The sequence below is a fragment of the Burkholderia sp. SCN-KJ genome (assembly GCF_024656005.1).
GTDB lineage: Bacteria > Pseudomonadota > Gammaproteobacteria > Burkholderiales > Burkholderiaceae > Burkholderia.
The window spans coordinates 57,672-115,342 of the sequence record NZ_JANKOG010000006.1 but is presented as its reverse complement, the minus strand read 5'-3'; the positions used below and the strand labels follow the sequence as shown (position 1 = coordinate 115,342).

The following is a 57,671-nucleotide window of genomic DNA, read 5'->3' as shown; positions in this document are numbered from 1 at the left end:
GTATCGTTTGCATCGCGGCTTCTTTCACCCTTCGGCCCGGCAGGCGTCCGGCCGCGCATGCACCGCTCGATCCAGCGCCCGATGCAGTATCGAAGCGACTACCGACGACGAAAAACGCCGTGCATTGATCCGCCCGTCACGCACCAATTCCGTCCGCAATGAAGCATCGCAGGCGACCCGCTCGATTTGACGCGCCCACTCGACGGCATTCGTTGCATCCGCGACAGCCACGAACGAGTCGCCCATCGTGTAGCGATACACCGGCAGATCCGATGCGATGACCGGCACGCCGACGACCTGAGCCTCGATCACTGTGCGGCCGAAACCTTCGTGCAGCGTCGGCGATACATAAAGATCCGCAGCTTGATAGAAATAGCCGAGATCTTCGTCGTCAACATCCTCGACGAAATGCGCGTCGATTCCAGCCTGCCGGGCGATGTCCTCGCATTCGTGACGATTATCCTGATTCTGCGCACGCCCCACTCGAAGCACGATCACGTCCTTGCGTCCGAGTAACGCCAGCGCCCGAAAGAGCGTCACGTTATTCTTCCGGGTTTCGTCCGAACCGACGTTCAGCAGCACCGTTGCTTCACCGGTTCGGATACCGAAGCGCGTCAGAAGCAACGTTCGCGCCTGCTCGCGAATGCGGGCATCGACCGGTGCATAGCAATCATCGAACGCGTTGGGTACGACCTTAATGCGTTCCGATCGAACATGAATGTCCGTGACTGCCTCCTGCGCCGTGACATCCGACGGCGTAATCACCACGTCCGCCCGGGAAATCAATGACTGGGTCAGCCGGACATACGCGCTCTTCAGCTTCTCGACGAAGCCGCGCACTTGTCCCGGGTGCTGCACGTGGTGTAACACGACACCGACACGCCCACCGACCAACCGGATCAGCGGGATCATGAAGGCCAGGTCCTCCTGGTACAGCACGACGAAACTGCCTGACCGCGCGGCAGCAGCTGCTCTCAGCGGATAGACGACGAACTGTGTCCAGTAGCGCCGGAGCGAACGCGGCTCGGCTGGGATATCGATTGCTTCGACGTCGAAACCGGCACCGCCCGGAATCAGGTCGATGCACATGAGGCTATAGCGCATGACGCCATTCCAGCTCGCCGGCCGCGGCCCGAGAAACCATACAATCCGCGCCGCTCGTGCCTCGCCGTGCAGTACGCCTTTTCTTACCATCGAATCACTCATGCGATGCGCTCCGCGCCCGATAATCTCAAATCGCTCATTCAAACCGCGGCCGCCCCGGATCGCATCCCACCGCTAGCATTGCGCACCGCGCGGAGTTCGACGTCGAAAGACCGCGCCCGGCATCACGCGTCACGCTGGCGGAGATGCATGCTCGCGCGGCGAACGACGCAACTCAGCGACGAAGGCTCGAAGCCGTTGAACACCAGCCCGTCCACGCGTGCGCCGACCTTGCCCAGACCGTCGACGGCCTCCGCCATGCCGGCAATGCTGACCAAGCCTTGTCGCGCCACCAGCAGCGTCATATCGGCAAACCTCGACCATGTGGCGACGGCCGCTACGGGAAGTGCGGTCGGCGCATCCACGATGACCATGTCGTAATTGCCTCGCAACGAGGCGATCGCGCGGTCGAGATCCGCAGCCGAGAACCGGTTCACCGACGCACCGTTCTTGCCGGCGAACAGCGCATGAAGGTTGTCGGTCACGCAGGTAATCGCGCTCTCGGGTTGAAGCGAATTTTTCAACACGTCGACCAATCCCTTCGTCGCGGTCACGGGCAGGTAGCGACAAAGTGCCGGCGTCTGCATGTTGGCATCCACGATCAGGGTCTTGAGGCCTTTCTGCGAGAACAGGTAGGCAAGATTGGCCGCAATCATCGATTTGCCCTGGCCGGGCACCGCCGAAGAAACCAGAACGAGCTTCGATTCGCGCCGGTCCGCGCGCAACTTGTACTGCAACGCCAGAGTCAGGCTTTCGAGCGCATCGGCCAGCGGCACGTCGGCCTGATCCTTCGTCACGAGGGCGAACTTCTTTTTCGTGTCGCTCTGAAGCGCGAGCGGCGAATTCGGCAGTACACCCAGTATCGGGATGCCGATCGCCGACTCCAGTCGATCCGGGTTACGAATGCGTCCGGACAGGAACGCAAGGCCTTGCGTCACCGAAAAACCAAGCATCAACCCGATCACGGCGCCCATCAGGACGACAAGCACGCGTTTTGGCCGAACCGACTTGTCGCTGACCACCGCCTTGTCGACAATCGATGCATTGCCGACCGTACCGGCTTCCGCGATCTGAAGCTGCTGCGTATTGTTCAGCAATCCGACATATAGCTGATTATTTACCTCGACATCGCGTGCCAGCCGCAAATACGTCTGCTGCTGAGACGGCAGACGCGCGGCCTTGTCTTTCAGCACCGTTGCCTGCTGATCCAGTTCCTTGATCTTGTTGGCTACGGCGACGACCTGCGGTTGGCCTGGCACATATTTCGACAACAGGTCGTGATATTCGAGCTTCGCCTCGAGCCGCGACTTGTCGACGAACGCAAGTTGATCCACGAGCAGTTTGATGTCGCCCTGCGCATCGATCGAACCCTGCTGGTTGCGGAATGCGTTCAGCGCCTGCTCGGCCTGTTGCAGCCTCGCCTTGACGATCGGCAGTTGGGTGTTAAGGAACGAAAGACTGCGCTCGGCATCGCCGGCACGGCGTCTCGCGTTGAAGTTCAGGTAGCTCTCCGCGATCGCATTGAGCATGCGGGCGGCAAATACCGGATCGGCATCCTCGAAATTCAGGAGCATGATGCCGGACTGGCGTTTGGTTTCGGTCACACTCAATTTCTTCAGGACCGCGTCGAGGCAGGCATCCTTGGCAATGCTCCGCACGCGAAATTGCGCACCGGGCCTCGCGACAATCCGCGACACATCGACCCGATAGCCATTCGCCGAGCTCAGTTCACCGACCACGCCGCTCAATACCTGCCGGCCGCTGCCGTCCTTCAACCGAAACCGGTTGCCGTCGAGATAATCGAACTCGAGCGCCTTTCCGATCTGCGCGTAGGGAACGTCGAACGCATTGAATTCGAGGCGCTCGCCACCCCAGGCCCACGATGACAAGCCGAATGGCGCAGCGACGAGACCATTCGCGTCTTTCGACATGAGCGAACCGATCAGGCCGCCGATCAGCGGGAAGCGGTGCTCCACCGAAACATTGACTTGCGCAGCCGTTGCATCGATGGCTTCGGTGACGACCGAACGCGAGCGAACGATGTCGATTTCGCCCGTCACCGCCGAATTCTGAATATCCAGCGCCTTGGAAATCGCCGAAAGCGAGCCTAGCGCGCTGGCCTTGTTTTCCTCGACCTGGATCAACGTGTCCGCGGAGTAGACCGGCGCTGCCGCGAGCGCATAGGCGAGTGCCGTCAGCAAGCACACGGCGAAAACGGCCAGAAAGATGCGCCAGTTTTCGAATACGTTCTCCAGCATGTCGACCGGCGACAACCCGAGTGCTCCAGAGGTAGCCTCTTGCTCTCTATTGCGGTGCACGCTCGATGAAGGTCTTTCCATCTTCATGCCAAACTCCAGAATTGACGAGCCGACGGAATTCGTCACTTTACGTGCGTTGTTGTTCACGTTCATGTCATTGAAAATCCAGCTGGAATCCCTTCAGGCCCGATCAGGATTCCGTCTCGTCTGAAAAATAAGACTCGTCATGCACACTCCTGCCTGAATCGGTACGACGTGCAGCAAACCGCACCGCGATGCTTCGCCCGCGTGCCTCCGCGAAGAGTGCATCGCACGCTACGCCTGCCCGGAACGGCCGCCGATCCATTCCAACGCGGCCCCGACGTCGGACAGGCGAAAAATCGTTTCGGCTTCAGCAGCATGCGCCGCCTGATCGCCCCGATCGCCGGCGAACAGGAAGCGTCGTCCTACCCCCGCGCGCATGGCGGCCTCGAGGTCCGACGACTTGTCGCCGATCATGATCGATTCGGACAGGTTCAGATCGAGTTCGCGCTGCGCTTCATACAGCATGCCTGGCTCCGGCTTCCGGCAAGCGCATGCTTGCTTGTAGGCGCCCACGCCGGCTACCGGATGATGCGGGCAGAAATAGACTCGATCGATTCTTGCGCCTCGCGCTTCGAATGCGTCGCGCATCCAGTCCATGAATGCGACGAACTGCGCTTCGGAAAAGTAACCTCGTCCGATGCCGGCCTGATTCGTGACGATCACAACCTGATACCCGCTTGCATTGGCAAGCCGGACCAGATCGAAGATCCCCTCGACGAAAACGCAGTCCTGCCTCCGGTGAACGTACCCGGAGTCAATGTTGACCACACCGTCACGATCGAGAAACAGTGCTTTACGCTTCACTGATTCCGGCCTCCAGCATCAGAGGAATGACCGTTTGCGCCCGCGCATAGTCGTCCGGAACGCCGATATCGATGAATTCCGTGACCTCGGGAAAGACGCGGACGTCGAGTTCGGCAACCCGTTCGCCCAGGAACGCCTGCTCGAAGGAAAACTTCTCGGGCAAGTCGAAACCGAGCAGCTTCCGCGCATTGACGACATATGCGCCTGCATTGATGTACCCGTGTCCGTGACGCTTCTCCACGAATGCCGACAGCCGCCGGGACTTTGCGTCGAAATCGAGTGTGCCGTAGCGCGATGCGTCATGCATCGAGGTTGCCGCCAGAACGAGATCCGGACGCGTCTCGCGATAGAACGCCGTCAACTGCTGCAGATCCAGATTCGACAACGTATCCCCGTTCAGCACGATCATGTCCGACGTACCGTGGGCTCTGATCGCGTGAACGATCGCACCGCCGGTACCGAGCGGCTCGTCTTCCTCGATGACGGAAATCGCCATGCCGAAGCTGCGAGTCCGAAGCAGATCCTTGATCCGGCCACTGCCGTAACCCAGCGACAGCACCACTTCCGTCACACCCTGCTGCAAGAGGCATTTCAACATCCAGCACAGAAACGGCTCGCCATTGATCGGCGCGAGCGCCTTCGGCAGCTCATTGCCCAATACCGAACGCAACCGCGTGCCGAGGCCGCCCGCCAGGATGAGGCACGGCAACGTCGTACTCATGCGAAGATTTGCTCTTCGACGATGCCGCAAATGATATGACCGCACACCAGATGTCCTTCCTGAATCTTCGGCGTCGAAGCAGACGGGATCTCGATGCAGATGTCGGCACGCTGCCGCATCTCCGCGGCGCCCGGCCCGTTGCTGGTAAATCCGACCGAGAACATGCCTGCCGCCTTCGCGGCGTCCAGCGCCCGAAGAATGTTGGGTGAACGCCCGGAGGTCGAATAGGCCCAGAAGATGTCGCCCGGACGCCCCGTCGCCTGAATCTGGCGCTCGAATAGTTTCTCGTACCCGTAGTCGTTGCCGATGGCAGTCATCACCGAGCTGTCCACGGTCAATGCGAAAGCCGCGAGACCCGGACGATCGAAATTGAAGCGACTGACGAATTCGCCGGCAATATGCTGGGCATCCGCAGCGCTGCCGCCGTTGCCCGCGAGCAAGATCTTGTTGCCCGCCCGCAACGCCGTCGCCACGCGCTCCGCGACGCGCCCGATCCGCGCGATTTGCTCCTGATCGGCCAGCAGTCCGCTCAGGACGGACAGCGTCTGCTCGATTTCGCTTTTCACACCGATCGTCATGCGTTCTTTCTCCACGATTGCGCACCAATGTCAGTAAACGTGCAGTTCAGGACTTCACCGTTGACCCCTTTGTATGCACTCAGCGCCCGCATCACGGACGATCGCTCGACAGGATCGACAAAGAACATCATGAAACCACCGCCGCCGGCACCGGAAACCTTGCCCGCCTTGGCGCCCGCCCGCACCGCGGCCTTGTACAGATCGTCGATCATCGGGTTCGAGATATTCTTCGCCATGCGCTTCTTCGATTCCCACGCATCCCGCATCGATGCGGCAAAGAGGTCGAAATCCGCCCGCAGTACCGCTTCCTTCATGCGTACGGCTTCTTCCTTGACCTCATGCAACGCGGCGACCGAATCGACGACGCCCTCCACGACATTGGCGCTCTGTTCCTTGATGATGTTGGCCGACTCCCGCGATACACCGGTGTAATACAGCACCAACGACGCCTCCATCTCGGCCTTGATTTCCTGCTTGATCCGCAGTGGGTTGACGATCACCCGGTCGCCGTAAAATTCCATGAAGTTCAATCCGCCGAATGTCGCCGCATACTGATCCTGCTTGCCGCCGGCAAGACCGAGATCGGCTCGCTCAATGTCATGCGCAAGATGTGCGATGTCGTATTCGCCGAGCGGCAACGACAACAGTTCGCAGAAGGCTGTCACCAGTGCAACGACAATCGTCGACGACGATCCGAGTCCGGACCCCGGCGGCGCTTCGGAACACGTCGTGATCGTGACAGCCAATGGATGCCCGCCATTGAAGTCCCTGACGATCCGGTTATAGACGCCAACATGCAGCCCGAGACCGTGCTGGACCTCGAGCATCGGCGACACCGGACCGATCCAGCGCGTATCCGTATCAGCCGCTACCAGTTCGATCTTCGCGTCATCTCGCGGCGCGATCGACGCATAAGCGAATTTTTCGATCGTCACATTGAGCGCGAGGCCGCCGAAGCGGTCCGAATAAGGCGGCACGTCCGTTCCGCCACCACCCAAACCCAATCGCAAAGGAGCCCTCGAACGGGCAATAAACCGTGTCATGAAATCTCTCGCAGAGAATGAGTCGGCGCCAGCACGCTAGTACGGCGGCTGGTCTGCGTCCGGTTCATGCCGGGCCGATTGCCCGGATCGTCACGTCGATCACCCGTACCAGACCGCAAACTCGCATCGCCACGCAACGCAGCCCTGCCGCCGGAAATGCGCGACCATGTCCGATGGGAGAACTATGCGACAGACGCACAACATGCTGCGTGCGATGGCTTACATTAAAACGTCCCGACGAAATGGAAGCGGTCAACCTGCGTTACGCTTCACTCGCTTCCGATGAAAGGAACCGGGGTACAGCTCGCCGCGCGGCGGGCGGTACGACATCACTCATCAATGTCGGATTCGCGCAACACGGGCATGGTCACTTGCTTCGCTCGCTTCGGTCGCCCGATTGCAGTAGCGCCGCCGACCGAAGCACCGACGGGGGTGTCGACACGGAAACGTGCCGCTGTCACCGCCCGGCACGCCCTCCCCGGCCCCCTGGCGATGATCGCGCAAACGCGGGACAACGGTTTGCAGTTCGAACTACTCCCGCATCAACAATGCTGGAAAACGACATGAACAATGATCACCGGTTCGGCCTGCCGATGCCGAACATGAACCATCGTGCTGCGCCCATCAGGCGCCGAGCATGTGCGGCGCTCTCGCTTGCGATCGTAGTGATGCTTTCCGCATGCGCGGTGGTGCCGGGCCAACACATGAACTCGACCGCATTGCCGGTCACGACCGGCGACAACGGCGAAGTCACCAGCGATATGCCGATTCCGGTCAGGCGGATCGACCTGACGCAGATCAGGCAGATCCGGGCCGCACAGAAAAGCGCGGCCGGCATGACGATCCCGCAGAACCTGTTCGCGAAGCCGGACATCTACAAGCTCGGCGCCGGCGACGTGCTACAGATCACGGTGTGGGATCATCCGGAGTTCGCAACGGCTGCGGGCCAGCCCGTGCCGAACACGAAGACTGCGGACGCGGCGCCCGGTTTTGTCGTCGACAGCAACGGCAACGTGCAATTCCCGTACGTACCACGCCCCATCCACGCGGCTGGGAAAACCGTTGCGCAAATTCAGCACGAGGTCAAAACCGAACTCAGCAAGGTATTCGTCAAACCACAGGTAACGGTCCGCGTGGCATCGTTCCGCGCGACACAGGTGTATATCGACGGCGACGTGCGCACGCCGGGAGCGCAGACCATCAACGACATTCCGATGACGTTGATCGAAGCCATCAGCCGCGCCGGCGGATTTGCGCCGACGGCGGATCAAAGTCGCGTCATGATCACTCGCGACGGCACGATCTATCCGGTGAATGTCGCCCAAATGATGAAGGCGGGAAAAAATCCGGCGGACATCATGCTGAAGCCTGGCGACATGGTGCATGTCGGTGCACGTGACGACAACCCCGTATACGTAATGGGCGAAGTGATCAAGCCGCAAGCCGTTACGCCACTTCGCGACGGTTCGCTCACGCTGAGCGAAGCACTCACGCAGGCGGGTCAACTCAACCAGCAGACCTCGAATGCCAAGCAGGTTTTCGTGCTGCGCAATGCAGCCGACAGCGGTGCGACCGACGGCAATGCGCCCGTCATCTATCACCTTGACATGCAATCTCCGGTTTCCATGCTGCTCGCGAACCAATTTCCGCTTGCGTCGAAGGACATCGTCTATGTCGACAACACCGGGCTCGTCCGGGCCAGTCGTGTGTTGAATCTGCTGCTGCCAGCGATCAGCGCGGGCTTGACCGGCGCGCTCCTCACCAAGTAATCCGGCATGTCGGCGCGCGCGTCGACCATGGCGGGCCAGCGCGCGCGTCGAAATGACCGGACACCCTCTCAGGCATTCGACAATTCATTCGTAATACACAACATCTACCATCCCGACGATCGGCGATCGCTTACATCGTTACCTGACTGAACGCGGGGAGCGGGTCGGCATGATCCGCCCCCGCCTGCACGTCAAAATCAGAACATACGTCACCGCCCCCGGTCTCGGAATCATCGTGACGGTTGGGGCGGCACCATAGGTTCGTGCAGAAAAAATCTGCGCTCGCCAGGCGGCTGGCCGCCGTACCGGCAACGATGCTCGTGGTCGTTGTCAAGATCGCCCACAATGTGCATCTGAATGCGGTCAACTCCTCACCTTGTCAGGTACAGGTGCGCGATCTCGTCGATTTGCGGCGAATCGATGTCCGAGCCGCGCGCAGGGCGACTCGCAAAATCGATACCCCGCCCACGACAACGGAATGAGTGGAACGATCGCCACAATCATGTAGAGGCCGAGCGGCCATCCCACTAACCGAAAGCGCTCGCACAACCATAACGTCGCGTAAAGCGGAACGCCATGCAGCAGATAGATCGAGTAGCTGATTTCGCCGAGCCATGAGAACAAGCGCACCTGCAGCTTCAACACGGTCGCCAGCAATGTGAACAGTGCGATGCCAATGACGTATGCCAGCGACGACGGAAGATGCTCCATGTTGTGATGCCGCCAGTCGTTTATCGCCCCCGCCACCGCAATGCTCACAATCAGCACCGTCAATGTGGCCACCGCCGATCGGTAAGTCAGCGACAGGTGAGCGCGCGGGCCACTTGCCCATCGAATCCGCAGCGTTTGAAAAGGCCTGTCATACGCCAGGCGAAAGCAGGCGCCCCAGAACATGATCGCAAGGTGAAACGGCATAGCCTTGTACTGCCCCAGGGTGGCGACCGGCATGAGCCCCAGCCCCAGAGTCACGACAAACACGCCGCAGAGTGCCGTGCAGACAAAATACAGGTCGCGCATTCGATGGAGCGCACCGCACCAGAACAACAGCAGGCATAACCCGTAGAAGTACAGTTCCGTTTCCAGGGTCCACGCATGAGGCATAATCAACGCCTGCCCAAACGCGGTGGGAATCATCGTTACGTTTGCAATGAGCTCGACGATATTCATCTGCCTGTTGAACAAATGGCAGTAAATCAAATAACCCAGAGGGAGCGTCAGCCAATAAGCCGGATACAAGCGAAAAAATCGACGAATCAGGAAGCGTCGCGTACCCTCGCCGATTTCGCCCCGCAAGCTGGTCGGAATGAGCATGCCGCTGATCGCGAAGAAAATCACCACACCGATTCTTCCGAAATTGGCGGAACGCTGCAGCGTGTCGAGCAAGGTTTGTGACCCTGCCAGCGGAGCGAACCGTTCTGCATAGTGCGTCCAGATGACGAATAGCACGGCAACGGCACGCATGGCGTCGATGTGGTGAAAGCGGCTGGAATCCGCCGAATTCAACATGCTCGAATCCTTTCCGAAGAAGTGGAGATGAGTATGCCGATCATCGACGACGAATAGCGGACACTGCTTGAGCCGGTTCGTCACCAATGCCGCCAGCCCTTCGCTCACCCCGATCTTGAGGAACGCGAACGTCGACGACGTCGCGCCGATCGCTATACCCACGCGTCGCACACAAATACGACGTACACATCGAGTGGCATCGCCCAGTCCATCACGCCTCATGCCACAGATAACAATCTTTCAATAAGGACATGATTTCGTTGATGCACCGAGACGAGCAATCTGCCTCGACGACACATCTCTTGAACCTCGTTTAATATCAAAACAGGACCGTGCATTTCCGTGCGGCAGATTACTTAGCCTAGAGATGGTTTCAAAACGAGACACGGCGGTTGCGGTCAATTCCAGTCGACCTCGCTCGATCTGATTCCATGTCCCGTATCATCGGCGACGCCACCGGTACCTCGTTCGCACCGGTCTTGATCGGCGCAGACGTCAACGACGTCACGCAATGGCTGGCGCCGATCGACACGATTCAACCGATTCGCGAATTGCACGCCCCGTTACTATCTTCGCGCCCCCAGTTGCAGTCATGACGTCGACGAATGCCGTGATCGTCGTGGATACGACCACCGTTGTGACGCCATAAATGCGCCGGATGCGCGGCGTCGGCAACGGTCGTCGGCTCCCTCGTCTCCGGTGACTTCGCTGCATGACTTGCCATCCGGCGAGTTGAACGCCGGATGAGCGCTACTGCCCCAACCTCGGAATCATCGTGACCGTCGGCGCGGCGCTATAGGTAACCGTCATCGCATCGCCCGGCTTGAGATCGACCATACCGTTCGTCAGCCCGGTGGCATATGCCTGCTGTCCGTTTCGCGACACGCTGATCGACGACACGTTACCGCCGGCGACCGACATGCTGACCGCACTCGGGTTGCTGTTCGCGAACGTCCACGGTGAAGCACTCACCGTCTGCACAACCGGCGTCAGTTGCACGCCGAAGCCGACAAAACCGTTTTGCGCGATATTGTCTTCGCTCCACGACGTGTAGGCCCATGAGCTCGACGAGATCAACGCATCGACCGCGCGGGGATAATTGAGCGGCTGAGCCATATAATTCCCCCGCAGTTTGAGCGATGCCCCGGCCGTGAGCGTCCCGACCGTGATGAGCCGCGCGAAGCCGTTGCAGCATCCGATATTTTCCCCGGTATTGCCGCTGATCTCCGTGAACGACGTGCAGGATCCGTCCACGTAGATTCCGTCCTTCGAGACGCCGGACAGTTGATTCTTCGAGACGATGCATCCTCGGGTGTTGTACAGCGCGATTGCGGAAACGGCGCTCAGTCCGCCGGTTCCGGTGAACGTGATCGACGCGCCACTGGCAATTCCGCTACCCGTGAAATTATTGGACAGCGTGACGGTCGGGCCATTTCCATTCCCGGAAACCGACGTGACGTAAGTACCGACCGGGATGTTCGTTCCGGATACGCCTTGCCCCACCGCGCAGCCGCGTGCCGACGGATACGGCGTAAACGTCAGCGTGTTGGTTCCCGCCGCCGCTGCGGCCGAGGTCGTGATCGTTTGAGACGTCATGCACACCATCGGGGTAAAGACGATGGACGCGCCGCTTGCGATGGTGCCAGTCGTCGCCTTGCTGAGCGTTACCGTATTCGCCGTCACGCCGACCACGAAGGTTCCAGCCGCGATGTTGGTACCGCTGACGCCCTGTCCGACCGACACCCCTGTCGTTTCGTTACCTGGTGACCCGAAACCATAGTTGTCGTTGTAGGTCACGCCGGTCGTCGTGGCGAACGTCAACGATGTGGCGCCACTCGCGGCGGACGCGGTCGTCGCGATCGTCGAGCCGAACAAGCCGACGCCGGAAAAAATCACGGTCGCACCACTCGGGACGTTCGCATTCCGGTCCAGCGTCACCGTCGATACGCTCGCCGACACGACCGTGCCGATCACCACGCTGGTCGATCCGTTGAAATACCAGGCCGTCATGCCGACCGCGACGCCAGGAATATTTGCAAAGTTCAGCGTCCGGGACGCCGAGGTCGCACTGATCGTCGTCAACGGGAATCCGTTCTTGTTGTTCGGATCCCATGCATTGCTGATCGTGTTCTGAGAAATATTGACGTGGATGTTGCTTCCCCCCGGCTGCCACAGTCCGATCGGCGTTCCCGCCGCATTCTTGATCGTGTTATTGACGATCGTGATATTCGAATTATTGAATCCAGCCGTCGCGGTCACCGCCAATGCCCCATAGCCGATCGGTCCATTTGGAGCATTGACGATTGCACCGATGTTGGATTGAACCCCACACGTATCAAGCACATTATTGGCAACCGTCACATTGTCGTTGCCGTACGACTGGTAAACGCTCGTCAGCTCCGACGCGACATAGATGCCTGCGCCCATTGGGTTGTAGATCTGATTGTCGGCCACCGTGATGTCCTGAGCACCCACAATCGCTATCCCGCGTGCATATTTGGTTCCGACAATCCGGTTATCTGCAATCGTCACGCGACGAGGACGCACGCCCTCGTTGAAATAGCCCACCACCGCAAACGCGTCGTCGCCGCCGTTGATCACTTCGTTGTTCGTGATGGTGATGTCCGAGCTTGCCTTGGTGACGTGAATGCCGTCATGCCAGATATTGAGCAGGGTATTGCCGAACACCTTGCCATTGGCGCAGCTGCGCATCAGTGCACCTGCACTGGCAGAGTTGTTGAATTTGCACCCCGAAATTTCGAACTGACTGCAGCTCAGCAGGTTGATCGAACCAGCGTTCTCGTCCGGGTAATATGCAGTCGCATTCTTCGAGAAGAACTGCAGATTCTGAATTTTGAAATTGCTGGCGTTACGCCAGTAAATCACCGAATTCTGGCCTTGCGAAGTCGTGCACTGCAGGATCGAATCCCAGCCGGCGCCGATGATCGACGCCGTCGCGGTCAACGTGTTGCTATACAGATAAGTGCCAGGCGGGAAATACAGCGGTATCCCGGCATTGAGCGCAGTCTGGAGCGCGACCGTATCGTCGGTTACACCATCCCCCTTCACGCCAAACCGCCGTACGCTCATCGGCAGGTCGACCAATTCCTGCAGAAGCGGTCGTGCGGTCAGGCCCGTTGCCGTGCCAACGATGTACGTAGCCGGAAATTCTGTTGTCATTCAAGCGCTCCATACCATCGCAATTCAATCGCGATGCAAAAGTAAAAAACGGCTGGACGGTCGGAAGCTACGTCTTCCGAATCCTCGAGGTGCAGCTGCAGGAACGCATGCGGCTGCCAGGCAAGACGCCGCCGCAAATCAACCCTGCCAGACCAGATATCCTTTTTCTTGTTTTCATGAAGAGAAATCAGGCACGATCGCACGCACCCATTCATTGCAGAATAAGAACGATTTTCCCGATGAATTGTGCGTTCGGTAACCGAAGCACGGAGCGATGCGGCACGCGAATCGGCGAGAACGATCCGGCCGAATGACTTGCCCATTCGATGCACACGCAACGAATCCCCCACACGCCTCCCGTCGCCGCCCCCGATCCACCTCCCCTCGAAACGACCGCCCCCGGGTACTTCTTACCCTGCTGCACACGCACAATCAGGAACGCTTACCGCCTTTTCCCCGCATCGCACACCCGCATCGAAAAAAGATCATACGTATCAGTAGAAACACCGATGCTGTAGTCAAACTACATTCGTACGATTAGCCACTGCAGAGAATCGCTACATCCGATTCGGCAGTGTCGGACGGTCCGCGTCGCCGTCCGCGTTGTCCGATCGGGCCCAACCGGCCGTAACGATTCCCCGCCTGGTCTGGCATGCCGACGCGCAACCACCCTGCATCGCCAGCCGAATACGTCCGGTGCGAATCCACCGGACGTGCGCAGCTCCAGACATCATCCGAACAACAACCGGCAATACGATCATGGAGAGCAACATGCGGGACAAACACTGGCCGGCCGTCGTGCTGGCAGCGACCCTCTGCACCACCGCCTACGCAGGCAACGCCGATTTCAATTCGCAGGGCGACGCCGCCGACGCATTCGCGTCGTCCGCCGCGCAGCGGCGCGCCGACCTCCTCGTGCGCAAGATGACGCTCGACGAGAAACTGCAGTTCATCCATTCGCAATACGAAATGTCGAAGGTGCCGAACGGCGGTGCCGGCTACATCCAGGGCGTGCCGCGGCTCGGCATTCCCGATCTCAACATGGTCGACTCCGCGACCGGCTCAGGCAGCACGTCGCTCGCGAGCACGACCTTCCCCGCCACGATCGCCGTCGCCGCGAGCTGGGATCGCCGCCTGTCGTACGACTACGGCAAGCAGGTCGCGATCCAGTTGCGCGCGCAAGGGTTCGGCATGGGTCTCGGCGGCGGCACCAACCTCGCGCGCGAGCCGCGCGGCGGCCGGCTGTTCGAGTATCTCGGCGAGGATCCGCTGCTCGCAGGCGACCTGCTCGCGGAGCGCACGCTCGCCACGCAGCGGCAGAAGGTCATCGCGACCATCAAGCACTATGCCGGCAACGAACAGGAGCATGGCCGGATGGGCGGCAACACGCAGATCGACGAACGCACGCTGCGCGAGCTCTACCTGCTGCCGTTCGAGATCGCCGCGAAGCGCGGGCAGCCAGGCAGCGTGATGTGCAGCTACAACCGCCTGAACGGCGCGTACGCGTGCGAGAACACGCATCTGCTGAACGACGTGCTGAAGAACGAATGGGGCTTCCAGGGCCAGGTGCAATCCGACTGGGGTGCCACGCACAGCACGGCCGCCGCGATCAACGCCGGGCTCGACGAGGAAGAAGACGTCGGCCCGTCGGTCTACCTGACGCCGGCGGCCGTCAAGCAGGCGATCGCGGACGGCTCGGTATCGACCGCGCGCCTCGACGACATGGTGCGCCGCAAGCTCGCGGTGATGATCCGCGTCGGCGTGATGGACGATCCGGCCAAGGGCGGCGGCACGATCGATTTCGCGGCCGCGAACCGGTTCGCGCAGAGCGTCGCCGAGCAGTCGATCGTACTGCTGAAGAACGACGGCAACCAGTTGCCGTTGGCGGCCGCGGCCTTGTCGCGCATCGCGGTGATCGGCGGCCACGCCGACGCGGCCGTGCTGTCGGGCGGCGGCTCGGGCAACACGCGCGATCCGGTCACCGGTTCGTTCGCGGGCTGCGGCGGCCTGACGTTCGGGGCGTCGACCGGCTGCAGCTGGTGGCACAATCCGTGGCTCAAGGTCGACGTGCCGATCGTCGCGGCGATCCGCGCGCTCGCGCCGGCGGCACAGGTCACGTTCGCGGGCAACAGCGACCAGCAGTCGCCGTTCCGCGCGTACACGCAGCAGGAAATCGACCAGGCCGCGGTGCTCGCGGGCCGCTCGGACGTCGCGATCGTCGTGGTCGCGCAGCCGGCCGGCGAGGATTTCGGCGATCTGCAAAGCCTGAGCCTCGCGAATCCGTCGAATCAGGATGCGCTCGTCGAAGCGGTCGCGCGGGCGAACCCGCACACGATCGTCGTCGTCCAGAGCGGCAATCCGGTGCTGATGCCGTGGAAGGACAACGTGTCGGCGATCGTCGAGGCGTGGTATCCGGGCGAAGGCGGCGGCAAGGCCATCGCGAACGTGCTGTTCGGCGCTGTCAACCCGTCCGGCAAGCTGCCCGTCACGTTCCCGGCACGCGACCAGGACACGCCGACGTGGGGGCAAGGCGGCGCATTCGACAACGATCCCGTCTACGCGGAGAAGCTGAACATGGGCTACCGCTGGTACGACGCGCGCAACATCAAGCCGATGTTCGAATTCGGCCACGGGCTGTCGTACACGCACTTCGCGTATTCCGGGTTGTCGGTGTCGCGGCAACGGGACGGCTCGCTGAGCGTCGCGTTTACCGTGCGCAACGACGGGCGTGTCGCCGGCGCGGAAACGCCGCAGGTCTATCTCGGCGTGCCATACAAGGACGAACCGCCGAAGCGGCTGGTCGGCTGGGAAAAGATCCGGCTGAACCCGGGCGAGGCACGGCATGTCCGCGTGACCGTGTCGCCGCGGATGCAGAGCGTGTGGGATACGTCGCGCAATGGCTGGAAGGTCGTGCCCGGCGGGACGGTGTATGTCGGCGCGTCGTCGCGCGATATCCGGCTGCAGGGCAGCTAGGCAGCCAGCCTGACGATGCCGGTGTCGGGTGGAACGCCGCCCGGCACCCGCGCACAACGCGTCGATTCGTACGATTAAAGAGGCGCCACCGGCCGGCAAACAATGCGCAATCGCGGTGTTTCGTTCGCATTGTCGACCAGGTGTCGGCAATGCGTGCACGATGCGCACATGAATGAAAACCGGGAATGCCATCCATGCCCGGATTGACTTGCTCATGCGACCCGTTCGGGTAGGATGTGAACGTGCGATTTACCGGACTTGGTGCCGGCCGCCCACCGCACGAATGTGATAGCGTAGTGAAGCCGCAGCACGGTCTCGTCGCCGATGGTCGGAGTAGAACATGTCGGCAGGTCCGCGGGCGCGCTTCGTCGTCAGTCGTCATTGCAAAGGAGTTCTCCCATGTGGACCAAACCTGCCTACACTGATCTGCGACTCGGTTTCGAAATCACGATGTACGTGTCGAATCGCTGATTCGGGCACGCCATCCGGAAAGGAAAGCCTCGGCCTGCCGAGGCTTTTTCTTTGCTTCGCCCCCCGGCCCCTCGTCGCATCGTCATGCTCATACACATCCTCGGATCCGCCGCGGGCGGCGGCTTTCCGCAATGGAACTGCAACTGTGCGAACTGCGCGGGTTTTCGCGCGGGCACGATCGACGCGCAGGCCCGCACCCAGTCGTCGATCGCGCTGTCCGATGACGGCACGAACTGGGTGTTGTGCAACGCGTCCCCCGACATTCGCGCGCAGCTGCAAGCCTTCCCGCCGTTGCAGCCGGGCCGCGCGCTGCGCGACACCGGCATCGGCGCGGTCGTGCTGATGGACAGCCAGATCGACCATACCGCCGGCCTGCTCAGCCTGCGCGAAGGCTGTCCGCTGCAGCTGTGGTGCACCGACATGGTCCAACAGGATCTGACCACCGGCTTTCCGCTGTTCAACATGCTCGCGCACTGGAACGGCGGGCTGGTCTGGAACCGCATCGTGCTCGGCGACAGCTTCACCGTGTCGGCCTGCCCGAACCTGCGCTTCACGCCGCTGCCGCTGAGCAGTGCGGCGCCACCCTACTCGCCGCATCGCTTCGATCCGCATCCCGGCGACAGCATCGGCCTGCTCGTCGAGGATCGCCGCACCGGCGGCACGCTGTTCCATGCACCCGGGCTCGGCACGGTGGACGACGCGCTACTGCAACGGATGAACGACGCGGACTGCGTGCTCGTGGACGGCACGCTGTGGGACGACGACGAGATGCTGCGACGCGGCGTCGGTGTACGCACCGGCCGCGAAATGGGTCATCTCGCACTGAACGGTCCGGGCGGCATGCTCGACGTGCTGGCCCGGGTGCCGGGCCCGCGCAAGGTATTGATTCACGTCAACAACACCAATCCGATCCTCGACGAAGGTTCTCCCGAACGCGCGGAATTGCGGCAGCGCGGGATCGAGGTCGCCTTCGACGGGATGGACATCGTGCTATAAAAAACGCATGGTCCCGCTGCCGCGACGCGCATCGTGATGCATACGACGTCGATTGCGGTACGACGCACGCCCTTCCACTGTCCCCAACGTCATGGAACCGTCGATGAGCCAACCCGCTCTCACTCCCGCCCAGTTCGAACAGGCGCTGCGTGCCAAGGGCGCCTTCTATCACATCCACCACCCGTACCACGTCGCGATGTTCGAAGGCCGCGCGACCCGGGAGCAGATCCAGGGCTGGGTCGCGAACCGCTTCTACTATCAGGTCAGCATTCCGCTGAAGGACGCGGCGATACTCGCGAATTGCCCGGACCGCGAGGTTCGCCGCCAGTGGGTCCAGCGCCTGATCGATCATGACGGAACCGCCGGCGACGAAGGCGGCATCGAGGCGTGGCTGAGGCTCGGTGAAGCGGTCGGGCTGGACCGCGCGCAGTTGCGCTCGCAGGAACGCGTGCTGCCCGGCGTGCGTTTCGCCGTGGACGCCTACGTGAATTTCGCGCGCCGCGCGAACTGGCAGGAAGCTGCGAGCAGCTCGCTCACCGAGCTGTTTGCGCCGCAGATCCACCAGTCGCGGCTCGACACCTGGCCGCGCCACTACCCGTGGATCGATCCGGACGGCTACGCGTATTTCCGCACGCGCCTCGGTCAGGCGCGCCGCGACGTCGAGCACGGGCTCGACATCACGCTGCGGCATTACACGACCTACGAGAGCCAGCAGCGGATGCTGGATATCCTGCAGTTCAAGCTCGACGTGCTGTGGACGATGCTCGACGCGATGTCGATGGCCTACGAACTGCACCGGCCGCCTTATCACACCGTCACCGACCAGCCGGTCTGGCACAAGGGAATCGCACCATGAATTTCGACAGGAATCGCGTGCCGCGCTGGCGGCCGGGTTTTCGCTTCCAGTTCGAGCCGGCCCAGCATGCGCACGTGCTGCTGTACCCCGAAGGCATGGTCAGATTCAACGAAAGCGCGAGTGCGATCGGCGGGCTGATCGATGGCACGCGCACCGTCGCGGACATCGTTGCGCATCTCGAACGGCAATTCCCCGACGTGCCCGAACTCGGTACCGACGTCGAGGATTTCATGGAGACCGCCCGTGCCCAACACTGGATCGCACTCGCGTGAACCGGTGACGCCCGACGCCGCGCGGCCGGCAACCGGATTGCCGCTGTGGCTGCTGGCCGAACTGACGTACCGGTGCCCGCTGCAGTGCCCATACTGCTCGAATCCGCTCGATTTCTCGAGCCAGGGCGCGGAGCTCGACACGGCACAGTGGTTCAGGGTCATGGCCGAAGCGCGCGAGATGGGCGCCGTGCAGATCGGCTTCTCGGGCGGCGAACCGCTCGTGCGTCCGGATCTTGCCACACTGATCGGCGAGGCGCGCCGCCTCGGTTACTACACGAACCTGATCACGTCGGGTATCGGCCTGACCGAGCAGAAGATCGATGCGTTTCGCCGCGCCGGCCTCGATCACATCCAGATCAGCTTCCAGGCGAGCGACGCGACGGTCAACGACATGCTGGCCGGATCGGAAAAGGCATTCGCCCACAAGCTCGCGATGGCCCGCGCGGTCAAGGCGCACGGCTATCCGATGGTGCTGAACTTCGTCACGCACCGGCACAACATCGACGACATCGATCGCATCATCGAGCTGTGCATCGCGCTCGACGCGGACTACGTCGAGCTCGCGACGTGCCAGTATTACGGATGGGCCTACCTGAACCGTCAGGCGCTGCTTCCCACCCGCGCGCAGCTCGAGCGCGCGGAGCGCATCACGAACGCGTATCGGGCGAAGCTCGCCGCCGCCAACAACCCATGCAGGCTGATCTTCGTCACGCCCGACTACTACGAGGAGCGGCCGAAGCCCTGCATGAGCGGCTGGGGCAGCCTCTTCCTGATCGTCACGCCGGACGGCACCGCACTGCCGTGCCACGGCGCGCGGCAACTGCCGATCGCCTTTCCGAACGTGCGCGATCACGACCTGCGACACATCTGGTACGAATCGTTCGGCTTCAACCGCTTCCGCGGCGACGACTGGATGCCCGAACCCTGCAGGTCGTGCGACGAGAAGAAGAAGGACTTCGGCGGGTGCCGATGCCAGGCGTATCTGATGACGGGCGATGCAAGCCTCACCGATCCCGTCTGCGGCAAGTCGCCTCATCACGGCCTGATCGAGAAGGCACGCGAGGCCGCGCTCGCGCCGCTGCAACCCATGACGCAACTCGTGTTTCGCAACGTACGCAATTCGCGTGAATTGACGAAGACCTGAACGGCGCCGCGCGCTCGCTGCCGATCGCCGGTGTTTCCTGATTTGGAACGCAATGTTCGCGCATCGCGTCGGGCCGGCTCACTATAATTCGTTCGATCGGATCCGATCGTCAGACCCATTACCGGAGCAGACCATGAACGACCTTCATATCGTCGCCGTGCTGTACGCCAAGGCGGGGCAGGAGGCGCAATTGCGCGAAGACCTGATCGCCCTTGCCGGTCCGTCGCAGAACGAGGAAGGCAATCTGCGCTATGAGGTGCATGTCGACCGCGAAGATCCGCGCCGGTTCGTTTTTGTCGAACATTGGGCAGATCCCGCCCTGCGCGAAAAGCATCACACGCAAGGCGCACACATCCTGAATTTCCACGCCAATGGCGTGAAGAATGTCGAGCGCTCGGAAGTCTTCAAACTGTCTCGCCTCGCCTGATCCTCCCTTCCCGCGCTGACCACCGTTTCATGCGCGTGCGCGCGACGCCGAATATCTCGCCGCGCGCCGCGTCGTCGCCCCGGATTCAGCGGGGGGGCGACGCGGTGTCCGGCAACCCATGGAATCCGTTTTTTGCGACGTTGCGCACCGCCGGCCCGTCACGCGCCGGCTACCGCCCATGGCGCGGCAGCGAGGCGCTCCGCCAGATAGTCCAGGAACGCGGTCACGCGCAACGGCCGCAAGCTGCTCGGCGGCGTCACGAGATTCACGCCCACCGGATCGATCCGCCACTCGGGCAATACGTCCACCAGTTCGCCTCGCATCAACGCGTCCCTGACGACGAACTCGGGTTGCAACGCGACGCCCCGGCCAGCCAGCAGCGCGGGAACGATCACGTCGGCGCTGTTGCTGCGGATGATGCCGCGCACCGTGACCGCGAACGCGTCTCCGCACGCATGACGGAATTGCCATAGCTCGGGCGTCGCCAACCCCGTGTAGACGAGACACGCATGCCGGGCCAGGTCGCGGGGATGCGTCGGTCGCCCCCATCGTTTCAGATAGGCCGGCGAAGCCACCAGCGGGTGATTCACCGCGCAGAGCCGGCGCGCCCGCAGCGACGAATCGGCGAGTTCCGCGATGAGCACCGCCACGTCGAACCCGCCGCCCACCACATCGACGATGCGGTCGGTGACGCAAAGGTCGATCTCCACCTGCGGATAGCGTTCGAGAAACGCGGGGATCAACGGCGCGACGTGGCGGCTCGCGAACGACATCGGCACGGCAACGCGCACCAGACCGCGCAGTTCCGTCGCGTGCGACGATGCCTCGGTCTCCGCCGCCGCGGCTTCGCTGAGAATGCGAATCGCTCGCGATTTGGCGATTTCGCCGGCGGCCGTCAGCGAAACCTGACGCGAGTTTCGATAAAAGAGCGCCGTGCCGAGCCGGCGCTCGAGTCGGGAAATGGCTTTCGACACGGTCGGCTGCGAGAGGTCGAGCGCCTCCGCGGCCCTGACGAAAGAGCCCGTTTCGAGCACGTGCGCGAAAATCGCCCACGCCTCGAGGTCAGGAAGTATCTGCATCAGACAGCAAGCCTCCGGTTGGCCGATCCGGCCCGTTCCTGCCGATACCGGTGCCGCGCCCTGCAGCGTTCGCGCTGCATGAGCACCGCCGCCGATACCGGCTGCGCGATGTGCACACCGCTAGAAAAGCGTATGAAGGCCGATGCGGGCAATGGCCTGGTTCGCGCCGGACGACGCGCCATCCGGATCCATCACACCGTTGATTTGCGCCCGGGCACCGCTGCTTGCCCGCTGCCACACACCGGTCGCGTACACCATCGTTCGCTTCGACAGCGTGTACTGCACCGTCGCCGTGACCTGGTGAGCGTGGTCGTTGTCGAGCGCCGCATTGCCCTTCATGTACATGTAATCCGCGCCGATCCTGACCGGACCGGAGAGTTGCCAGGTACCGCCCGACTCGGCCATCCACACCGAGCCACCGGACGCAGCGTTATGAACGGTCGTCACCAGCGCGCTCAGGTTCGCCCGTCCGATCCGGAAGTGCGCCCCTGCGCCCCAGTTACGCACACTCGTCGCGACGGAGCCCGGCTGTGCGCCATATTTCTCGTTGGTGTACGCGGCGGCGGCGCCGAACGGTCCGGCCTCGTAGTCGAGACTGGCGCTCACCGTATTGCCCGCGCCGATCGAGCCCGGCACGCCGCCGAACGCATAAAGCGCGCCCGCCTTCAGCCCATGGATGACAGGGCTCACGAACTTGACGGCGTTCGCCACACGCTGACTGCCCGCCATCCGGTCCCAGTCGAACGCGCCGGTCGGGTTGCCGGGCAGCGCGAGCTTGCGAAAGGGGCCGTTGCGCAGGTTGTACAGTCCGGCGACATCGGCCGCCGCGTCGGTGCCGCTGAAGAACAGCGTGTCGGCCATGAATTCATACTGGTTGCCGAACGTCAGCGTGCCCAGCCGGTCGTTCTGCACACCGACGTAAGCGGTACGCGCGAACAGGCCATTGCCGATCAGCGCGCCGGTACCCGGTGAAATCTGGCTGACCAGCTGGAAAATGACCTTTGAGCCGCCGCCGACATCTTCGCTTCCGCGCAAGCCGAGCAGGCTCGGCGTAAAAATCCCGTCGTCGAATTTCGCATTGCCGTGGCCGCCTTCGTTACTGACGTAACTCAGTCCCACGTCGAGCGCGCCGAACAACGTGACGCTGCTCTGCGCGCACGCGATCGGCACATGCGCAATCATCAACAGGGCCGGGGCATAGAAACGCTTTCCGAACATGAACAGCCTTCTTCATTGCTTCGCAATCCGAATCACAACGACCGGACCTTTCAATCATCCCGCGCAATGCAGGTACGCACACGCACGCCGCCGTCATGCCCGATCGCGCGACAGGCGGCACGCATCGACGGCACGAGTCTAGCGCACGGAATGACGCTTCGACGTTCGGCCCGCGAGAACACAATGTTCTGCATCTCCCGGCTACGCAACGCATCGCGGTTCGCCTACACTCGTTCGGTGCATCGGCAGATGCGCCGCCATCCGAGCCGCCATCCGAGCCGCCATCCGTGGCCGACGAGAATCGATTGCGCATGCGATCGCGACACCCACCGCCGCGCCCGATGCTTCGCGCTCACGTCGAGCCGACCGGTGCACGCCAGGTCCCCACTTGCCAGGCACGGAACTCCTTCCTCCGGCTTTCGTCCTCCGGAAAGTCAGACCGCGCTTCACGTCAGATGTTTGAACCCGGGCGAAGCGCTCCATTGATCGATCGTCACGCGGCGATCGCGTTCGTCGCACGCGTTTTCACGCTCCGGAGCGACCGGCGCGGCAACCGCGCCGAATCTCTCGACGCGCGCCACGGTAAAATTCCGTCTTGACTCGTTGCTCATCCCGTTCAGGCGCCCTGCCGGGCCTGCTGCGGCATGCATCGCCTGCCATCGGAAGCGCGCCGCACAGGAGCCCCTATCTCCTTGATTCCTATACATTCACCGTTTCCCGGAACATGACTTACTCGCTTGCCACCCTGTACACCCGGGAACTCGAGATCCGCAAGAGCCGCTTCATCGCGTTCGCGATTCCCGTCGAGGACCGCGATGCCGCGATGCAGGCGCTGCAGCGCCTGCGCGACGAACACCCGACGGCCACCCACGTGTGCTGGGCCCTGCTCGCCGGCGGCCAGTCCGGCATGTCCGACGACGGCGAACCGTCGGGCACTGCCGGCCGGCCGATCCTCGAAGTGCTGCGTCATCACGATCTCGACGGCGTGCTCGGTGCGGTGGTCCGCTACTACGGCGGCGTGAAGCTCGGCGCGGGCGGCCTGGTGCGCGCCTATACCGATGCGATCGCGTCGGCGCTGCTCGACGCCGAGCGCGTCGAACGCATTCGCCACACGCGGATCGCGATCGAAATCGGCTACCCGGACGAAGCGCGGGTGCGCCGCTGGATCGAGCAGGCGGGTTACGCGCTGGTGGACAGCGCGTACGGGATGACGGTGAAGCTCGTGATCAAGCTGCCGGAAACGGCCGAGGCAGCGGCGAAGACCGAACTGTTCGACCTGACGCAGGGGCGCTCGGGCTTCCCCGACCTGTGAGGATCGGGCAACCCGCCCGGCCTCGCCGCCACGGGTTTTCACACAGATTCCCGTGAAAATTCAGATGCGTCCGATAGAAAACCCGCGCGCCGAAACTTAATCTCCCCCGTGTTCCTCGCGACGCGTCCTGCAAACGCCTGGCCGGGCGTGCAGACACGCGGCACACCGCGCGTCGCCAGCGATCGCCAACAATCAGAATTCAGCTACGGAGATATCGGACGCATGCAACTGCAAAAACTGCAAGCCCAGCTCGCGGAACTCGATCGACGCATCCGGGCGGCGCGCCGCCATGAACGCCAAGCGGCACTGGTGCAGGTACGTCAGCTCGTGACGGACTACGCGCTGACCGCGCGGGAAGTCTTCGGGCAGGGTTACAGCGATCGCGCGAAGCTGTTCACCCGCGGCGCGAAATATCGCGATCCGACGACGGGCGCCACCTGGAGCGGCCGCGGTCGTGCGCCCGCCTGGATCGCCGGGCGCGACCGCGCCGCGTTCCTGATCCGGGAGTAACGCGCGCCGCGTTGCACGGCGCGCTTCCGTGGTCGATGCAGTCGACCCGAACCGCTCAATAAACGTCCGGGACGATCATGCTGTCCGGCGTCGGACGGCGAATGTAGTCCTCGTGATGCTCGCGCTGCGGCAGATCGATCGTCGGCCGCGGCACCTCGTGATACGGCACCTGGGTCAGCAGGTGATGGATGCAGTTCAGGCGCGCGCGCTTCTTGTCGACCGCCTGCACGACCCACCACGGCGCCTCGGGGATGTGCGTGCGCAGCATCATCTCTTCCTTCGCGGCCGTATACGCTTCCCAGCGGCGGCGGCTCTCGAGATCCATCGGGCTCAGCTTCCACTGCTTCAACGGATCCTCGATCCGGCTCTGGAACCGCAGCTCCTGCTCGTGGTCGGTGATCGAGAACCAGTACTTGACGATCTGGATCCCGCTGCGCACGAGCATTTTCTCGAACTCGGGCACCGAGCGGAAAAACTCCTCGTATTCGTCGTCGGTACAGAAATTCATCACGCGCTCGACGCCTGCGCGGTTGTACCAGCTGCGATCGAACAGCACGATCTCGCCGCCGGCCGGCAGATGCGCGACATAGCGCTGGAAATACCATTGCGTGCGTTCGCGATTGTTCGGTGCCGGCAGCGCCGCCACGCGGCACACGCGCGGGTTCAGGCGCTGCGTGATGCGCTTGATCGCACCGCCCTTGCCTGCCGCATCGCGCCCCTCGAAAATCACGACGAGCCGGTGCCCCGTGCTCACGACCCAGTCCTGCAGCTTCACGAGTTCGCCCTGCAGCCGGAACAGCTCGCGGAAATACTGCTTGCGCGCTTCGCGGCGCTCCGGCGAGAACAGCAGATCCTCATCGTTGTCGAAGCGGCGGTCGTCGAGCTCCATTTCGAGTTCTTCGTCGTACGCGTCGACGAGGTCTTCCTCAAAACGGCGCTGGCGCGATTCGAGCGATGCCGTATCGGAGAAGTCGTCGGTCTCGGTGCGGGTATCGTTATCGCCCATGGGGCCTCCTTCCTTCAATTGACGCAGCCAAACACCGCCATTATCCCAGCGTCTCGCGTCAAATTGATGAAAAAGGGGTCGATCCGCCCCTCAGAGGCGGAATCCGAGGATGCGCCCGACGCGGTGACCGACCGGATCGCCGGATTCATCCGCGCCACCGCCTGAGCGCGTTGCACCGCACGCCCGAGCCATCCGGCGCGGCTGCCCGGCCGGCACCGGACTGCATGCCGGCCGCGGAACCGCGTGCGCGACCGCTTTCGCGCACGCGTCACTCACCCGCTACTCGACGTCACCGAATGATCCGCGTGACCCCGCGCCCACGCGGATCGGCCATCGCCTCCGGCGTCCTGCCGTCGATCTTGATCACCTGGATGTCGCCGCTGAAGTCCTGCCCCTTCAGCGTGTAGCCGCGTGCCTCGATCTGCTTCGCGAGTTCGCCTTCGATCGGGTGGTACGGCTCCCAGAAGATCGTGTTCGGCGGCAGCAGCTGATGGTGGAAACGCATCGCGCCGACGGCCTCCTTCAACGGCATCCTGAAGTCGTAGATGTTGTTGATCACCTGGAAGATCGACGTGAAGATCCGCGAGCCGCCCGGCGTGCCGATCACGAGCGACACCTTGCCGTCCTTCGTCATGATCGTCGGCGACATCGACGACAGCGGACGCTTCTTCGGCTCGATCGCGTTCGCGTCGCTGCCGACCACGCCGAACATGTTCGCGACACCCGGCTTCGCGGAGAAGTCGTCCATCTCGTCGTTCAGCACGATCCCGGTGCCGTCGGCGATCACGCCCGACCCGAAATAGCCGTTGATCGTGTACGTGTTCGACACCGCGTTGCCCCACTTGTCGACGACCGAGAAGTGCGTCGTCTCCGCCTTCTCCGGCATCGACGTGCCGAGGCCCGGCTGCACGCTCTTGGTGTCGGCGATCTGCGTCGGGCTCACTTCGGCTGCGCGCCTCGCGATGTACGCGTCATCGGTCAGCTGCGCGACCGGCACCTTGTAAAAGTCGGGGTCACCGAGATATTGCGCGCGATCCGCGAACACGCGCTTCTCGATTTCCGCGACGAGGTGGATGTATTGCGGCGAGTTGAGCTTCACGCCCTCGAACTCCTGCTTGAGATCGGCCTTCATCTTCAGCAGCTGCACGAGGCCGATGCCGCCCGAGCTCGGCGGCGGCGCGGTGATCACGTCATAGCCGTTCCACTTCGCCTGCACCGGCTGGCGCCACACCGCGCGATATTGCGCGAGATCCTCGGTGGTGATCAGCCCGTTGCCGTCGCCGGTCTTCATCGACGCGGCGATCAGCTCGGCCGTCTTGCCCTTGTAGAACCCTTCCGCGCCGCCATCCGCAATGCGCGTGAGCACCGCCGCGAGATCGGGCTGCTTGAAGTTCGTGCCGGCCTTCATCGACGCGAAGTACTTGTCGAAATTGTTCTTGCCGCCGAATTCCTTCGACGCGTCGACGCCGCGCTGCGCCAGCTGCTCGTCGACGACGAAGCCGTCGCGCGCATAGTGGATCGCCGGCGCGAGCACCTGCTTCCACTTCAGCTTGCCGAAACGCTTCTGCGCTTCCCACATGCCGGCGACCGTACCCGGCACGCCGGCCGCGCGCGGGCCGTACAGGCTCATGCCCTTGACGACGTTGCCGTCCTTGTCGAGATACATGTCCTTCGTCGCGGCGAGCGGCGCGCGCTCGCGATAGTCGATGAAATACGGCTTGCCGTCCTTGTAGATCGTCATGAAACCGCCGCCGCCGATGTTGCCGGCTTCCGGGTACGTGACGGCGAGCGTGAACGCGATCGCGACGGCCGCGTCGATCGCGTTGCCGCCTTCCTTGAAGATCCGCTCCGCGGCGTCCGCGCTGTACTTGTCGGCCACCGCGACCGCCGAGCTCGTCAGGACCGCCGGCTGCGGCCCTTTCGCATAAGCCGGCGTGTTCGGCAGGAAGCCGATGCCGGCCACCGTCGCGAGCATGACGGCGGATGATTTGAAGCGATTCAGCGTAGTCATTGCATGTCCCCCATGTAGGTCTCCGGCGGGCTGGAAATAGCCCCTGATCCGCTTATAGCCGCTGACGCACGGTCAGTCCTATGCCGGTTTCGTAGTGAATCGGGAGATGCGGCCGGAAAACTCGCCGCACACTACGAATTGCCGTGGATCGTGTGCGGTCGGTCACACGGCGGAGCAAAAAATGGGCCGACGGATCAGTCGAAATGGCATGCGGCGGATTCGCAGCGCACCGCGCAATCGGAGATTCACGGCACGCGCCGCTTGCGCGGCTCCGGCACATGTAAAAAAATGCGATCGAACCGCCCGCTGAGCAGGCCGATCTGAGAAGATAGCGCCCCGCTTTCGCGCCGCAGCATTGTTCTTTCATGCATGCGCCGCTTCACGCTTCTTCGTCTCGTTTCCTATGGCATCACACAATGCGCATCACGCGTCCGGCTTCGCGGCCGGCGTCGCCGCCGCCGTCCTCGTCGCGCAAACCGGCGCGACCGGCCCCTGGCACGCGGGCCTGCTCGCCGCGTTCGCGGCCGGCGTCGCGGGCGGCACCGCGCCCGACTGGCTCGAAGTCGCGTGGTGGACCCGCAAGCGCCGCTTGTGGATCACGCACCGCACCATCACGCACTGGGGCATCGGCTGGATCGCGCTGCTTGCGCTGGGCTGGCACGGGCTCACACATCATCCGCATCCGCTGTGGGCCGCGCCGCTGTTCGGCTTCGCGTGCGGCGGCCTGATGCACCTGCTCGCCGACTGGCCGAATCCGCTCGGCGTGCCGTGGATCTGGCGGCGCCATTCGCTGAACCTGTGGAACAGCGGACATTGCGACCTGATCGTCGTGGCCGGCGCCTGGGGCGGCACGCTGTGGCTCGCGCAATCGCTGTGGACGCGCGCGCCGTTCCTCGAACACTGGCTCGGCTGGCTGCATCGCGTGTAGCGGCACGTCGTGGCGCGCAGGCGCGTATCTTTGCTTGTCGTTGCATGTCGTTGCATGTCGTCGCGGCCGGGCGCCGCACCCGCCCCGCCCACGTCGAACCCGACTCGCTTCCCTCTCCCGATCCGGCACCCGCGAACGCACGCGTGCCGGTCCTCACGCATGCCTGTTGAAATGCCGGCGCCGCGCCTCATCTGAATCTCCGGCGCGCGCGTTCCCCCGCGCGCGGTGCCCGGCACGCGCACGCGACGTCTGGCACACTGACGATTCGCGCACGGCCGCCCGCGCGCTCGCACCCCATTTCAACGCTCCGATGGACGTCACAGCCACCCGCCCCGCCCACGCGCTCGACGTGTTCCACCCGGCCGTCGCCGCGTGGTTCCGCCGCACGTTTGCCGCGCCGACCGGCGCGCAGGCACTCGCATGGCCGCACATCAAGGCCGGCCGGTCGACGCTCGTCGCCGCACCGACCGGCTCCGGCAAGACGCTCACCGCGTTCCTGTGCGCGCTCGACGACCTCGTGCGCGATGCGCTCGCGCACGACGGCGCGCTGCCCGACGCGACGCTCGTCGTCTATGTATCGCCGCTGAAGGCGCTGTCGAACGACATCCACGTGAACCTCGACGCGCCGCTCGCCGGCATCGCCGACTCGCTCGCGCAGCTCGGCCTGCCGGTGCCGGCGATCCGCACCGCCGTGCGCACCGGCGACACCACGCAGGCTGAACGCGCGGCGCTGCGCAAGCGCGCGCCGCACATTCTCGTGACGACGCCCGAGTCGCTGTACGTGCTGCTGTCGTCCACGTCGGGGCGACAGATGCTGTCGAACGTGCGTTCGGTGATCGTCGACGAGATCCACGCGCTTGCGTCGTCCAAGCGCGGCAGCCATCTCACGTTGTCGCTCGAACGCCTCGACGCGTTGACGGGCCGCGCGTTGCCGCGCATCGGGTTGTCGGCCACGCAGAAACCGATCGACGCGGTCGCGCGCTTCCTGGTCGGCGGCCCGGCCGATGCGCCGCGCGACTGCTCGATCGTCGACACCGGTCACACGCGCGAACGCGACCTCGCGCTCGAACTGCCGAACGTGCCGCTCGAGCCGGTGATGGCGACCGACGTGTGGGAACAGGTGTACGACCGGATCGCCGCGCTTGCCGCCGCGCATCGCACGACGCTCGTGTTCGTGAACACGCGGCGCACCGCGGAACGCATGGCGCGCCATCTCGCCGACCGTCTCGGCAAGGACGCGATCGCCGCCCACCACGGCAGTCTCGCGAAGGAACATCGCTTCGACGCCGAACAGCGGCTCAAGCGCGGCGAGCTGAAGCTGCTCGTCGCGACCGCGTCGCTCGAACTCGGCATCGATATCGGCGACGTCGATCTCGTGTGCCAGGTCGGTTCGCCGCGCGGGATCGCACCGTTCCTGCAGCGCGTCGGCCGCTCGGGGCACCATGTCGGCGGCGTGCCGAAGGGCCGCCTGTTCCCGCTGTCGCGCGACGAGCTGGTCGAATGCGCGGCGCTGCTCGATTGCGTGCGACGCGGCGAGCTCGACGCGTTGCGGATTCCCGAGGCACCGCTCGACGTGCTCGCGCAGCAGATCGTCGCCGAAGTCGCCTGCGCGGAATGGCAGGAGGACGCGCTGTACGCGAGCTTCACGCGCGCGGCGCCCTACGCACGCCTGTCGCGCGAACGCTTCGACGACGTGATGAAGATGCTCGCCGAAGGCTTCACGAGCCGCCGCGGCGTGCGCAGTGCGTACCTGCATCGCGACGTGGTCGGCGGCACGGTGCGCGGGCGCCGCAACGCGATGATGACCGCGACGACGTCGGGCGGCACGATTCCCGACATGGCCGACTACGCGGTGCTGCTCGAACCGCAGGGCATCCAGGTCGGCACCGTCAACGAGGATTTCGCGGTCGAGAGCCTCGCGGGCGATGTGTTCCAGCTTGGCAATCAGTCGTACCGGATCATTCGCGTGGAAACCGGCCGCGTGCGCGTCGAGGACGCGCAAGGCCAGTCGCCGAGCATTCCGTTCTGGCTCGGCGAGGGGCTCGGGCGCAGCGACGAGCTGTCGGCGGCGGTCGGCCGGCTGCGCGCGCGGCTCGACGGGCTGTTCGCCGAAGGCGATCGACACACGGCGGCGGCCGAACCGAAGCGCGCAGGCGGCGACACGGCCGGCAAGACGGGCACGCGCGGCACTACCAGGAAGGGGGCCGAAGCCGACACCGCGACCGATTCGCGAAGCGATCCCGCCGGCACCGCGATCGCCCCGCCCGCAAGCCGCCTCGCGCCGGCGCTGCGCTGGCTCGTCGACGATCTCCGCCTGTCGCCCGATGCGGCCCGCCAGATCGCCGACTACCTCGCGCGCACGCGCGCGGCGCTCGGCGCCCTGCCGACACAGGACACGCTCGTGATGGAGCGCTTCTTCGACGAATCGGGCGGCACGCAGCTGGTGATCCACTCGCCGTTCGGCAGCCGCATCAATCGCGCGTGGGGGCTCGCGCTGCGCAAGCGCTTCTGCCGCACGTTCAATTTCGAGCTGCAGGCCGCCGCGACCGACGACGCGATCATTCTTTCGCTGTCGCTCGCGCACAGCTTCGCGCTCGACGAAGTGTGGCGCTACCTGCGCTCGGCGAGCGCCGAGCACGTGCTGGTGCAGGCGCTGCTCGACGCACCGATGTTCGGCGTGCGCTGGCGCTGGAACGCGACGACCTCGCTCGCGCTGCCGCGCTTCACCGGCGGCCGGCGCACCGCGCCGCAACTGCAGCGGATGAAGAGCGACGACCTGCTCGCGACCGTGTTCCCCGACCAGGTCGCATGCGTCGAGAACGTCGTCGGCGAACGCGAGATCCCGCACCATCCGCTCGTCGACCAGACGCTCGACGATTGCCTGCACGACGCGATGGATACCGACGGCTGGCTCGCGCTGCTGCGCCGGATCGAAAGCGGCGCGATCGAACTGATCGCGCGCGACCTGCCCGCGCCGTCCCCGCTCGCGGCCGAGATCCTGAACGCGAAGCCCTATGCGTTCCTCGACGATGCGCCGCTCGAGGAGCGCCGCACGCAGGCCGTGCAGTCGCGCCGCTGGAGCGATCCCGAATCGGCCGACGATCTCGGCGCGCTCGACGCCGATGCCATCGATGCGGTGCGCGACGAAGCGTGGCCGCTCGTACGCGATGCCGACGAAATGCACGACGCCCTGCTCACGCTCGCGTGCGTCGCCGACGGCGAAGCGCACGCGCACGAAGGCTGGCCCGAACGGCTCGCGGAACTGGCCGAGCGCCGTCGTGCGACGCAACTCGTCACGCCGGACGGCGCCGTGCTGTGGGTGCCGGTCGAACGGCTGGTCTGCATGCGCGCGCTGCATCCCAATGCACGCGTCGCGCCCGCGCTGAAGGTGCCGGCCGCGTGCGCGCAACCCTGGGAAGCCGATGCCGCGCTCGTCGACGTGATCCGCGCGCGGCTCACCGGCTTCGGGCCATCGACGCTCGACGCCATCGCGCGGCCGCTCGGCCTGCCGTCCGCGGCGATCGCGACCGCGCTCGCCGCACTGGAGCGCGAAGGCTACGTGATGCATGGCCGCTTCACGCCGGGCGCCACGACCGACGAATGGTGCGAACGTCACCTGCTCGCGCGCATTCATCGCTACACGGTCAAGCGGCTGCGCCGCGAGATCGAGCCGGTCGAGCGCGCCGATTTCATGCGCTTCCTGTTCCACTGGCAGCACCTGACGCCCGATACGCGCGGCACGGGCCGCGACGCGCTCGCAGCCGTCGTCGAGCAGCTCGAAGGCTACGAAGCCGCAGCGAGCGCATGGGAAGACGCGCTGCTGCCCGCGCGCCTGACCGACTACACGGCCGGCGGCCTCGACGAGCTGTGCCGCTCGGGCAAACTCGTGTGGACCCGCATCGGCGCGCCGGCGCGCGCGGCCGGCACGCCCGTGAAAACGACGCCGGTCGTGCTGCTGCCGCGCCGCCACCTCGGCGCATGGCAGGCGCTGCGCGACCCGGACGCGCAGCCGGCGCTATCGGCGCGTGCGACGCAGGTGCGCGATGCACTTGCCGCACACGGCGCGATGTTCTTCGACGCGCTGCTCGACGAACTGCACATGCTGCCGGTCGAACTCGAGCAGGCGCTCGGCGAACTCGTGTCGGCCGGCCTCGTGAACGCAGACAGCTTCGCCGGGTTGCGCGCGCTGTTGAAGCCTGCGGTCAAGCGCAGCGCGACCTATGCGCCGCGCACGCGGCGCGGTGGCGCGCTGATCGGCGGGATGGACGACGCCGGACGATGGGCGCTCGTGCAACGCACGTCGGCGCCGGACGATGCGCCAACCGCGGCACCGAAGCGCGGTGCGCCCGCGACCGATCCCGATGCGCTCGAACACATCGCGTGGACGCTGCTGCGCCGCTATGGCGTGGTGTTCTGGCGGCTGCTCGAACGCGAAGCCGACTGGCTGCCGAGCTGGCGCGAACTCGTGCGGGTGCTGCAACGTCTCGAAGCGCGCGGCGAGATTCGCGGCGGCCGCTTCGTCGCGGGGCTCGCGGGCGAGCAGTTCGCGCTGCCGGAAGCGATCCCGGTCCTGCGCGAGCTGCGTCGCCAACCGGGCGACGGCCAGTACGTGTGCGTGACGGGCGCCGATCCGCTGAACCTTGCCGGCACGCTGCTGCCCGGCGACAAGGTGCCCGCGCTGGCCGGCAATCGCGTGCTGTTCCGCGACGGCGTGCCGGTCGCGTCGCTCGTGGCGGGCACGTTCCATTACGCGCCCGAGCTGTCGCCCGTCGCGCGCGAGGATGCGCGCCTGCGGCTCGCACGCCGCCACTGACTCCTGACATCGGCTGACACACCGCACATCGCGGACTACTAAACGCCGCGCGGCAGCGCCGCGCACGTTCGGGTAGCATCGAACGATTCATTGCGCGCCCGAGCGCGCGCAGAACAAGCCTTCAGGAGACTGCCTTTCATGTCCTCGCATGCCGATTCGCCCGCCGTTCATCACGCGGGCTCGCTGACGATTTTCCAGGGCGCCGCGCTGTATATCGGCGCGGTGCTCGGCACCGGCGTCATTGCGCTGCCCGCGCTCGCGGCCGAGGTTGCAGGCCCTGCGTCGCTGCTGGCGTGGGCCGCGCTCGTCGTGCTGTCAGGACCGCTTGCCGCCACCTTCGCCGCACTCGGCGCGCGCTATCCGGACGCGGGCGGCGTATCGACCTACGCGCGACGCGCATTCGGGCCGAAGGCCGCGGCAATCGTCGGCTGGTGTTTCTATTTCGCGGTGCCGGCCGGCGCGCCGGCCGCCGCGATGTTCGGCGGCGCGTACGTCGCCGCCGTCACGGGCGGCGGACACGTCACGGTGATCGTCACGGCTGCCGCGCTGATCGCCACGGTGTCGGCCGCGAATGCGTTCGGCGTCACGGTGTCGGGCCGCATGCAGCTCGTGCTGTCGGCACTGCTCGTCACGCTGCTGCTGGCCGCCGTGCTCGCGTCCGCGCCGCATGCGAGCACGGTGAACCTGCATCCGTTCGCGCCGCATGGCTGGCTCGCGGTCGGCCAGGCTGCCGCACTGCTCGTGTGGAGCTTCGCGGGCTGGGAAGCAATCACGCACCTCGCAGCAGAGTTCCGCCGGCCCGCGCACGACATGCCGCGCTCGGCCGGGATCGCGGTCGTGGTCGTCGGCTTTCTGTATCTGTCGGTCGCGGCCGCGAGCGTCACGGTGCTCGGGCCGTCGGCCGGCGCGTCGGGTGCGCCGCTTGCGGAACTGATCGCAGGCGGCATCGGCGGTCACGCACAGGTGCTGGCGGCCGCGGCCGCGCTGCTGCTCACGCTCGGCACGATGAATGCGTATTTCGCGGGCGCGGCGAAGCTCGGCGCAGCGCTCGGGCGCGACGGCGCACTGCCTGCGTGGCTCGCACAAGGCAGCCAGGTCGGCGGCGTGCCGCGCCGAAGTCTTGGCGTGATCGCGGCGCTGGCCGTCGTCGCGCTGGCCGCGACGACGCTCTCGGACGTCGGGCCGAAGCCGCTCGTGCTCGTCACGTCCGGATGCTTCGTGATGGTGTACGGACTCGGCGCGGCGGCCGCGCTGAAACTGCTGCCGCGCGGCGGCATCGCATATCGCTGCGCGTGGATTTCGCTGGTCGCCGTCGCCGGGCTGTTCCTGACGACGGGGTGGTTCATCTTGTGCCCGCTGCTGCTTGCGGGCGGTGCGCTGCTTTATCTGCGGATGGCCGGGCGACGCACGTGATCGCGTGCCGGCGCCCGTGTGCGGACGAGCAAACGTGCGCTCGCCGCGCTGCGCCGGCCCACCGCGAACCGGCCGCGCACCGCTGCGCCGCGGGCGTCAGGCCGGCACCAGCTCGAAGCTGAGCCGCTTGCCGAGTGCGGTGGCCGCGCTCGCGAGCGTCGCGAGCGTGAGGCTCGTGTCGGTTTCATCGAGCAGCCGGTTGAGCGCGGCGCGGCTGGTCTTCATCCGCGCGGCCATCGCGGTCTTCGTGATGTGCTGCGCCTTCATTTCCTGGCCGATCTGCCACGCGATCACGCGCTTGATCGCGGTGGCGGTGGCCGCTTCGAGATGGCCTTCCTCCCCGAGGAAGGTGTCGAAATCGCTGCCGATATGCGGGTTGTTCGTGGTCGTCATGGGTACTCCAGTGCATCGTGGCCGGCCGGCACATCGCCGATCGCATGTGCCGGCGCAGCCGGAGGAATTCAGATGGCGCGCGTCAGCGCTTTCAGCCGCGCGACGGTCACGTCGAGATCGTCGGACGGCGTGGCCTGCGACTGCTTGAAGAACGCGTGCAGCAGCACCATCGTGTCGCCGACGACCGTGAACAGCACGCGCGCGCTTCGCTGCGGCAACATCACGCGGATTTCCCACAGATCCTGCGACATCTTCCGGACCAGCGGCATGCCGAGCGGCCAGCCGAGTTGAACGGTCTTGATCTCTTCGCCGATCACCCTGCGCTCGACCTGCCCGAGCGCCCTGAGCCATTCGCGCACCGGCTCGTTGCCACGCGCGGTGCGGAAGAACCGCACGTCGAGCGTGGCCTGAATCTGCTGTCTCGCCATCGTCGTGTCATCGAGTGTATCAAAAACGGTACGATACGCCAAGCACGACGAAACCCGCTACTGACCGAATGGCTAACGAATGACGGTGAAAGAGCGGCAGCCGGACGTCATCCGCCCACGCCCCGCCCGGCGTCTCAACGCTGACGGCGAGCCGGCTTGCGCGCGCCACGGGGGGCGCGATGGGTGTGCGCCTCGCCGAACCGCGCCTGCGCGATGTCGCGCACGGCGTCGATCAGCGTCCGGGCGACGGGAGACGGTTGCGCATCGGTGCGCAGCACGAGCCCGACCGGCTCGTCGGTGCCCGCGGACGGCAGCGGCAGCCGCGCGAGCGCGCCGGCCGACAGGTCGTATTCGGCCGCGTAGAGCGGCACGAACCAGACTGCGTCGTTCTCGAGCGTGAGCGCACGCGCGACCGACACCGACAGCACCTCGATGAACGAATCCAGCGGCGGCGCGCCGCACGCGCCGAGCAGCTGCTCGGCCGACTGGCGGATCAGCGTGCCGAACGGCGGCAGCACGACCGGATAGCGCGCGAGCTCGGCGGCCGGCGCGGCACTCGCCAGCAGCGGATGGCCGGCGCGCACGACCGCGACGAGCGGTTCGTTGTACAGCTGCTCGAACGCGAGCCCGATCATCCGTTCCGGCTCCGACAGGCGCCCGATCGCGCATTCGATCGCCCCTGCCTTCAGACGCTCCAGCAGCTCGGTATTGGCAGCCGTTGCGATCCGCACCACGATGCGCGGCCAGCGTGCGGTCAGCGCCTTCATCAGCGCGGGCGCGAGCGATGCCGCGACCGTCGGCAGCATGCCGATTTCGAGCGTCGCCGCGGCCGCGCCGCCTTCGCGCGCGAGCAGCCCGACACCCTGCCGCAGCGCCAGCACGCACGCGTTCGCGTGCGGGATGAACAGCTGCGCTTCGCGGGTCGGCTGCGCGCCGTGCCGCCCGCGTTCGAACAACTTCACGCCGAGGATCGACTCCAGTTCGGCGATCGTCTTCGACACGGCCGGCTGCGTGATCGACAGGCTTTCGGCCGCCTTCTGCACGCCGCCCAACTGCGCGACCGCGAGAAAACACTGCAGGTGCCGGAATTTGACGCGGCCGTCGGCGATACGGTTATTCATAACGGGCGGTTATGCGAATGGTGATATCACGCCATTTTGCATAACTTTCCGGAAAGGCCCAAGCATTCGGCGCGGCGTCACGCATGACGCCGCAGCGCATGGAAACCAGTCGGCTCCCAGATCCGTTTCGCGATCAGCAGGGCCGTGCCGTGCTTCTGCCCGAGCGGCGCGGACGACGACTCGGCATGCAGCGCCGCCGCCTTGCTGCTGAGCCGCCGCAGCTCCTGTTCGAGCTCCGCCGCGGCGGCGTCCGTCAGCATCCCTTGCAGGAACGTCATCGTCTCGCCCGGGCCGTCGAAGCGGCTGCCGAGGAAATCGTCGAGCACGTGCGCATGGAAATACCGGCGGATCGGTCCGCCCGGCAGCCAGTCGAAATCGCGCGCGACGCGCACGCGAATCCGGTCGCCGGGCAGCAGCGCGATCACGTTCATCCGGTCGAGCATCAGCAGGTATTTCACGCACTCGGCCTGCGTCACGCGATAGGCCGCCACGATGTCCTGCACGGTCCAGTAGTTGATCGCGCAGACGGCGACGAGCAGCAGCTTCTCGTCCGATACGAGCAGCGCCTCCTGCTGCTCGGTCAGCACGCGCAGGCGCGGCGCCGACGCCGACGCCTCCTGCACGAGCTCCGCGAGCGTGTAGCCGAGCAGCTGCGCGATCTCCGCGACACGCTCCAGCGTGAAGCGGCCGCTCGCGAACAGCCGCTTCACGCTCGTCTCGGACACCTCGAGCGCACGCGCGACGTCGCGGTAGGTCATTCCCTGGGCCTTCAGCTGGCGCTTCAGCGTTTCGATGAGTTGGGCGGTCTCGGTCATGTTGGTATCGAAAAATGATGCTCACGGTCGGATATTAGGCTACTCAAGCATCCATACAAGCACTTTTGGATACTTGTCTGCATAATCCGCTCCGTCCTGTCACTCCGCGACGGAGCCGCGATGAGCACCCGAACCGACACCCACGCCTTCGATCCGCATCACCCCGCGCCGCGCGATGCCCGCGACACCGATCGCACATTGCCGCTCGCCACGGTGCGCACGCTGGCCGCCGGCGCGCACGTCGGGGATCTCGTATTCATCCGCGTACCGGCCGGCGCGCCCCGCAACGCCGCAGGCAACGCAGGCGCTTGGGCCGATCGGTTCGGCATCGTCGTCGATACGTCGGGCGACGAGCCGCTGATCGCCGAGCCCGCGTTCGCGCGGACCAGGCTCACGCGGCTGTCGCGCTTCGTCGCCCGCGCCGACGGCGGACGCATCGCGCTGGCGCGCCGCGTCGCGGCACCGACCGCCGACGCGCAGCGCAACGTGCACGCGCTGGCCGAACAGCGGATCGACGCACTGCTCGGCAGCCGCTTCAACCTGCTGTCGCAGCGCGGGTTCTGCGCGAACTACGTGCGCGACGTGCTCGGCGCCGAGCGCGCCGCGACACCGGCCGCGCTGCTGCGCAGCGGCACGCTGTCGCTCGAATTCGACGGGATCGTATTCGATCCCGCCCGGCCATGACGACGAAGGACGAAGGACGAACGACGGGCGCGCTCGGGGAGACCGGATAACAACAACGACACATAAAAAGGCAGCGACGGGCTGGCTGGAGGGCCGTGCACGGAGTCGTCACCGACGACGCGAAGCCCGAATCGCTTTTTCCGCCGGACAGGCCGCCTGTCCGGCGGATTTTCATGGGCGCCGCCGAACATAACGAACGGTTATGCGATTGGCGAAAAAAGGTCATTTTGCATAACTTTCCGGATTGGCTAAAGTCTTGCCATCCACTTCGCGAAATACCTAACAGGAGACGCCCGATGGATTCCCCCACGATCCTCACGCCGCGCGACTGGCCGTCGCATCCCGCGTATATCCACCCCGAGTACCGTTCGTCGGTCAAGCGCGGCCCGACCCGCCCGCTGATCCCGCTGAAGGAAAAGCTGCGCGACCAGTACGTGCCCGTCTACGGCACCGACGATCTCGGCGCACTCGACCACGACCTGACGAAGAACGCCGTGAAGAACGGCGAACCGCTCGGCGAGCGCATCGTCGTCACCGGCCGCGTGCTCGACGAAGGCGGCAAGCCCGTGCGCAACACGCTCGTCGAGGTATGGCAGGCGAACGCGGCCGGCCGCTACGTGCACAAGGTCGACCAGCACGACGCGCCGCTCGACCCGAACTTCCTCGGCGCAGGCCGCTGCATGACCGACGCCGAAGGCCGCTACCGCTTCCTGACGATCAAGCCCGGCGCGTATCCGTGGGGCAACCATCCGAACGCATGGCGCCCGAATCACATCCACTTCTCGCTGTTCGGCGACTACTTCGGCTCGCGCCTCGTCACGCAGATGTACTTCCCCGGCGATCCGCTGCTCGCGTACGACCCGATCTTCCAGGGCACGCCGGAAGCGGCGCGCGACCGCCTGATCTCGCGCTTCTCGATGGACATCACCGAAGAAGGCTATGCGCTCGGCTACGAATTCGACATCGTGCTGCGCGGCCGCGACGCCACCCCGATGGAGCGCTGAACCATGACGACGCTGAAGCAAACCCCTTCGCAGACAGTCGGCCCGTACTTCGCGTACGGCCTGTGCCCGCAGCAATACGACTACGACCTGAAGAGCCTGTTCACGCCGGCGATCGCCACGCCCGACGCCGAAGGCGAGCACGTGCTGCTGGTCGGACAGGTGTTCGACGGCGACGGCAACGTCGTCAGCGACGCGGTGCTCGAATTCACGCAGGTGGACGGTGCGGGCCGCTATCCCGCGTCGCGCGACGACATCGCGAAGTCCGGCTTCACGGGCTTCGCACGCGTCGGCACGGGCACCGATGCGCAGCACCGCTTCGTTGTCCAGACGGTCAAGCCGGGCCGCGCCGCCGCCGACGAAGCGCCGCACATCAACGTGACCGTGATGATGCGCGGGATCCTGACCCACGCGTTCACCCGCGTGTATTTCGACGACGAAGCCGCGGCGAACGCGGTCGATCCGGTGCTGAACCTGGTGCCGGCCGAACGCCGCGCGACGCTCGTCGCGAAGCGCGACGCGCAACCGGGCCGGCCCGTCGTGTACCGCTTCGACATCCGCATGCAGGGGCCGGACGAGACCGTGTTCTTCGACGCGTGACGCGCGAGCCGGCGCACGCCGGCAGCCCGCACCGAACCGCCGTGTGGCGCGATACCGACAGGCATCGCGTCGCGCGGCGGTTTTCGTTTTCGGGCTCCAACATTCGATGCCGTGCCGCAGCACGCCCGGTCGGGACGGCCGACGCCCTTGGTTGACTGCTCCCGCCTCCGGCATCAAACGCGCGATTGAAACGCATGCTGCGACAGCACATGAATCGTCGGGCCCGCACGATATCGTTTGCGCGTTACACGGCGTATGCTTTGCTATCCGCCCGACACCGACGGGATTGAATCGGAACAGGCAACAATTTCACCCGCAATGCGCGAACACTGCCCCGCTGCCTGAGCGCGCATTTTTCTGACCGAGTGCCTTCAAGCGCGTCTGACCGAAACCTGGCAGACGCGTTTTTTTCGTCCGCGACCGGAGCACGCCGCCGCACTCGCCGCAGCCCCCGTTCCGGCTAGCGGCGAACCTCCAGATACCGGCTCGGCGTTTCGCCGAGGATGCGGCGAAACGCCGACGTAAAGGCGCTCGCGCTCGCATAGCCCAGATCGAACGCGACCCGCGTCACCGGCTGCCCGTCGCTCAGGCGGGTAATCGCCGCCAGCATGCAGACCTGCTGACGCCAGGCGGCGAAACTCACGCCGGTCTGCGCGCGGAACAGCCGCGTAAACGTGCGCCGGCTCACGCCCGCGTCGGTCGCCACCTGGTCGAGATCGGCCGCGATCGACGGCGACGCGAACAGATGCCGGCAGATCTTCGCGAGGCGCGCGTCGGCCGGCAGCGGCGCGTGCAGCGACAGCCGCGGCATCGTCGCGATTTCCGCGACCAGCAGCGCCATCAGCTTGCCCGCCCGGCCGTCGACGTCGTACATCGCCGGCAGGTCGATCGCATCGTCGATCAGTTGCCGCAGGAGCGGCGACACGCCGTACACGCCGCACTGGTCCGGCAGCCCCGCGGCCTGGGCCGTGTCGTCCGACACGAACGTGTTGAGCATCGTGACCGGCCCGGTCATCGTCATTTCGTGCCGCACGCCGGCCGGCACCCAGCACGCCCGCTGCGGCGGCACCAGCCAGCGGCCGTGCGGCGTCGACACGCTGATCGTGCCGCGCGACGCGAACGCGAACTGCCCGCGCCGGTGTGCGTGCTCCGGAAACGTCGTGCCCGCCGCGTAGTCGTTGGCGATCACCACGACGCTACGGGGAATGTCTTCGTAGGGATCCAGCAGCGTATTTCTCAAGGCCCGAATTCCATCATGAATGACCCGATATCGAAAGCGGGTCACCTTCGATCGGTCTACGATCCGCTCCACGCTTGCGCGACCGGATGGCCGCAAGACCCGACGGCCGCATCGGCCGGATAGCGACTGCATCGGAGCGGAAATGCCCAATACGTTTCATCGCGTGGGGGACGGCCCCCTGTTCCCGATGAACGAAACCCCGCTCGCGCTGGTCGCCGCGATGGAAGCATTCCTGCTCGACACGGCGGCAGACCGCGCGCCCGGTGCATGACGCGCCGCGCACCGACGGCCTCCGGTCGGCACGCATCACCGCAGCATGAACGACATGGCCGACAGGCTGTTCAGCGTGCGCACGACGTGTTCGACCGACGGCCCGTCGAAGCGCAGCGTCACCGCATCGACCCGCTCGAGCGACGGCAGCACGCAGAACAGATCGGCGAGCGCGGCCGTCTGCACGCGCAGCGTGCAAGCGGCCGGCGCGGGCCGGTGCGCGGTCGCGCGCCAGCCGGACGACAGCGCATGCGCGACCGTTTCGCGTGCGGCGGTCGCGATGCGCGCGCAGGACGCGGCCGGCGTGAGCGTGTCGCCGCTCGATGCACCGCCGGCCGTCTTGACCGTCTCGAAACGCGCGTCGGGAAACAGCGGCCGGGTTTCCTCGGCGAATACGTCGTCGCCCGACGCCAGCGCGACGTGCGCGCCGTATTCGCGCGCCAGCGCGCCGTACAGCCCGGCTTCGCCGAGTTCGACGCCATTCAGCCACACCTGCGTGAACGCGAAGCTGTTGATGGTGTGCGCAAGCACGCCGCGCGTCTGCGACTTCGCATGAAAGCCGATCATGAACACGAGGTCGGGCTGCTGCTCGAGGCCCGCCATCATCCCCAGCGTGCGCGGCTTGCCGAGCACGACGCGGGCGCGGGCATCGAGCCCGTCGGGCAACAGATTGCGGAAGCCGCCGTGCGAATCGTTGACCCAGACGGCCTTCGCGCCTCCGGCGAACGCGCCTTCGATCGCCGCGTTCGCCTCGGCGGTCATCCAGCGGCGCGCGCGTTCGTATTCCGGATTGCCGGCACGCGTCTGCTCGAGGGCGAACACGCCGGCGACACCCTCGATGTCGGTCGAGATCAGAATCTTCATGAATGGCTCGGACGTCCTTCGTTGCCTGCGTTGAATAACCGCTCGAGATCGGGCACCGCATCGCGCAGCGATTGCCGTACGTGGCCGTCGCGGCCGGTCACGGTCACGGCCTGCAGCAGCGCGTCGGCGATCGCGTGCTCGACGCTTTCGGCCGCGGCCATGAACAGCGGGTCGAGCGCCGCATCGGCCACGAGGGCCGGCAGCGCGACGGTCGACGCATCGTGCGCGATCGTGTACGCGGTGGAAAAGGCGAGCGCGATGTCGCCGCTGCCATGTCCGTAGACCGAGCCGGTGCGGGCGAGCCCCGCGCCCGCGCGGCGCGCGAGCCGCGACAGTTGCCGCGCGTCGAGCGGCGCATCGGTCGCGAGCAGCAGGATGATCGAGCCTTGCTCGGGCGGCGCCGCGTGCGTCGGTTGAGCGTCGGCGGCGGCACGCCGCTGCGCGACGATCCGTCCGACCGGCACGCCGCCGAGCATCAGCATCGGCAGCCGGCCGAAATTCGCGAGCACCAGCGCGCCAACCGTGTACGGCCTGCCGGCCGCGACGGCCACGCGCGACGCGGAGCCGATCCCGCCCTTCAGGTCGAAACACGACATCCCGCGCCCGGCGCCTGCCGCGCCACGTGCGAAATCTCGCGCCGCGGTATTGCAGGCTTCGTCGTAATGCGCGGCCGTCACCGCGAACGCCTGGATGTCGTTCAGATAGCCGTCGTTGCACTCGAACACGAGCGGGTTGACGGTCGGCCAGTCGCGGCCGATTTGCGGATTCTTCTCGATTGCCGCGCGAATCTGCGCCTGCGCCACCGCGCCGACGCCGAACGTGTTGGTCAGCGCGATCGGCGTTTCGAGCGTGCCCAGTTCGTCGACCTGCACGAGCCCGACGCTCTTGCCGAAGCCGTTGATCACGGCCGCACCGGCCGGCACCTTGCTGCGGTACGGGTCGCCCGGGTGCGGTTTCACGACGGTAACACCCGTCTGCACGTCGCCCGCATCGAGCGTCGCATGGCCGACCGTCACGCCCGGCACGTCGGCGATCGTGCCGCGCGGCCCGGCCGGCAGCGTCGCGGCCCACATGGGCACGGCTCGCATCAGCGCCGCTCCAGCTTCGGGTCGAGCGCGTCGCGCAGCCCGTCGCCGAGCAGGTTGAACGCGAGCACGGTCAGGAAGATCGCGAGGCTCGGGAAGATCGCGACGTGCGGCGCGGTCACCATGTCCGCGCGCGCCTCGTTGAGCATCGCGCCCCACTCCGGCGTCGGCGGCTGCGCGCCGAGCCCGAGGAACGACAGGCTCGCGGCCGTGATGATCGACGTGCCGATCCGCATCGTGAAGTAGACGACGACCGACGACACGGTGCCCGGCAGGATGTGCCGCATGATGATCGTCCAGTCGGACGCGCCGATGCTGCGCGCGGCTTCCACGTAGGTCATGTGCTTGAGCATCAGCGTGTTGCCGCGCACGAGCCGCGCGAACGCCGGAATGCTGAAGATCGCGACCGCGCAGATCACGTTGACCATCCCGTTGCCGAGGATCGCGACCACGCCGATCGCGAGCAGGATCCCCGGGAACGCGAACAGCACGTCGGCCACGCGCATCGTGATGCGGTCCCACCAGCCTTCGTAGTAGCCGGCGAGCAGCCCGAACAACGTGCCGATGAGCGCGCCGAGCGCGACCGAGAAGAAGCCGGCCGCGAGCGAGATACGCGTGCCGGTGACGATCCGGCTGAAGATGTCGCGGCCGAGCGAGTCGACGCCGAACCAGTGCACGGCCGACGGCCCCGCATTCAGCGCGTCGTAGTCGAAATAATTCTCCGGATCGAACGGCACGATGTGCGGGCCGACGAAGGCCAGCACGACGAGCGCGAGCACGAAGCCGCCGGCGACCAGCGCGACGGTCTGCTTGCGGAACTTGCGCCAGAATTCGCGCCACGGCGTGCGGATCGTGTTCGATGCGGCCGGCGCCGCGGGCTGGACAGTCGCGTTCATGCTGGCCTCACGCTCACTTGAACCGGATGGTCGGGTTGATGACCGCGTACAGCACGTCGACGGTCAGGTTGATCAGGATGAATTCGAGCGAGAACAGCAGCACGATCGCCTGGATCACCGGGTAGTCGCGCATCGTGACCGCATCGACCAGCAGGCGCCCGAGCCCCGGCCAGTTGAACACGGCCTCGACGACGATCGAGCCGCCGAGCAGGAAGCCGAACTGCAGCCCCATCATCGTGACGACCGGGATCATCGCGTTGCGCAGGCAGTGCTTGAGCACCACCAGCGGCTCGTGCACGCCCTTCGCGCGCGCGGTGCGCACGTAGTCCTCGTTGAGCACCTCGACGAACGACGCGCGCGTGAAGCGCGCCATCACCGCCGCGACCGCGGCGCCGAGCGTCAGCGACGGCAGCACGTAGCTCTTCCACGTGCCGTCCGGCACGACCGGCAGCCAGCCGAGCTTCACCGAGAAGATCTCCATCAGCAGCATGCCGAGCGCGAACGCCGGAAACGAGATGCCCGACACCGCGATCGTCATCCCGAGGCGGTCGGGCCAGCGGTTGCGCCATACCGCCGACGCGATCCCGATCGCCATCCCGAACGCCGTCGCCCACACCATGCTGACGAGCGTGAGCAGCAGCGTCGGCATGAAGCGCTCGCCGATCTCGGTCGACACCGGCCGCTTGCTGCGCGTCGACGTGCCGAAATCGCCGTGCGCGATCTTCACGAAGAAGTTCGCGAACTGCGCGGGCAGCGGCCGGTCGAGCCCGAGATCGGCACGCACCAGCGCGACCGTCGCGTCGTCGGCTTCGGGGCCGGCCGCGAGCCGCGCCGGGTCGCCCGGCAGCAGGTGCACGAACAGGAACACCAGCACCGCGACGATCGCGAGCGTGGGCAGCAGGCCGAACAGGCGTTTGACGAGAAAATTCAGCATGGGGCACCGATCGAATCAGCGCGCCGGCAGCTTGCGCCGCCGGCGCCGGACAGCGGGCGAGCTGCCGTCATTTCACCGAGATTTCGTCGAAGTTGAACGAACCGTCCGGCATCACGTACATGCCGTGCAGGCGCTTGCTGCGCGCGTAGACGATCTTCTCCTGAACCAGGAAGATCCACGGCGCGTCGGCCCACACCAGCTTCTGCGCGTCGGCGTACAGCGCGGCCTTCTTCGCGTTGTCGGTCGTCTCGAGCGCCTTCGCGAGATCGTCGTCGACGGCACCGTTCTTGTAGTACGCGGTGTTGTAGAGCTTCGGCGGCGCCGACGTGGACGCGAGCAGCGGCGACAGCGCCCAGTTCGCCTCGCCCGTCGAGGCCGACCAGCCGCTGTAGTACATCCGCACCGGCGCCGCCGCCGGATCCTGCGCGCTCTCGACCTTCGCGACCCGCTCGCCGGCCTCGAGCGCCTGCACCTGCACCTTCACGCCGACTTGCGCGAGCTGCTGCTGGACGAACTGGATCAGCTTCTGCGCCGTCGAATGGTTGTACGCGGACCAGAGCGTCGACTCGAAGCCGTTCGGATAACCGGCCTCCTTCAGCAGCGCGCGCGCCTTCGCCGGATCGTACGGCCAGGGCCCGAGCTTGGTCGCGTATTCGACGCCGACCGGGGCGACGCCCGTCTGCGGGGTCGCGTAGCCGGCGAACACGACCTTCGCGAGCGCCTCCTTGTTGACCGCGTAGTTCAGCGCTTCACGCACCTTCGGATTGTCGAACGGCTTCTTCTGCGTGTTCAGCGAGATGTAGCGCTGGATGATCGAGGGCCGCTCGATCAGCTCGACCTTCGGATTGCTCTTCAGGTCGGCCGCCTGCTCGAACGGAATCGTGAACGCGAAATCCGCCTCGCCGGTCTTGAGCAGCGCGGCGCGCGTGTTGTTGTCGACCACCGGCTTCCAGTCGATCGAATCGACCTTCGGATAGCCCTTCTTCCAGTAGCCGGCAAACTTCTTCACCTTCATGTCGTCGGTCTGCTTCCATTCGACGAACTCGAACGGGCCCGTGCCGACCGGATGCAGCGACACGTCGCGCCCCCACTTCTTCAGCGCGGCCGGCGAGATCATCACCGCCGACGGGTGCGCGAGCGTGTTGATGAACGCGGAGAACGGCTCGCGCAGCGTGAAGCGCACCGTCATCGGATCGACCACCTCGGTCTTCTCGATCACGCGGAACAGCCCGTAGCGCTTCAGCTTGTTCGCCGGATCGGTCACGCGGTCGAAGTTCGCCTTCACCGCGTCGGCGTTGAAGTCGGTGCCGTCGTGGAACTTCACGCCCGGGCGCAGCTTGACCGTGTAGACCTTCGCATCGGGCGACGCCTGGTAGCTCGTCGCGAGCACGTTCACCAGCTTCATGTCCTTGTCGAAGCCGAACAGCCCTTCGTAGAACGACTTGACGACGGCCTGCGACACCGTGTCGTTCGCGTCGTACGGATCCATCGTCGTGAACGTCGAGTACACGGCGACCACGACGTTCTGCTGCGCGAACGCGGGCGCGGCGACCGACAGCGCGAGCGCGCCTGCCCCCGCGGCGAACAGCGCGCGCGGGCGGAACATCGGGAACGAATGCGGCTTGTTCATTTTGTCTGGCTCCTGTGGATGATTCGGTAACGCGTGGTGGAAATCGCGGCGCGGCTGCATCCGCTCCGGGTAGTGACGCCGTTGCCTGGCACGTGCGCAGCTGCGGTCCATATGCGCCTCGTCGCGCAATCAATACGCGCCGCCGACGCGATGCGTCGCGACGTAGTGATCGGGGCCGACCGCGACGAGCGGTGCGACGATCGGCTCGTCGCCGACCGCGCGGATCGGGCTCGGAATCTCGTCCGCCGCGAGCTGGCGCGGCGCATGCCGGCGTGCCGGGTCGGCCACCGGCACCGCGCTCATCAGCTTCCTCGTGTACGGATGCTGCGGCGCCTCGAACACCGCGCGGCGCGGGCCGATCTCGACGATCTGGCCGAGATACATCACCGCGACCCGATGGCTGACGCGCTCGACGACGGCCATGTCGTGCGAGATGAACAGATACGCGACGCCGAGCTCGCGCTGCAGGTCGAGCATCAGGTTCACGATCTGCGCCTGCACCGACACGTCGAGCGCGGACACCGATTCGTCGGCGATCACGACCTTCGGATTCAGCGCGAGCGCGCGCGCGATGGCGATCCGCTGGCGCTGGCCGCCCGAGAATTCGTGCGGATAGCGGCGCGCGGCCTCCGGCGGCAGGCCGACCTTGTCGAGCAGCCAGTCGACGCGCGCCTGCGCTTCGCGGCCGCTCGCGACACCGTGCACGAGCAGCGGCTCCATAATCGAGAAACCGACCGTCAGGCGCGGGTTCAGCGACGCGAACGGATCCTGGAAGATGAACTGGATGTTCCGGCGCAGCGCCTGCAGGTCCTGGCCCTTCAGCGCGCTGATGTCGCGGCCGTCGAATTCGATCGAGCCGCTCTGCGATTCGACGAGGCGCAGCAGCGAGCGGCCGGTGGTCGACTTGCCGCAGCCCGATTCGCCGACGAGCGCCAGCGTCTCGCCCGCGCGCAGCTCGAAGCTCACGCGCTCGACCGCATGCACGTACTGCGACACGCGGCCGAACACGCCGCTCTTCACCGGGAATCGCGTGACGAGATCGCGCACGCGCAGGATCGGCGGCGCGGCCGGATCGACGCGCGGCTGCCCGGCGGCGGGGACCGCGGCGGCATCGTTCGCATCGGCCGCATCACCCGCGTCGTTTGCGGCAGGCGCCGGCGCGGCCGCGCTCGCGCCGTCCACCTTCAGCAGCGGAAACTTCTCGGGGATATCGGTGCCGTGCATCGAGCCGAGCCGCGGCACGGCCGCGAGCAGCGCACGCGTGTAGCGATGCGCGGGCGTCGCGAAAATGCGCTCGGACTCGCCCTCCTCGACCTTCTCGCCGCGATACATCACGAGCACGCGATCGGCCACTTCGGCCACCACGCCCATGTCGTGCGTGATGAAGATCACGCCCATGTTCATTTCGTCCTGCAGGCCGCGGATCAGCTGCAGGATCTGCGCCTGGATCGTCACGTCGAGCGCGGTGGTCGGTTCGTCGGCGATCAGGAGCGCGGGCCGGCACGACAGCGCCATCGCGATCATCACGCGCTGCCGCATCCCGCCGGACAACTGGTGCGGATAGCGCGCGAACACGCGGCGCGCCTCCGGAATGCGCACGAGATCGAGCAGCCGCAACGCTTCCGCGCGCGCTTCGGTCGCGCTCTTCGACTGGTGCAGCGCGATCGCCTCGCTGATCTGGTCGCCGACCGGAAACACCGGGTTCAGCGACGTCATCGGCTCCTGGAAGATCATCGCGATGTCCGCGCCGCGGATCCCGCGCATCGTCGCCGCACTCGCCTGCGCGAGGTCGACGAGCGCGCCGCCGCGGCGCCGCAACGCGATCCGGCCGCTCGTGATCTCGCCGCCGCCGTGCTCGACGAGCCGCATCAGCGCGAGCGACGTGACCGACTTGCCGGAGCCCGATTCGCCGACGATCGCGAGCGTCTCGCCGCGATCGACGTGAAACGACACGTTGCGCACCGCGTCGAACGTCGCGTTCTCTCGTCGGAACATCACCGACAGGTCGTCGACGGCGACCACGCGCTGTTCCGGCAGCACCAGCGCGGACGGGGTTCGGCTCGAAGTCATGCGAAGGTCTCCTCGTACGATCCGGAATCAGGCCGCATCGTCGCGATAGATGCCGACCACGGGCGTCTCGCCGACGCGCGCGTAGCCGCGATACATCCCTTCCGTGTTGAACGGCATCGCGACGTTGCCGTGCGCGTCGACCGCGACGATCCCGCCGCGCCCGGCCAGGCGCGGCAGCTTGTTCATCACGACGTCGTGCGCGGCGTCGGCAAGCGACGCGCCGCGATAGGCCATCTGCGCGGCCACGTCGTGCGCGGTCGCGAGCCGGATGAACATCTCGCCGGTGCCCGTCGCGGAGACCGCGCAGGTCGCGTCGTCCGCGTAGCAGCCGGCACCGATGATCGGCGAATCGCCGACGCGTCCGGGCTGCTTGTTGGTGATGCCGCCGGTCGACGTCGCCGCCGCGATATGGCCGCGCAGGTCGCACGCGACCGCGCCGACCGTGCCGTGCTTGCGGTCGGGATCGAGTGGCTCGGCCGGCTGCCCGGCGCCGAACGCGAAGGTCGCCGCGTCGTGGTCGAGCATCATGCCGGCCGCCTCGCGCGCCTTGAGCCACTGCGCACGACGCGCTTCGGTGTCGAAGTAGCCGGGCTCGGCAAGTTCGAGGCCCTGTGCGGCCGCGAACGCATCGGCGCCCGCGCCCGCGAACAGCACGTGCTCGCTCGCCTCCATCACGCGCCGCGCGGCGAGGACCGGATTGCGCACGCGCGTCGCGCAGCAGATCGCGCCGGCCGCGAGCGTCGTGCCGTCCATCACCGCCGCGTCGAGCTCGTGCTTGCCTTCGGCCGTATAGACGGCGCCGCGCCCGGCGTTGAACAACGGACAGTCCTCGAGCATCCGCACCGCGACGGTGACGGCGTCGAGCGCGCTGCCGCCGTCGGCGAGCACCTTCTGCGCGGCCTGCAGGATCGCGGCGAGTTCGGCGCGGTAACGGCGTTCGGTGTCGGTGTCCATCGCCTCGCGCAGGATCGTGCCTGCACCGCCATGAATCGCGACGATCGCGGATGAAGTCATGATTTTTGCGGACCGGAAGAAGATGGGTTGGCGGCCGGCAGCGCCGCTTGCGGCTGGACCAGCCACGGCAACAGGAATTCGGTCATTTCGGCGGCGGACTTCGCGGAGCGGTGCGTGCGCAGCGCGACCGCGTCGATCAGCGCCTCGATCATCGTCAGCACGGCCGCTTCCGACGTGGCCGCGAAACGCCGCTCGGCCTTCACGTACAGGTTCAGCGACGCGATCGGTGCCAGCGGCGAACCGGGCCCGTCGGAAATGCCGAGCACGCGCGCGCCGCGCGCCGCCGCGCGGCGGGCCAGCTCGATCGTGTCCTTCACGTAGCGCGGAAACGCGAGCGCGATCACGAGATCGCGCGAGTCGGCCGTGTACAGGCGCCGCGCCGCATGCGACGGGCCGCCGAGCAGCGCGAGCGACTGCACGTTGTCGTGACACACCGACAGGCCATGTTCCATCAGCCCGGTCAGAAACGCGCTCGAACCGGCGCCGAGGATCAGCACGCGCCGCGCGCCGACGATCGCCTCGACGGCCGCTTCGACGTCGGCCGCATCCAGCTGCGCGCGCGTGTTCTCGATGTTCGTGACGGCCTGGTCGAACACCGCGTCGATCCACGCGGCGCCGCGCACGCCCTGCTCCTGCTCTTGCTCCTGCGCGGAACGCAGCCGTTCGACCGGGCCGAGCGTCGCCTCGAAGCCGCGCACGAGCGCCGCGCGCATCGCCGGATAGCCGTCGAAGCCGAGCGCCTTCGCGAAGCGGTTCGCGGTCGCGATCGATGCGTTCACGGCCTGCGCCAGCTCGTCGATCCGCATCGTCGCCGCGCGGAACGGATTTGCGAGCACGAACTCGCCCATCCGGCGGTGGATCGGCGTCATCCGCGGCATGGCCGAGGCGATGCGCTCCGCGATCGCGGATTCCTCGTGACTGACATCGTGCGGTACGAGCGGCGTCATGCGAATGGTTTTGCAAGGTGGATGAAAATAAATTTACACAATCTGCCGACAGGAAAAAAATAAATTTTCATCAGGGTTGTCACGCCCCTGCCGGGCCCGGCTGATCCGGTCAGCCCGGCGACAGACGCTCGGCCACGGCACGCGGGCGTTCGGCGCTCAATCGCCATGCAACGCGCCGGACATCCGATCTACTGGCCTCGGGAATACCCCAAGCATGTTCGTTCGAATGCAGATTCACGTTGACCTGATTCGAATTCGAACATAGGATGCTCGAAAATGATCAGTCGTCCGATAACATCGTCTTTCGACAACATCGAAATGTTCGATTGAATGCGGTCATTTTGAGAAAAACTGGGCGAATCGACGCCCACCAAGATCGGACATCGTACAAATAAGACTGAACGAGACGCCCTGACCGGGCGACTTGCATGGATCAGGAGACAGCAGTGAAAACAGTCAAGGCGTTGCGCTGGTGGATCATCGTGCTGGTATGCCTCGGCACGATCCTCAACTACCTCGCTCGAAACTCCCTCGCGGTGCTCGCACCGGAACTGAAGCAGGTGTTCGCGATCTCGACGCAGCAGTACTCGTATATCGTCGGCGCGTTCCAGATCGGCTACACGATCATGCAGCCGGTGTGCGGGTTCATCGTCGACCTGATCGGGCTGCGGCTCGGGTTTGCGCTGTTCGCGATGCTGTGGTCGGTGGTCGGCGTCGCGCACGGCTTCGCGTCGGGCTGGCTGTCGCTCGGCATCCTGCGCGGCTTGCTCGGGCTGTTCGAGGCCGCCGCGATTCCGTCGGGGATGAAGGCCGTCGCCGAATGGTTTCCCGATCGCGAGAAATCCGTCGCGGTCGGCTACTTCAATGCCGGCACGTCGCTCGGCGCCGCGATTGCGCCGCCGCTCGTCGTGTTCCTGTCGATGCGGTTCGGCTGGCAATCCGCGTTCATGGTCACCGGCGCCCTCGGCTTCCTGTGGGCCGCGCTCTGGTACACGCAGTACCGCTCGCCGGCCTATCATCCGCGCCTCACGTCGCAGGAGCGCACGCTGATCCGCGACGGCCAGGCCACGATGCCGGCCGTGTCGAAGCGCCGGATTCGCGACGTCGTCACCGCGCGCCGCTTCTGGGCGATCGCGCTGCCGCGCTTCTTCGCGGAACCCGCATGGCAGACCTTCAGCTTCTGGATTCCGCTGTACCTCGCCACCGAGCGCCACATGGCGCTCACGCAGATCGCCGTGTTCGCGTGGATGCCGTTTCTCGCGGCCGACCTCGGCGGCATCGCGGGCGGCTACCTGTCGCCCTACCTCGCGAACCGGTTCAAACTGCCGCTCGTGTGGTCCCGCGTCGCCGGCGTCGCGCTCGGTTCGGTGCTGATGCTCGGGCCGGCGATGATCGGGCTCGTGTCGTCGCCATACACGGCCATTGCCCTGTTCTGCGTCGGCGGCTTCGCGCACCAGATGATCTCCGCGCTCGTCAACACGCTGTCGGCCGACGTGTTCGATCCCGAGGAAGTCGGCACCGCCAGCGGCTTCGCGGGCATGGCCGCGTGGATCGGCGGGCTCGGCTTCTCGCTGCTGGTCGGCGCGCTCGCCGACAAGATCGGCTACGCGCCGCTGTTCGCGTGCCTCGGCCTGTTCGACATCATCGGCGTCACGCTGCTCGCGGTGCTGATCCGCGGGCAGTCGAAGCAGGAACGCCTGCTCGCGCAACACGCCTGACCTCCGTTTTCACCAGGAATCGCCTTCATGACTTCGCTTCTTCATCCGCCCGTGTTCCGCGTCGCCGCCCGCCAGGCGAACCGTGTGCTGCTCGCGTCCGACGCGGGCGCGACCCTCGAGATCTTCGTGCTCGAGGACGACATCGTGCGCGTGCGCGTGCTGCCCGACGCGACGGCGCGCAACCCGCGCACCTGGACGGTCGCACCGGGCCTCGACGACGTGCCGCTCGAGGGCCGCGACCGTCTCGACCTCGGCGGGTTCGCGCTGCCCGTCTACGACTTCGGCGAGGACGACGGCGGCGTGCGCATCGAAACCGCGCAGATCCGTCTCACGGTACGCCGGCAAGGCGGCCATTGCACGTGGTCGATGCGTGGCGCCGACGGCGCGTGGCGCGTCGTGCTCGCCGACCGCGCGACGCAGGCGTACAACTTCGGCTGGTGGGACGAGCGCGCCTATCACTACGTCGCCCGCGAGCGCGGCGACAAGGTGTTCGGCCTCGGCGAACGCACGGGCGACCTCGACCGTACCGGCGCGCGCTTCGAGATGCGCAACATCGACGCGATGGGCTACAGCGCGAAGCACACGGACCCGCTCTACAAGCACATCCCGTTCTACGTCACCTGGTCGCCCGACGCGTGCCAGGGCTTCGGGCTGTTCTACGACACGCTGTCGGATTGCGCGTTCGACATGGGCCGCGAGCTCGACAACTACCACGGTCTGTACCGCTACTTCGTCGCCGAGCACGGCGATCTCGACTACTACTTCATCGCATCGCCCGACACGCCGCTCACGGCCGCACGGCGCTTCACGTGGCTCACCGGGCGCCCGGCGCGCACGCCGAAATGGGGGCTCGGCTATTCGGGCTCGACGATGAGCTACACCGACGCCCCGGACGCGCAGCGCCAGATGAACCAGTTCGTCGAGCAGTGTGAATCGCACGACATCCTGTGCGATTCGTTCCACCTGTCGTCGGGCTATACGTCGATCGGCGCGAAGCGCTACGTGTTCAACTGGAACCGCGAGAAGTTTCCCGACGCGAAGGGTTTCGTGAAGCACTACCGCGACCACGGCATCCGCCTGTGCGCGAACATCAAGCCGTGCCTGCTGCGCGACCATCCCGCGTTCGACGACGCTGCACGGCGCGGGCTGCTGATCCGCTCGGCGTCCGGCGAGCCGGCATGGGTGCAGTTCTGGGACGAGGTCGGCGCATATATCGACTTCACGCAACCCGACGCCTGCCGCTGGTGGCGCGAGCAGGTCACGTCGGCGCTGCTCGACTACGGGATCGAGTCGACCTGGAACGACAACAACGAATACGAGATCTGGTCGCCCGACGCGATCGCGCACGGCTTCGGCCAGCCTTTCCCCGCGCGCGAGGCGAAAGTGCTGCAGACGATGCTGATGATGCGTGCGTCGCGCGACGCGCAGCGCGCGCATGCGCCGGCGCAGCGGCCGTTCCTCGTGTCACGCTCCGGCGGCGCCGGCATGCAGCGTTATGTGCAGACCTGGTCCGGCGACAACTACACGTCATGGGAAACGCTGCGCTACAACCTGAAGATGGGCCTCGGGCTCGCGCTGTCGGGCGTGTCGAACATCGGTCACGACATCGGCGGCTTCTCCGGTCCCGCACCGTCGCCCGAGCTGCTGCTGCGCTGGGTCCAGTTCGGCATCTTCATGCCGCGCTTCAGCATCCATTCGTGGAATGACGACGGCACCGTCAACGAACCGTGGATGTATCCGGAGATCACCGCGCGGATCGCTTCGCTGATCAAGCAGCGCTACCGGTTGCTGCCTTATCTCTATCACCTGCTGTGGCTGTCGACCACGCGCTACGAGCCCGTGCTGCGGCCGACCTTCGGCGACTTCCCCCGCGACCCGCGCTGCTACGACGAATGCGACGACATGATGCTCGGCGACGCGCTGCTCGTCGCGCCGGTGGTCGACCCGGGCCGCACCGAGCGCACGGTCTACCTGCCGTCGGGCGCGCGCTGGCTGTGCTGCGCGAGCGCGCGATCGTTCGACGGCGGCGCGAGCGTGACGCTGCCCGCGCCGCTCGACACGCCGGTGATGCTGTTGCGCGAAGGCCGCGTGCTGCCGCTGAACGTCGCCGAGCAACGCTTCGGCGCGCGCGCGGACACGCGCGGCTTCCTCGTCGCGCCGCGCATCGAGGACGGTGTCGCATACGGCGAATGCGTCGAGGACGACGGCGAAACGGAAGCGTGGCGCGACGGCGAATACGGGCTGTGGCGCATCGAGACCGGCCGCCAGGCGTCGGGCGAACTCGGCGTGTCGGTCCGCTGGGACGGCCGCATGCATCGCCCCGCCGAGCGCCTCGAGATCCTGCTGCCGGCGTCGCTGCAAGGCGCGCTTGCGGTGCGCGGCGCGCGCGTCGAGCACGATGCGCGGGACGGCGCGTGGCGTCGCCTCGTCGTGGCGCTCGACGACTGACCGCGCACGCTCGGGCAAGCGCCGAGCCATGTTCGGGCGGACCGCGCACGCGGCCCGCCCCGCCATCCAAGAGGAGGCCGTCCAGCCTCCCGCCCCCTGAAGAGACCTGGAGATCGACAATGAAGGCACCGCATCATCATTATGCAATCCTGATTTTATCCACCGCGTCGCTCGGCGCTTCCGCCGCCCATGCGCAGAGCAGCGTGACGCTGTACGGCGTGGTCGACGATTCGCTCGCGTACGTGAACAACCAGCAAGGCCACTCGAACGTGTACATGCGCGACGGCAACCTGTATGCGTCGAAGTTCGGGCTGCGCGGCGACGAGGATCTCGGCGGCGGCACGCACGCGATCTTCGATCTGCAATCCGGCTTCAACCTGAACACCGGCGCGCAAGCCGCCGCCGGCACGATCTTCAACCGCCAGGCCTTCGTCGGGCTGCGCAACGACCATTACGGCACGGTGACGGCCGGCCGCCAGTACACGCCGTACTTCCTGCTGGTCGGCCCCTACGCGTCGAGCAGCTGGCTGACCGGTGCGACCGGCGCGCATCCGGGCGACATCGACGGCCTCGACACGACCATCCGCGTGAACAACTCGGTCACCTATACGTCGCCGACCTTGTCCGGGCTGACCGCGAGCGCGATGTACGCGTTCGGCGGCATCGCCGGCGCGACCGGCAAGGGCAATACGTTCAGCGCCGCGCTGCGCTATGCGAACGGGCCGGTCGGGATCGCGGCCGGCTACCTGCGCATCAACAGCTCGGGTTCGTCGGCGGGGTTCCTGAATCCGGCGACCGCGGCGTCGGGCAGCTTCGCCGTGTCCGTGCTGAACCAGGGCTACCTGACCGCGAAGGCCGTCGAGCAGGTCGCGACAGCCGGCAACTACACGCTCGGCAACCTGACGATGGGCCTCAACTACTCGAACGTGAAGTACCTGCCCGGCAACGGCTCCGCGTTCGCGAATACGGCCGTGTTCAACACCTACGGCGCGCTCGCCGCGTACCGCTTCACGCCGACCTTCTCGGTGGCCGGCGCGTTCGCGTACACGCGCGCGTCGAAGGCGAACGGCGTGTCGAACGCGGCCCGCTACCAGCAGTATTCGCTGAAGGAGTCGTACAGCCTGTCGAAGCGCACGACGCTCTATGCGCTGCAGGCGTACACGCATTCGAGCGGGCGCACGCTCGGCGCGCAAGGTGCCGGCCATATCGTCGACGCGGCGCCGATCGTCGGCGACTCGCAGCAGCTCACGCCGTCGACGACGCACGGCCAGTTCGTCGGCATGGCCGGGATCGCGGTGACGTTCTGAAACCGCGGCAGCGCATCGCCCGCCGCCGCCCCGGACGGTCCGCATCGCCCGGGGCGCCGGATTCCGCGCCTCGTCTGCGCTCTGTCGCACGCGCCGCGCAGTGCGAGGGTTTTCGCCATCGGCCCGATACCTTACAATTCGTCGGGCTCATCCCTGCTGCTTGCCCCCTTCTTGCAGTCCCGACACCGCGCTACACTCGACGCACGCCGTATCAGGGTCCGACGTGCGACGCGCGCGCCGGGCGGCGTCGCGCCTCGTTGCGCCCACAACTGGATGCCAGCCATGCCAGGTTCCCGTCCCTCCACCCGCACGGCGTTCGAGCCGCAGGCCGTCGCCCCCAGCACGCCCGCCACCGCGCGCGAGGCCATGCTGATGCCCTTCTTCCACTGGGGCTTCCATGCGTGGGCGATCTACGGGCTGACGGGGCTCGTGCTCGCGTACTTCGGTTTCCGCTACGACCTGCCGCTGACGCTGCGGTCCGGGCTGTATCCGATGCTGCGGGAGCGCGTGAACGGCCGGATCGGCCACGCGGTCGACGCGTTCATCGCATCGTGCGGACACGCCGCCTCCGACGGAGTCGCACGATGAGCGGCCTGCTGCACGATCGCACCGGCGACTTCATCGCGCTCGCGACGCTCGCGGTGCTTTACCTCGGCGGCGTCGGCCTCGCGCTGTGGCGAATCCGCACCGCCGCGCCGCGCGGCAAGGTCTACTGGATCGTCTGCATCGCGTTGCTGGCCGGCGGTGCGATCGCGATCACCGCCAACCTGTCGCCCGTGCCGAACAGCGGCGAGATGCCGCCCGGTTTCGCGCTCGGCGTCGAGGCGGTGCTGCTCGGGCTCGCGCTCGTCGCGGCGGGCTGCGCGTGGCTGATGTTGCGTGCGAGGCGCGGCTGATATCTGTTGTTTGCGCGGCGGCGCGGCCTTGCCTTGTCATGTGCGAACCGCAGCGTGCATGCCGAACGTCGGTCGTCCTCGTAGCCGGACGCGTCATGCAGACGGCGCCCGCGCCGTGACGAGCCAGCACGCCGCGTCGAACCGCACGTCAGCGCCCTGCACGTAAGGCTCGAACGCAGCGCGCACCGTTTCGACCACGCGCCGCCGCGTCGCGTCGTCCGCGTCCTGAAGCGCGAGCCCGACCGGGCCCAGCCGCGCGATGTAGTCGTTCAACGCCGCCTCGGGCAACGCGCACGCCTGATCGATCGGCTCGATCGCGACGTCGGCCCAGCCGCTGTCCGACAGCACCGACGCGATCCGCTGCCGGTCGCCAAACGCGAATTGCCCCGGCGCCCCCGGCTGCCGCGCCGGGAGGTCCGGCAGCAACGTTGCCGCGACCCGCTCGGCCGTCGTCATGAACGGATTGTCGGCGGCGCCGCGCCATGCGACGAATCGCAGTTGCGCGTTCGCGCGCGCCGCGTGCCGCAGGTTCGCGAAGGCGCGCACCGGATCGTCGAAGAACATCACGCCGAAGCGCGACACGATCAGGTCGAACCGACCCGGCGCGAATGCATGCGTCTGCGCATCGGCATGCACGAAGCCGGCGCCGAGGCCGGCGCGTTCGGCACGCACCCGTGCGGCGGCAATCATCCGCGCCGAAATATCGACACCGGTACAGTGCGCGTGCGTGCCAAG

At 66.0% G+C, this 57,671-nt stretch carries 51 protein-coding genes and 1 pseudogene (2 of these 52 cut by a window edge); 23 read left to right on the top strand and 29 right to left on the bottom strand.

The genetic code is table 11. From position 1 onward, the window contains the following. The 7 genes from NQV17_RS12150 to NQV17_RS12120 form a co-directional block, all read right to left on the bottom strand. Positions 1 to 13: the 5' end (the start) of a DUF6418 domain-containing protein gene (locus NQV17_RS12150; protein WP_257772460.1), read on the bottom strand. It extends 1,421 nt beyond the left edge of the window; only the first 13 of its 1,434 coding nucleotides appear in the window; the start codon lies at positions 11 to 13; its stop codon lies off the left edge, out of view. An 11-nt stretch (positions 14 to 24) separates the two neighbouring features. Continuing rightward, positions 25 to 1,206, bottom strand: coding sequence for a glycosyltransferase (locus tag NQV17_RS12145; RefSeq protein ID WP_257772459.1), 1,182 nt, complete (start codon positions 1,204 to 1,206; stop codon positions 25 to 27). A 122-nt stretch (positions 1,207 to 1,328) separates the two neighbouring features. Next, positions 1,329 to 3,614, bottom strand: coding sequence for a GNVR domain-containing protein (locus tag NQV17_RS12140; RefSeq protein ID WP_257772458.1), 2,286 nt, complete (start codon positions 3,612 to 3,614; stop codon positions 1,329 to 1,331). 162 nt (positions 3,615 to 3,776) lie between these two features. Continuing rightward, a complete protein-coding gene (gmhB, locus tag NQV17_RS12135) occupies positions 3,777 to 4,349 on the bottom strand; it encodes a D-glycero-beta-D-manno-heptose 1,7-bisphosphate 7-phosphatase (RefSeq protein WP_257772457.1) in 573 nt (190 codons plus the stop codon). Next, on the bottom strand, positions 4,339 to 5,070 hold the full coding sequence (locus tag NQV17_RS12130; RefSeq protein WP_257772456.1) for a sugar phosphate nucleotidyltransferase: 732 nt from the start codon (positions 5,068 to 5,070) through the stop codon (positions 4,339 to 4,341). Before NQV17_RS12130 ends, gmhB begins: the two co-directional genes overlap by 11 nt. Beyond that, positions 5,067 to 5,648, bottom strand: coding sequence for an SIS domain-containing protein (locus NQV17_RS12125; protein WP_257772455.1), 582 nt, complete (start codon positions 5,646 to 5,648; stop codon positions 5,067 to 5,069). Before NQV17_RS12125 ends, NQV17_RS12130 begins: the two co-directional genes overlap by 4 nt. Then, entirely contained in the window at positions 5,645 to 6,691 is a 1,047-nt protein-coding gene (locus NQV17_RS12120) for a dehydrogenase (RefSeq protein ID WP_257772454.1), read from the bottom strand. The genes NQV17_RS12125 and NQV17_RS12120 overlap by 4 nt, the downstream gene beginning before the upstream one ends. 563 nt (positions 6,692 to 7,254) lie before the next feature. Between NQV17_RS12120 and NQV17_RS12115 the strand changes: the two genes are divergently transcribed. Further along, complete coding sequence (locus NQV17_RS12115) at positions 7,255 to 8,460, top strand: polysaccharide biosynthesis/export family protein (RefSeq protein WP_257772453.1); 1,206 nt, start codon at positions 7,255 to 7,257, stop codon at positions 8,458 to 8,460. Between the two features lie 363 nt (positions 8,461 to 8,823). Here NQV17_RS12115 and NQV17_RS12110 read toward each other — a convergent pair whose 3' ends face one another. Then, entirely contained in the window at positions 8,824 to 9,966 is a 1,143-nt protein-coding gene (locus NQV17_RS12110) for an acyltransferase (RefSeq protein ID WP_257772623.1), read from the bottom strand. Between the two features lie 431 nt (positions 9,967 to 10,397). Here NQV17_RS12110 and NQV17_RS12105 point away from each other — a divergent pair, with 431 nt between their 5' ends. Continuing rightward, complete coding sequence (locus NQV17_RS12105) at positions 10,398 to 10,562, top strand: hypothetical protein (RefSeq protein WP_257772452.1); 165 nt, start codon at positions 10,398 to 10,400, stop codon at positions 10,560 to 10,562. 154 nt (positions 10,563 to 10,716) lie between these two features. Here NQV17_RS12105 and NQV17_RS12100 read toward each other — a convergent pair whose 3' ends face one another. Next, the gene (locus tag NQV17_RS12100; protein WP_257772451.1) at positions 10,717 to 13,146 is read right to left on the bottom strand and encodes a glycoside hydrolase family 55 protein; all 2,430 of its coding nucleotides are present in this window, start codon (positions 13,144 to 13,146) and stop codon (positions 10,717 to 10,719) included. After that, a complete protein-coding gene (locus tag NQV17_RS12095) occupies positions 13,143 to 13,469 on the bottom strand; it encodes a hypothetical protein (protein ID WP_257772450.1) in 327 nt (108 codons plus the stop codon). Before NQV17_RS12095 ends, NQV17_RS12100 begins: the two co-directional genes overlap by 4 nt. A gap of 448 nt (positions 13,470 to 13,917) precedes the next feature. Between NQV17_RS12095 and NQV17_RS12090 the strand changes: the two genes are divergently transcribed. From NQV17_RS12090 to NQV17_RS12065, 7 genes are all read left to right on the top strand, one after another. Then, a complete protein-coding gene (locus NQV17_RS12090; RefSeq protein WP_257772449.1) occupies positions 13,918 to 16,119 on the top strand; it encodes a glycoside hydrolase family 3 C-terminal domain-containing protein in 2,202 nt (733 codons plus the stop codon). Positions 16,120 to 16,518: 399 nt separating this feature from the next. Next, positions 16,519 to 16,590 carry a pyrroloquinoline quinone precursor peptide PqqA gene (pqqA, locus tag NQV17_RS37940; RefSeq protein ID WP_080599499.1) on the top strand — a complete coding sequence of 24 codons (72 nt, stop codon included), beginning with the start codon at positions 16,519 to 16,521 and terminating at the stop codon, positions 16,588 to 16,590. A gap of 84 nt (positions 16,591 to 16,674) precedes the next feature. Next, positions 16,675 to 17,586, top strand: a complete 912-nt coding sequence (gene pqqB, locus NQV17_RS12085; RefSeq protein ID WP_257772448.1) for a pyrroloquinoline quinone biosynthesis protein PqqB — start codon at positions 16,675 to 16,677, stop codon at positions 17,584 to 17,586. A gap of 103 nt (positions 17,587 to 17,689) precedes the next feature. Then, complete coding sequence (gene pqqC / locus NQV17_RS12080; RefSeq protein WP_044843142.1) at positions 17,690 to 18,442, top strand: pyrroloquinoline-quinone synthase PqqC; 753 nt, start codon at positions 17,690 to 17,692, stop codon at positions 18,440 to 18,442. Next, a complete protein-coding gene (pqqD, locus tag NQV17_RS12075) occupies positions 18,439 to 18,714 on the top strand; it encodes a pyrroloquinoline quinone biosynthesis peptide chaperone PqqD (RefSeq protein ID WP_257772447.1) in 276 nt (91 codons plus the stop codon). Before pqqC ends, pqqD begins: the two co-directional genes overlap by 4 nt. Continuing rightward, positions 18,686 to 19,858 (top strand): pyrroloquinoline quinone biosynthesis protein PqqE, encoded by a 1,173-nt coding sequence (gene pqqE, locus NQV17_RS12070; RefSeq protein WP_374692700.1) that lies wholly within the window; start codon positions 18,686 to 18,688, stop codon positions 19,856 to 19,858. Before pqqD ends, pqqE begins: the two co-directional genes overlap by 29 nt. A gap of 133 nt (positions 19,859 to 19,991) precedes the next feature. After that, a complete protein-coding gene (locus NQV17_RS12065) occupies positions 19,992 to 20,285 on the top strand; it encodes a putative quinol monooxygenase (protein WP_257772446.1) in 294 nt (97 codons plus the stop codon). A gap of 158 nt (positions 20,286 to 20,443) precedes the next feature. Here NQV17_RS12065 and NQV17_RS12060 read toward each other — a convergent pair whose 3' ends face one another. From NQV17_RS12060 to NQV17_RS12050, 3 genes are all read right to left on the bottom strand, one after another. Then, positions 20,444 to 21,364 carry a LysR family transcriptional regulator gene (locus tag NQV17_RS12060; protein WP_124484985.1) on the bottom strand — a complete coding sequence of 307 codons (921 nt, stop codon included), beginning with the start codon at positions 21,362 to 21,364 and terminating at the stop codon, positions 20,444 to 20,446. Between the two features lie 120 nt (positions 21,365 to 21,484). Further along, entirely contained in the window at positions 21,485 to 22,582 is a 1,098-nt protein-coding gene (locus NQV17_RS12055; RefSeq protein WP_257772445.1) for a porin, read from the bottom strand. Positions 22,583 to 23,028: 446 nt separating this feature from the next. Continuing rightward, positions 23,029 to 23,232, bottom strand: coding sequence for a hypothetical protein (locus NQV17_RS12050; protein WP_257772444.1), 204 nt, complete (start codon positions 23,230 to 23,232; stop codon positions 23,029 to 23,031). A gap of 74 nt (positions 23,233 to 23,306) precedes the next feature. On the opposite strand from NQV17_RS12050, the gene NQV17_RS12045 reads away from it, so the two are divergent. Both NQV17_RS12045 and NQV17_RS12040 read left to right on the top strand, forming a co-directional pair. Beyond that, positions 23,307 to 23,894 (top strand): YigZ family protein, encoded by a 588-nt coding sequence (locus NQV17_RS12045; protein WP_257772443.1) that lies wholly within the window; start codon positions 23,307 to 23,309, stop codon positions 23,892 to 23,894. Positions 23,895 to 24,116: 222 nt separating this feature from the next. Beyond that, the gene (locus NQV17_RS12040) at positions 24,117 to 24,404 is read left to right on the top strand and encodes an H-NS histone family protein (RefSeq protein WP_257772442.1); all 288 of its coding nucleotides are present in this window, start codon (positions 24,117 to 24,119) and stop codon (positions 24,402 to 24,404) included. A 55-nt stretch (positions 24,405 to 24,459) separates the two neighbouring features. Here the strand turns inward: NQV17_RS12040 and ppk2 are convergent, their stop codons facing one another. After that, entirely contained in the window at positions 24,460 to 25,410 is a 951-nt protein-coding gene (gene ppk2 / locus NQV17_RS12035; protein WP_257772441.1) for a polyphosphate kinase 2, read from the bottom strand. Positions 25,411 to 25,699: 289 nt separating this feature from the next. Further along, the gene (gene ggt / locus NQV17_RS12030; protein ID WP_257772440.1) at positions 25,700 to 27,421 is read right to left on the bottom strand and encodes a gamma-glutamyltransferase; all 1,722 of its coding nucleotides are present in this window, start codon (positions 27,419 to 27,421) and stop codon (positions 25,700 to 25,702) included. Between the two features lie 403 nt (positions 27,422 to 27,824). On the opposite strand from ggt, the gene NQV17_RS12025 reads away from it, so the two are divergent. From NQV17_RS12025 to NQV17_RS12015, 3 genes are all read left to right on the top strand, one after another. Further along, on the top strand, positions 27,825 to 28,349 hold the full coding sequence (locus tag NQV17_RS12025) for a metal-dependent hydrolase (protein ID WP_257772439.1): 525 nt from the start codon (positions 27,825 to 27,827) through the stop codon (positions 28,347 to 28,349). A 310-nt stretch (positions 28,350 to 28,659) separates the two neighbouring features. After that, positions 28,660 to 33,162 carry a DEAD/DEAH box helicase gene (locus NQV17_RS12020; RefSeq protein WP_257772438.1) on the top strand — a complete coding sequence of 1,501 codons (4,503 nt, stop codon included), beginning with the start codon at positions 28,660 to 28,662 and terminating at the stop codon, positions 33,160 to 33,162. A 138-nt stretch (positions 33,163 to 33,300) separates the two neighbouring features. Next, complete coding sequence (locus NQV17_RS12015) at positions 33,301 to 34,575, top strand: APC family permease (RefSeq protein WP_257772437.1); 1,275 nt, start codon at positions 33,301 to 33,303, stop codon at positions 34,573 to 34,575. Between the two features lie 96 nt (positions 34,576 to 34,671). Here the strand turns inward: NQV17_RS12015 and NQV17_RS12010 are convergent, their stop codons facing one another. From NQV17_RS12010 to NQV17_RS11995, 4 genes are all read right to left on the bottom strand, one after another. Continuing rightward, positions 34,672 to 34,968 carry a helix-turn-helix domain-containing protein gene (locus NQV17_RS12010; RefSeq protein WP_257772436.1) on the bottom strand — a complete coding sequence of 99 codons (297 nt, stop codon included), beginning with the start codon at positions 34,966 to 34,968 and terminating at the stop codon, positions 34,672 to 34,674. A 68-nt stretch (positions 34,969 to 35,036) separates the two neighbouring features. Next, entirely contained in the window at positions 35,037 to 35,396 is a 360-nt protein-coding gene (locus NQV17_RS12005) for a type II toxin-antitoxin system RelE/ParE family toxin (RefSeq protein WP_257772435.1), read from the bottom strand. Between the two features lie 134 nt (positions 35,397 to 35,530). Then, positions 35,531 to 36,517 carry a pca operon transcription factor PcaQ gene (pcaQ, locus tag NQV17_RS12000; protein WP_257772434.1) on the bottom strand — a complete coding sequence of 329 codons (987 nt, stop codon included), beginning with the start codon at positions 36,515 to 36,517 and terminating at the stop codon, positions 35,531 to 35,533. Between the two features lie 77 nt (positions 36,518 to 36,594). Then, complete coding sequence (locus tag NQV17_RS11995) at positions 36,595 to 37,332, bottom strand: helix-turn-helix domain-containing protein (RefSeq protein WP_257772433.1); 738 nt, start codon at positions 37,330 to 37,332, stop codon at positions 36,595 to 36,597. Between the two features lie 120 nt (positions 37,333 to 37,452). Here NQV17_RS11995 and NQV17_RS11990 point away from each other — a divergent pair, with 120 nt between their 5' ends. The 3 genes from NQV17_RS11990 (at position 37,453) to pcaG (ending at position 39,617) form a co-directional block, all read left to right on the top strand. Next, complete coding sequence (locus NQV17_RS11990; RefSeq protein ID WP_257772432.1) at positions 37,453 to 38,016, top strand: YiiX/YebB-like N1pC/P60 family cysteine hydrolase; 564 nt, start codon at positions 37,453 to 37,455, stop codon at positions 38,014 to 38,016. A 296-nt stretch (positions 38,017 to 38,312) separates the two neighbouring features. Further along, positions 38,313 to 39,020, top strand: coding sequence for a protocatechuate 3,4-dioxygenase subunit beta (pcaH, locus tag NQV17_RS11985; RefSeq protein WP_124484995.1), 708 nt, complete (start codon positions 38,313 to 38,315; stop codon positions 39,018 to 39,020). Between the two features lie 3 nt (positions 39,021 to 39,023). After that, entirely contained in the window at positions 39,024 to 39,617 is a 594-nt protein-coding gene (gene pcaG, locus NQV17_RS11980; protein ID WP_257772431.1) for a protocatechuate 3,4-dioxygenase subunit alpha, read from the top strand. Positions 39,618 to 40,077: 460 nt separating this feature from the next. On the opposite strand, the gene NQV17_RS11975 is transcribed toward pcaG, so the two are convergent. Then, positions 40,078 to 40,857 (bottom strand): helix-turn-helix domain-containing protein, encoded by a 780-nt coding sequence (locus NQV17_RS11975; RefSeq protein WP_257772430.1) that lies wholly within the window; start codon positions 40,855 to 40,857, stop codon positions 40,078 to 40,080. 142 nt (positions 40,858 to 40,999) lie between these two features. Here NQV17_RS11975 and NQV17_RS11970 point away from each other — a divergent pair, with 142 nt between their 5' ends. After that, positions 41,000 to 41,128, top strand: coding sequence for a hypothetical protein (locus NQV17_RS11970; protein ID WP_257772429.1), 129 nt, complete (start codon positions 41,000 to 41,002; stop codon positions 41,126 to 41,128). A 35-nt stretch (positions 41,129 to 41,163) separates the two neighbouring features. Here the strand turns inward: NQV17_RS11970 and NQV17_RS11965 are convergent, their stop codons facing one another. The 8 genes from NQV17_RS11965 to NQV17_RS11930 form a co-directional block, all read right to left on the bottom strand. Beyond that, a complete protein-coding gene (locus NQV17_RS11965; protein WP_257772428.1) occupies positions 41,164 to 41,991 on the bottom strand; it encodes a M55 family metallopeptidase in 828 nt (275 codons plus the stop codon). After that, complete coding sequence (locus NQV17_RS11960) at positions 41,988 to 43,079, bottom strand: P1 family peptidase (protein WP_257772427.1); 1,092 nt, start codon at positions 43,077 to 43,079, stop codon at positions 41,988 to 41,990. The genes NQV17_RS11965 and NQV17_RS11960 overlap by 4 nt, the downstream gene beginning before the upstream one ends. Continuing rightward, the gene (gene gsiD / locus NQV17_RS11955; protein WP_257772426.1) at positions 43,079 to 43,972 is read right to left on the bottom strand and encodes a glutathione ABC transporter permease GsiD; all 894 of its coding nucleotides are present in this window, start codon (positions 43,970 to 43,972) and stop codon (positions 43,079 to 43,081) included. Before gsiD ends, NQV17_RS11960 begins: the two co-directional genes overlap by 1 nt. 13 nt (positions 43,973 to 43,985) lie before the next feature. Then, the gene (gene gsiC, locus NQV17_RS11950) at positions 43,986 to 44,906 is read right to left on the bottom strand and encodes a glutathione ABC transporter permease GsiC (protein WP_044842909.1); all 921 of its coding nucleotides are present in this window, start codon (positions 44,904 to 44,906) and stop codon (positions 43,986 to 43,988) included. Between the two features lie 67 nt (positions 44,907 to 44,973). Next, positions 44,974 to 46,536, bottom strand: a complete 1,563-nt coding sequence (gene gsiB / locus NQV17_RS11945; RefSeq protein ID WP_044842908.1) for a glutathione ABC transporter substrate-binding protein GsiB — start codon at positions 46,534 to 46,536, stop codon at positions 44,974 to 44,976. 129 nt (positions 46,537 to 46,665) lie between these two features. Beyond that, positions 46,666 to 48,606 carry a dipeptide ABC transporter ATP-binding protein gene (locus NQV17_RS11940; protein ID WP_257772425.1) on the bottom strand — a complete coding sequence of 647 codons (1,941 nt, stop codon included), beginning with the start codon at positions 48,604 to 48,606 and terminating at the stop codon, positions 46,666 to 46,668. Positions 48,607 to 48,633: 27 nt separating this feature from the next. Continuing rightward, on the bottom strand, positions 48,634 to 49,620 hold the full coding sequence (locus NQV17_RS11935) for an isoaspartyl peptidase/L-asparaginase family protein (RefSeq protein WP_044842906.1): 987 nt from the start codon (positions 49,618 to 49,620) through the stop codon (positions 48,634 to 48,636). Then, on the bottom strand, positions 49,617 to 50,567 hold the full coding sequence (locus NQV17_RS11930) for a MurR/RpiR family transcriptional regulator (protein WP_257772424.1): 951 nt from the start codon (positions 50,565 to 50,567) through the stop codon (positions 49,617 to 49,619). The genes NQV17_RS11935 and NQV17_RS11930 overlap by 4 nt, the downstream gene beginning before the upstream one ends. A gap of 446 nt (positions 50,568 to 51,013) precedes the next feature. On the opposite strand from NQV17_RS11930, the gene NQV17_RS11925 reads away from it, so the two are divergent. The 5 genes and pseudogenes from NQV17_RS11925 to NQV17_RS11905 all read left to right on the top strand — a co-directional run bounded on the left by NQV17_RS11925 (position 51,014) and on the right by NQV17_RS11905 (position 56,936). After that, positions 51,014 to 52,285, top strand: coding sequence for an MFS transporter (locus NQV17_RS11925; RefSeq protein ID WP_124519659.1), 1,272 nt, complete (start codon positions 51,014 to 51,016; stop codon positions 52,283 to 52,285). 27 nt (positions 52,286 to 52,312) lie between these two features. Continuing rightward, entirely contained in the window at positions 52,313 to 54,733 is a 2,421-nt protein-coding gene (locus tag NQV17_RS11920; protein ID WP_257772423.1) for a glycoside hydrolase family 31 protein, read from the top strand. A gap of 119 nt (positions 54,734 to 54,852) precedes the next feature. Then, positions 54,853 to 56,040 (top strand): porin, encoded by a 1,188-nt coding sequence (locus NQV17_RS11915; RefSeq protein WP_257772422.1) that lies wholly within the window; start codon positions 54,853 to 54,855, stop codon positions 56,038 to 56,040. Positions 56,041 to 56,358: 318 nt separating this feature from the next. After that, positions 56,359 to 56,583 (top strand): annotated as a pseudogene (locus NQV17_RS11910) (BCCT family transporter); the annotation flags it as partial. A 41-nt stretch (positions 56,584 to 56,624) separates the two neighbouring features. After that, positions 56,625 to 56,936 (top strand): hypothetical protein, encoded by a 312-nt coding sequence (locus NQV17_RS11905; RefSeq protein ID WP_044843140.1) that lies wholly within the window; start codon positions 56,625 to 56,627, stop codon positions 56,934 to 56,936. Positions 56,937 to 57,029: 93 nt separating this feature from the next. On the opposite strand, the gene NQV17_RS11900 is transcribed toward NQV17_RS11905, so the two are convergent. Then, positions 57,030 to 57,671 carry the 3' portion of a class I SAM-dependent methyltransferase gene (locus tag NQV17_RS11900; protein ID WP_257772421.1) on the bottom strand. 207 nt of this gene lie beyond the right edge of the window, so 642 of the gene's 849 nt are visible here — the last part of the coding sequence; its start codon lies beyond the right edge, outside the window; it ends in the stop codon at positions 57,030 to 57,032.

Coding starts and splice junctions, on each gene's coding strand:
- NQV17_RS11905 (WP_044843140.1), top strand. CDS start 56,625: ATGAGCGGCCTGCTGCACGATCGCACCGGCGACTTCATCGCGCTCGCG.
- pcaG (WP_257772431.1), top strand. CDS start 39,024: ATGACGACGCTGAAGCAAACCCCTTCGCAGACAGTCGGCCCGTACTTC.
- NQV17_RS12020 (WP_257772438.1), top strand. CDS start 28,660: ATGGACGTCACAGCCACCCGCCCCGCCCACGCGCTCGACGTGTTCCAC.
- NQV17_RS11940 (WP_257772425.1), bottom strand. CDS start 48,606: ATGACTTCGAGCCGAACCCCGTCCGCGCTGGTGCTGCCGGAACAGCGC.
- gsiC (WP_044842909.1), bottom strand. CDS start 44,906: ATGCTGAATTTTCTCGTCAAACGCCTGTTCGGCCTGCTGCCCACGCTC.
- NQV17_RS12115 (WP_257772453.1), top strand. CDS start 7,255: ATGAACAATGATCACCGGTTCGGCCTGCCGATGCCGAACATGAACCAT.
- NQV17_RS12065 (WP_257772446.1), top strand. CDS start 19,992: ATGAACGACCTTCATATCGTCGCCGTGCTGTACGCCAAGGCGGGGCAG.
- NQV17_RS11935 (WP_044842906.1), bottom strand. CDS start 49,620: ATGACTTCATCCGCGATCGTCGCGATTCATGGCGGTGCAGGCACGATC.
- gsiD (WP_257772426.1), bottom strand. CDS start 43,972: ATGAACGCGACTGTCCAGCCCGCGGCGCCGGCCGCATCGAACACGATC.
- NQV17_RS12045 (WP_257772443.1), top strand. CDS start 23,307: ATGACTTACTCGCTTGCCACCCTGTACACCCGGGAACTCGAGATCCGC.
- NQV17_RS12140 (WP_257772458.1), bottom strand. CDS start 3,614: ATGAACGTGAACAACAACGCACGTAAAGTGACGAATTCCGTCGGCTCG.
- NQV17_RS12100 (WP_257772451.1), bottom strand. CDS start 13,146: ATGACAACAGAATTTCCGGCTACGTACATCGTTGGCACGGCAACGGGC.
- pcaH (WP_124484995.1), top strand. CDS start 38,313: ATGGATTCCCCCACGATCCTCACGCCGCGCGACTGGCCGTCGCATCCC.
- NQV17_RS11960 (WP_257772427.1), bottom strand. CDS start 43,079: ATGCGAGCCGTGCCCATGTGGGCCGCGACGCTGCCGGCCGGGCCGCGC.
- pqqB (WP_257772448.1), top strand. CDS start 16,675: ATGCTCATACACATCCTCGGATCCGCCGCGGGCGGCGGCTTTCCGCAA.
- NQV17_RS12005 (WP_257772435.1), bottom strand. CDS start 35,396: ATGGCGAGACAGCAGATTCAGGCCACGCTCGACGTGCGGTTCTTCCGC.
- ppk2 (WP_257772441.1), bottom strand. CDS start 25,410: ATGGGCGATAACGATACCCGCACCGAGACCGACGACTTCTCCGATACG.
- NQV17_RS12040 (WP_257772442.1), top strand. CDS start 24,117: ATGCAACTGCAAAAACTGCAAGCCCAGCTCGCGGAACTCGATCGACGC.
- pcaQ (WP_257772434.1), bottom strand. CDS start 36,517: ATGAATAACCGTATCGCCGACGGCCGCGTCAAATTCCGGCACCTGCAG.
- NQV17_RS12090 (WP_257772449.1), top strand. CDS start 13,918: ATGCGGGACAAACACTGGCCGGCCGTCGTGCTGGCAGCGACCCTCTGC.
- NQV17_RS11915 (WP_257772422.1), top strand. CDS start 54,853: ATGAAGGCACCGCATCATCATTATGCAATCCTGATTTTATCCACCGCG.
- NQV17_RS11930 (WP_257772424.1), bottom strand. CDS start 50,567: ATGACGCCGCTCGTACCGCACGATGTCAGTCACGAGGAATCCGCGATC.
- NQV17_RS11995 (WP_257772433.1), bottom strand. CDS start 37,332: ATGACCGAGACCGCCCAACTCATCGAAACGCTGAAGCGCCAGCTGAAG.
- NQV17_RS11920 (WP_257772423.1), top strand. CDS start 52,313: ATGACTTCGCTTCTTCATCCGCCCGTGTTCCGCGTCGCCGCCCGCCAG.
- pqqD (WP_257772447.1), top strand. CDS start 18,439: ATGAATTTCGACAGGAATCGCGTGCCGCGCTGGCGGCCGGGTTTTCGC.
- NQV17_RS12120 (WP_257772454.1), bottom strand. CDS start 6,691: ATGACACGGTTTATTGCCCGTTCGAGGGCTCCTTTGCGATTGGGTTTG.
- NQV17_RS12050 (WP_257772444.1), bottom strand. CDS start 23,232: ATGCATGCCGCAGCAGGCCCGGCAGGGCGCCTGAACGGGATGAGCAAC.
- ggt (WP_257772440.1), bottom strand. CDS start 27,421: ATGACTACGCTGAATCGCTTCAAATCATCCGCCGTCATGCTCGCGACG.
- NQV17_RS12145 (WP_257772459.1), bottom strand. CDS start 1,206: ATGAGTGATTCGATGGTAAGAAAAGGCGTACTGCACGGCGAGGCACGA.
- NQV17_RS11970 (WP_257772429.1), top strand. CDS start 41,000: ATGCCCAATACGTTTCATCGCGTGGGGGACGGCCCCCTGTTCCCGATG.
- NQV17_RS11965 (WP_257772428.1), bottom strand. CDS start 41,991: ATGAAGATTCTGATCTCGACCGACATCGAGGGTGTCGCCGGCGTGTTC.
- NQV17_RS12130 (WP_257772456.1), bottom strand. CDS start 5,070: ATGAGTACGACGTTGCCGTGCCTCATCCTGGCGGGCGGCCTCGGCACG.
- NQV17_RS11990 (WP_257772432.1), top strand. CDS start 37,453: ATGAGCACCCGAACCGACACCCACGCCTTCGATCCGCATCACCCCGCG.
- NQV17_RS12055 (WP_257772445.1), bottom strand. CDS start 22,582: ATGTTCGGAAAGCGTTTCTATGCCCCGGCCCTGTTGATGATTGCGCAT.
- gsiB (WP_044842908.1), bottom strand. CDS start 46,536: ATGAACAAGCCGCATTCGTTCCCGATGTTCCGCCCGCGCGCGCTGTTC.
- NQV17_RS12015 (WP_257772437.1), top strand. CDS start 33,301: ATGTCCTCGCATGCCGATTCGCCCGCCGTTCATCACGCGGGCTCGCTG.
- NQV17_RS12110 (WP_257772623.1), bottom strand. CDS start 9,966: ATGTTGAATTCGGCGGATTCCAGCCGCTTTCACCACATCGACGCCATG.
- NQV17_RS12010 (WP_257772436.1), bottom strand. CDS start 34,968: ATGACGACCACGAACAACCCGCATATCGGCAGCGATTTCGACACCTTC.
- NQV17_RS12060 (WP_124484985.1), bottom strand. CDS start 21,364: ATGCAGATACTTCCTGACCTCGAGGCGTGGGCGATTTTCGCGCACGTG.
- NQV17_RS12105 (WP_257772452.1), top strand. CDS start 10,398: ATGTCCCGTATCATCGGCGACGCCACCGGTACCTCGTTCGCACCGGTC.
- NQV17_RS12095 (WP_257772450.1), bottom strand. CDS start 13,469: ATGGGCAAGTCATTCGGCCGGATCGTTCTCGCCGATTCGCGTGCCGCA.
- pqqC (WP_044843142.1), top strand. CDS start 17,690: ATGAGCCAACCCGCTCTCACTCCCGCCCAGTTCGAACAGGCGCTGCGT.
- NQV17_RS12025 (WP_257772439.1), top strand. CDS start 27,825: ATGGCATCACACAATGCGCATCACGCGTCCGGCTTCGCGGCCGGCGTC.
- NQV17_RS12125 (WP_257772455.1), bottom strand. CDS start 5,648: ATGACGATCGGTGTGAAAAGCGAAATCGAGCAGACGCTGTCCGTCCTG.